This is a genomic window from Arthrobacter wenxiniae, from assembly GCF_013376105.1.
Classification (GTDB): domain Bacteria; phylum Actinomycetota; class Actinomycetes; order Actinomycetales; family Micrococcaceae; genus Specibacter; species Specibacter wenxiniae.
Genome location: NZ_JAAMFM010000029.1, coordinates 1 through 56399, shown reverse-complemented (window position 1 = coordinate 56399; position 56399 = coordinate 1). Strand labels below are relative to the sequence as shown.

Sequence of the window (56399 nt, the reverse complement as noted above, 5' to 3'; positions counted from 1 at the left end):
GTTGCCGTGCAGCTGGACGGTGGTCAGGGCCGCGGCGCGGGCAATCTCCAGGACCTGCTCGATGGGCTGGTTGCGGAACACGCCCACCGTCTCAACATCTGTAGGAACTGCCTGGCCCAGCTCGCGCACGAGCTCCGCCGTGATGGTCCGGGGGCTGCCCGGCGCAAACACGAACCCCACGGCGTTCGCGCCGGCCCCGATGGCCGTGGCAACCGTTTCGGCTGTCTGCAAACCGCAAATCTTTACGTACATTTCCGCAGCTCCTTCGTGCCCGGCGGCGCACCTCAGCGCAGCCCGGGCGTCGTTTTCATGTTAACAGCAAGGGATCCCCGGGCCTCAGTGCGGGCCTACCGCACCGAAACCCCGGGGATCCTTATTCCGCGGCGGATGCATCCGCCACAAACGGCATTAGTTCCTGTGCACTTCCACGCCGGAATCGGACGGCGCCGGAATCAGCAGCGACACCAGGAACGCCGCCACCGTGATGGCGCCCCGGCCAGCATGGCCGCCGTGTAGCCGGCAACCCCAGCCCCGGCATTGGCCTGGATGGCGGGCAGGACGGCGAAGCTCAGCCCGGCGCCCATGCCGAAGGCCGCGGAGTTCATGCCCGGCAGGAACCCGGGGTTGTCCAGCGGCGAGAGCACCACGCCCAGGCCGTTGAGCATGATGTTGGCCATTCCGGCGTACGTGACGCCGAGCAGCAGCGTGGCGCCCACCAGGAACACCAGGTTGTGCGTGCCCACCAGGGCCAGCACCACAATGCCCACCGTGCTGCCGAGCAGGCCGATCCGCAGGATGGTGCGGTACCCCAGCGTGGAGGCCAGGCGGCCGGAGAACGGGCCGGCCACCCAGCCGAGGAGCGCATATGGGGTCAGCAGGATCAGCGAGGCCGCGTCGGCCTGGAGCCCGAATCCGGAGCCGTGGTTTTGCGCCACGGACATGACGATCCCGTTCACGGTGGCAAAGGCACCGGTCATGGTCAGCATGGTGGTCAGCAGGATGGCCCAGGTGGAGCGCTGCCTCATGAGTGCCGGCGTCGCCAGCGGCTGGCGCACGGCGCCCTCAATCTTCCAGAACACCACCGCGGAGACGGCGGCACCCACCAGCAGGGAAATGGTCAGCGCGCCGTTGGCTGCCGGACCCTTGCCGAGTTCGTTGACGGCGGTCTGCAGGAACAAGATGGTGACGGCCAGGGCCAGCACGCCCCACCAGTCCATGCGGACGCCCTGCGACGGCCGGGTGTCCGGCACGTAGCGGGCCACCAGCGCGACGGCGACAAGTCCGACGGCGGCGATCACCCAGAAGATGGAACGGAACCCGAAGGTGGTGGCCAGGAAGCCGCCGGCGAACGCGTCAATGCCGGCAATGCCGCCGTTGACGGCCGTGATCAGGCCCATGAGTGTGCCGTACTGCTTGGCGTCCTTGACCTTGCTGCGCAGCACCATCAGGCAGAGCGGCACGATGGCACCGGAGATGCCCTGGACCACGCGGGCAACGATCAGGACCTGGATGTACGGGGCAAACGCGGCCAGGACCGAGCCCAGCACCATGACACCGACCATCAGGACCAGGATCTTGCGCCGGCCCACAATGTCGCTCAAACGGGGCAGGAACAGGCCAAACAAGGCGGTGCTGGTGAAGAACGCCGTCTGGGACAGGCCCACGGTGACTTCGGTGGTGTGCAGTTGCGCGGCCATCGTCACCAGGACGGGGCTGAGCATGCTCGCATTGAGCTGGAAGGCGCCACAGGCGGCCAGCAGCGCCACCATGAGCGAGGTGATGCCCTTCGTGTCGGCGGCACCGGAGGCGATGCCCGGGGACTTCTTGTCGGTGTGCAGCGGGTGCGTCATTGGAACCCTTTACTAAGGTGGAAACTCCACGAAGAATGGATGGAGGGACGTCAGTCGGCCATGGATGCGCCGGGGGAGCCGAGGACGCGTGCCGCGGAGGAGTGTCCCCCAACGCAGGCGTCCGTCAAATCCCGGGTGGCGAGATACGTTGAAAGGAAACCGGCGGCGAAGGCGTCGCCCGCGCCGGTGAGGTCGCGCACCTCGGATACGGGCGGGACCGGCACGGAGAGTTTTGCTTCCGCGCCGTAAAGGACGACCGTCGGGTCTGCGCCGGCCTTGGTGACGATGATGGTGCCCGGCAGCCGGGCAAAGTTCGGCCCGGGCTCGCCGTCAATGGCAAGCCCCAGGAACTCGGACTCGCTTTTGTTGCCGATGATGAAGTCGGGGCGCAGTTCCGTCATCAAATCCAAGAACTTTTCCACCCCGTAGTGGGCCAGCATGCCGGTGGAGGAGGCATCGATGGAGACCAGGATGCCCCGCCGGCGGGCCCGGCGGATCAGGTCCGTGACAGCGTCCCCGACGGGGTCGCCGTCGAAGGTGTAGCCGGGGACGTGCAGCAGCTCAAGGCCGTCGAGCCACTCATCGGGCACGTCCTGGAACAGTTTTGCGGCCCCGCGGCAGGGGAGCATGGTGCGCTCGCCGTCCTGGTCGATCAGGATGACGATGGAACCGGTGGTTCCGCGGCGTTGGACAACGACGTCGATGCCCTCCGCCTCGAGGTTCCTCACCAGGGTGTCGCCCAGGGAGTCTTCCCCGACGCAGCCCATGAATCGCGTGGGCCCGAGGCGGCCGGCGAAGCTGGCAACATTTGCCGCGCTGCCGCCCCGGGTGTGGAAAATCTCCACATCGGTGTCCGTGCCGTGCCGCATCGGCTCGGCAAGCCACACGATGACGTCTTCAACGAGATCTCCAATGATTCCCAACACGATTCTTCAGGCCCTTACTTGGTCAGTGACGTGGCGAGCTGGCCGCCGAGGGCCACGTTGCTGCGGTAGACGTCGATGTTGACTTTCAGGCTGCGGCCCTTGGTGTCGCGCTGGATGAAGTCAAGCAGGAACGGGGTGCTGGCGTTGCCGCTGATGCCCTGGGCTTCGGCTTCGCCCCAGGCGCGGGCCAGGATGTCCTCAAGCTCTTCCGGGGGGAGCTGCTTGTCTTCGGCAACCGGGTTGGCCAACAGGACCGACTGCGGCAGGCCGAGGTCGTCGCGGGCGTTGATGACCTTGGCTGCCTCGTCCGTGTTCTTTACGGCGTAGTTGACCTTGAAGCCGGAATCGGAAACGTAGAAGCCCGGGTACTTGGTGGTGCCGTAGCCGATGACCGGGATGTTGAGGGTTTCGAAGCGCTCCAGGGTGGCGGCAACGTCGAGGATGGACTTCACGCCGGCGCTGATGACCACGATCGGCACCTGGGCCAGGGTGGTCATGTCTGCGGACTCATCGAAGGTTTCGCTGGCGCCGTGGTGCACGCCGCCGAGGCCGCCGGTGGAGAAGACCTTGACGCCGGCGTGGTGTGCCAGGAACGCTGTGGCCGCAACGGTGGTGCCCCCGTGGACGCCCAGGGCGGCGACGACGGGCAGGTCGCGGAGGCTGACCTTGTCCATGTTGTCCACCTGGGACAGCTCGGTGATCTGCTCGGTGGTCAGGCCAACCGTTGGGACGCCGTTGTACACACCGATGGTGGCCGGGGTGACGCCGGCGGCGCGCAGGCTTGCCTCTGCTTCGAGGGCAACTTCAAGGTTGCGCGGACGGGGGAGGCCGTGGGTGAAGATGGTGGACTCAAATGACAATTTACATAGTAAAAGACTATGACTGAGGGTGTGTGTCAAACCCCGGGTTGGCGGCGGTGTTGAGCTGCCGGAGACATGACGCGTTTCTCTGGGGGGTCGGACACACGACGGTCGCTGTCGTTGAACTGGCGCAGACGTGCGCGGTCACATCAGGCGGTTAGAGTGTGCGACGGGCCCAGTATCCGGCGCAGGACGTCGGCTTGAGGCCCGCGCCCCAGTGCCTCGTCGCCACCTTCGACGACCGCGGGGGGAGCGGCATGACAACGACGCTCACGCCGATCGAAGTGCCCACGGCGGCCAACAGAACTGCCGTGGCGGGAAGGAGAAGCGTGCGGACGGGCGGTGCCATGTGGTCACCCGGATGTGCTTCTCCGCGGAGAAAGTAGGCAGGTTCGGCTCGACCGTCCGGCATGCAACCTACACCTTCAACAGCCTTGACTCACTGCCTTGCAGCTGAACAGCGCAGGCACGCTCACGCATCGAACAGGCCCCGGACGTCGTCGGCGGTGATCGCGGCGGAGAACATGGCGTCGTCGTCCATCACCGAGGTGAACAGCTTCGCCTTCTTCTCCTTCAGCGCCATGACCTTTTCCTCGATGGTGTCCTTGGCGACCAGTCGGTACACCATCACGTTCTTGGTCTGCCCGATCCGGTGCGTGCGGTCCACGGCCTGGTTCTCGGTGGCGGGGTTCCACCAGGGGTCCAGCAGGAAGCAGTAGTCGGCCTCGGTCAGGTTCAGCCCGAACCCGCCCGACTTCAGGCTGATCAGGAACACCGGCGCGGTGCCGGACTTGAACTTGTCGATGACCTCGCCGCGCTTGCGGGTCTTGCCGTCCAGGTACACGTACTCAATGCCGGCCGCGTCCAGGCGCTCCCGGGCCTTGCCCAGGAAACTGGTGAACTGGCTGAAGATCAGCGCCCGGTGCCCCTCCGCCACCACGTCTTCCAACTGCTCAAAGAGCACATCAAGCTTGCTGGACGGGGCGCTGGCATACTTCGGATCCACCAGCGACGCGTCCAGGCTCAGCATGCGCAACGTGGTCAGCGACTTGAAGATGGCAAACCGGTTCCTGTCCATGTCGCCCAGCAGCCCCAGCACCTTTTGGCGCTCGCGCTGCAGGTGACGCTGATAAATGGTCCGGTGCCGCGGCGCCAGCTCCAACTCCAGGACCTGCTCCTGCTTGGGCGGCAGCTCCTTGGCCACCGCGTCCTTGGTGCGGCGCATGATCAAAGGACGGATCCTGCGCCGGAGCTGCTTGAGCTTCCCGGCGTCCCCGTCCTTCTCCACCGGTGTGCGGTAGTAGTCAGTGAATTTCGACGACGACGGGAAGAGCCCCGGCGCGGTGACGGCAAACAGCGCCCACAGCTCCATCAGGTTGTTCTCCATGGGCGTGCCCGTGATGGCCAGCTTGAACGGGGCCGGGAAGGTCCGTGCCAATTGGCTGGCCTTGGTGAGGTGGTTCTTCACGAACTGCGCCTCATCCAGGATCAGCCCGGCCCATTCCTGGCTCGCGTAGGCGTCATAGTCAAGCCGGAACAGGGTGTAGGAGGTGACCACGACGTCGGCCCCTGCCACCAGGGTGGCAGCGTCGCCTCCGCTCTTACGAAGGGTGTCGGTGACAGCGGTGGTGCTTAGATTTGGGGCAAACCGACGGGATTCGGCGGCCCAGTTGGGCACCACCGAGGTGGGGGCCACCACCAGGAAGGGCAGGGATGACTTTCCCGGCACGGCCGCACTGTCCGGCGTGGCGGGCTGCGGCGCAGCGTCGCCCGACCCTGCCTCGCCCGACCCTGCCTCGCCCGACCCTGCCGCGGATTTCGCGTGGCTGATCAGGGCCAGGGTTTGCAGCGTTTTGCCCAGCCCCATGTCGTCGGCCAGCACCCCGCCCAGCCTGTTTTCCAGCAGGAAGACCAGCCAGTTGAACCCCTCCTGCTGGTAGGGGCGCAGCGACGCCTGCAAACTTTCGGGCACGGGAACGGGGGAGACCTCATGCAAATCAAGCAGCCCGGTGACGGACTTGTGCCAGGCTTCGGCCTGTTCGGCCGAGGTGGCGAGCTCCTTGAGCTCCTCCCACAGTCCGGCCTGGTACCGGCTGATCTTCAGGGATTCATTCGGTTCCTGCAGGCTCCGGGCCTCTTCAATCAGCTTGCGCAGCTGGGCGAACTCGGGCTGGTCCAGCGCAAAGTAGTGCCCGTTGGGCAGCATCAGGTGTTCCCCGTCCGAGGCCAGGGCCAGGAAGAGTTCGCCAAACGGAATGTCAGTGCCGTCAAGGGTGACGGTGACAGCCAAGTCAAACCAGTCGCCGTCGTCCGTGCCGTGGGTGCTGATGCCGATCTGCGGGGTTCCGGTCAGCTCGGTGTAGTCGGGAGCCTCGCCCTTCGTTTCCACGCGAACCTGTTCGAGGGCGGCGAGCGCGGGCAGGGCCTCGTTGGTGAAGCGGGCGGCGACAACATCCTTCAGGCACACCGGTTCGTTGCTGCCAGGGTACATGCTGGGGGCGTGTGGAAATGGCTCGCTCACGGCACCGGGGAAGGGTGCCAAGACATCCGCCACCGTCTGCAGCAGCTGCGTCTCAAAGCGCTCATCCCGGTAGCCGGACCCGTCGCTGACCATGGGGCGCCGGCTGGCCATGCCTGCGAGTGTGTACTCCCAATGCCAGTGCAGTTCCAGGGCGGGACCCGTGGGACGCTGGGCATCCGCCGCCCCGGCCTTCCTGGAGGAGCGGCGGGCTGGCCGGGCGGCCGGAGCCGGGGCGACGTGCACGGCCGTCACCACCAGCTCGGGATCCTGGATCTGCGGGAGCGCGGCCGAACCGTCGCTGGAACCAAGCTTCATTCCCTGACGCAGGAGCGGATAGTACGCATTCATGAAATGGTCCCGGCCCGCTGCGGGGATGTCGACGGGCGTGCGGGCGTCCAACAGCGCCCGCAGCGCCTCGCTGACGGGTTCGGTGGCCGGCGCCAGGTGGATGTTGCGGGCGCCGGATGCGGGTGCCCTGCCGGATTTCTTGATCCTAGGCGGCGCTTCATCCCAGTAGAAAAGGCCATGGACCGGCGTTCCCAGCGTGCCGACGGACTCCGGATCCATCAGCTGGCCGTCGACTTCGACGAGCGGGGAGAGCCTGAGTCCGCCGCCGTCCACGGAGAGCACATCCAGGGCGGCGCTTGCTTCCCCATGCAGGCTTACGGTGGTCGACAAGCGGTCCGTGACGAAGGCAATGCCAGCCTGCGACGCCTGGTCGAGCAGCTGCCACAACAACGGCGAGTTGACCTTGTCCAGGTAGATATGTTTGCCCGTGGTGTACGGTGACTGTGCCGGCTTACCCAGGGCGTGAAGAACGTTGAACCACTCCACATGGGACTGGTTCAAGCTGATCGTGTAGTAGCTGTGTTGGAGGCGGTCCCAGCTAACCACGCTGGCGACCCACTTGCCCGCAGGGCTCAGTGAAACGGGCCGGACACCAAGCTGGACGAGCGGCTTGGATGCTGGTGGACGGCCGGAAGCGTGCGCCGCCGCGTTGGCAAACGTTGGCGCCTGTGTTTCGATGAGCTCGAATTGCAGTGCCATGGGGGCGCGCGCGCCGAAGGGGCGGGTGGTTCGCTGGCCGCCGAAGGTATCGAGCTGCTGATGTGGCGGGGAGGCGCGCAGTACGGATGCGAGGCTCTTCTCCCAGGGTGCGGGCCGGGGCGGCTCGGACTGCTGGGGAACTTTCACGGGTGCGGGCTTGCCCGCGGCTGCTTGGCCCGCGGCGCGCGGAACCGGCGACTTCGCCGGAACCGGCGGGACGTCCTGCTCAAGCAGGCGGTTGGTTGTCAGGATGAGGGCGGCAACATGCTTGCAGTTGGAACGGAGCGGGCACGTGCACACACCCCGGACCAGCCTCATCCTGGTCGGCTCCTCGTCGAAGGTGACGCCAGCACGGTAGTCGCCTGCCCGGCTGCCTGTGACGCGTCCCTGCAGCATCAGCTTGTCTTCAACCCAGCTGACGCCGCGGACACGCCCGTTGCTCGCATATGCGCGCGCACGGGTAAGCGACGCTTCGCCAACAAGGTTTTTGATGTCCGCATTGTCCACGTAGGGGACGAGGGAGAGATCCATGGGCTTAACGCTACCGGGCGAAGCCCGAGGCCTTGAATCCCGTCTGTAGACATGGTTCATCGCCTGACTTTTCGATTCCCCATCAACCCAGGGCGTGGCCCAGGAACCCCAGGGTTTCCGTCCACGCAATCGTGGCGGCCTCCGGGCGGTAGGTCACCGGGTTGGTGTCATTGAAGAAGGCATGCCCCGCGCCGGAGAAAACGGTGTACTTGAAGTCTGCGCCGGCCAGGCGCATGCGCTCGATCAAGTCGGGGAGCCCGTCCGTGAGCGCCTTGTCCTCCTCGCCGTAGAACGCCAGCACCGGGCACGCAATCCCGGCCAGCTCCTCCACAGAGTAGTTGGCGTGGCCGTAGAACGAAACAGCCGCGGCCACCCGCGGTTCGGCCACAGCCAAGGCAAAGGCGTAGCTGCCGCCAAAGCAGAAACCGGCGACGCCGGTCCGCCCGGCACCCTCGGCAGTCGCTTCCAAATAGTTGAACACCGCCGCGACGCCGGCCTGGATCTTCCCGGCGCGGCCCGGCGCACGCATGGGTTCGGTGGCCGCCCTGATCCTGGGCTGGATTTCCGCGCGTCTGGCGGGGTCCCCGGCGCCGGCCCCAAGTTCCGCCAGCAGGGTGGCATCCAACCCCGCCAGGCCCATCAGGTCCGGTGCCACGGCCAGATACCCGGAGGACGCGAACCGGTCCGCCACGTCCTTGATGTGGTCTGCCAGCCCCCAGATCTCGTGGATCACCACCACGGCACCACGGACCCGGCCAACTGCCTCCGCCCGGTAGGCGCCAAAGTCCTGCCCCGCAGCGGAAAATTCAAGCATTGTTCCCATGCCTCAACCATGGCACAGGGCGCTGGCCGGCGGCAGGGGCCGGGCCGTGAATTCTTGCTGTCCCGGCCCGGGAACCGGCCCCGTGCCGGCGGTGTGATCGGCCGCCAAGAGACGCGCAAGGCGTGGGGGCCATCGTCAGCGGATGCCGAAACGGACTTTTGAGGCCGATATATCGGCCTCAAAAGTCCGTTTCGGCATCCTGGGCGCGTGGTGTCGGCCGTCCGGTGCCGCGCCCCGGCGGGATCGTCATCTCGAATGTGGCGGGCCGGCGCTAACGGGAGGCGCCGCTGCACACCCAGCCGTCCGGCGTCGTGCCCCCGGCAAGGAATTCCTGCAGCGCGCTGCCCGCCTCTGCGGACAAAATGGCGTCGGCCTGCGTGTAGATGATGGGTTCCTCCTTGGAATTGTGGGCATCCAGCAGGGACAGCAGCGCGGTGCAGGCATCGCGCCGGGCGTCCGGATCCGCGCCGTCCGCCAGCAACTGCTCCACGGCGTCCATGGATGTCCACAGCTGGCCGTGCTCGCGCAGCATGACAAAGATGGGGCCCATCAGCCCGGCCGCCTTCAGCGGCGGGAACAGGAACTGCTCCTCCAGATAGATGTGGCGGCGCAGGCCGGTGAGCGCCGCCAGCAGCGGCGCGGGGTCCGCCGGCCCGTCCAGGCTGTTCAGGTAGGCCTCAATCCCGCCGTCGATCTGCCGGTGCTCACGCTCCAGGGCTCCGCCCAGGGTGTTCACGTCCATGGAAAATCCTTTCTCACGCCCGTCCGCTGCCGGTGCACCGGACACCTTCAGGCTATGCCCGTCCTTGGAGCCGGGTCACATCTGTGGCCACGACGGTCCTGGAGACAGTAAATGCGGCCGAGGTCGGCAGGATGGTGGGAGCCGGAAGTTCGGCGCCAAGTCGGGATCGGACTGGGTGGGCGCCTGAAGGCCACGTTGGCGGGAATCTGGGCCAACGCAATCCGAACCCCGAACCGGGACATCGCAGGCGGGCAGCCATTACCTGATGGATGACCATTGGCGTCCTGGATTGCGCAAGCAAGCTGGGCTCCGGGCCGCAGACCCGGAACCGGGTTCTGCGGAGCTACGTCACGTCGTCGTCGGAAAAGCCCTCCCGTCAGGGTGCATCGCGGGGAGATCATCTGGTAGGGCAATGCCGTCCCCAGTCGAAAATGACCCGGCTGCCTGTTGGCCGGCATGGGGCGCGTCAGAATCCCCGAGGCAGAAGTTGGCGCAAACCTGCTGACAACCGCATTGACCGGCAGGATGTTTGCCATGGTGCGAAGCCTGCTGCGCTGTGGAAGCAGCGTTGGAGCCGTGCAGCGTGCCGTCGTCTGCCGTTCCCAGTGGTTCGACGCCGCCTGTCCAGCACGCCGCCTGTCCGGCACGCCGCCGGCCCCGCCGGCCGACGGCCCCGGCGGCGGCCTGCGGGAACGGCGTCCGGGGCCCCTATTCGGGCACGATGTCGCGGGTGGTGAACCTCCGGATCCCGAACGCGGCGAGGACCACGGCAACGGCGGTGAGCACCAGCAGGGGCAGGAAGGCGAAGTCCTCCGCCGGCATGCGGGGCACGGCGCCGAACGGCGTGGCCTTGATGGCATTTTCGGACAGGGAAAACAGGGGCCCGAACATGGCCACCACCACGGAGAGGCCATAGACCGCCCACGTCAGGCTCACGCTAAGGCGCGGCAGGTAGCCGTGCAGGAACAGCAGCACGCCCAGCATCAGCAGGACGGCCGGCCAGTAGGCAAACGACGCCCAGGCCATGGCGGAACCGGTTGCGGCGCCGTCGGAGGAGACACCGGTGAGCCAGCCGCCCAGCAGCAGCATGACGGCCGAACCAACCGCGGCCACGGCTGCGTGCGCGCCAAGCCACCGGGTCCGGGCCAGGGATCCGGCCAGCTGGGACTCGAGCCTGCCGCCGGATTCCTCGGCGCGGGCGCCGGAAAGGCTCTGGACCGCGAACGCCCCGGCCAGCATGGCGTTGAAGAGCACGAAGGTGCCCAGAATGCCGTTGAGCATGTCGTGGGATCCGCCAAGAAACGCCTTGGCGAAAGTGTTGGACGGGTCCAGGACCGTGGTCATGGCCTTCGCCACGCTGCCGAAGAAGAGCCCCGCGATGACGGCCCCGGCCAGCCACGAGACGAGCGTGGCACGCTGCAGGCGCAGGGACAGGCCGAGGGGTGAGGACAGGAACGCGGTGGCCCGCGCCGGCCCGCGGCGTGCCGGCAGCAGTCCCAGGCCCAGATCGCGGCGGGTCTCTATGCGCAGGGCCAGGGCAGAGCCGGCGGCGGCCAGGGCAAGCAGGGCCAGGAACGGCCACCAGGTGTCCTGGGCGTAGGAGCGCATGTTCTGGCCCCAGCCGATCGGGGAGAGCCAGCTCAGGGCCGTGACGTTGGTGTCATGGGCATTCACGTCCGCCATGGCCCGGATGAGGTAGAACACGGCCAGCACGGCCACGCCCAGCGAATTGGCGCCGCGGCTCGTGGAACTCACCTGCCCGCACAGCGCGGCAATCCCCACGAACGCAAGCCCGACGCCGGCGATCGAGCCGCCCAGCACCCACGACCCGGCGGCGGGCAGCCCGTCTGACAAGGCGAGCAGCGAGATGAGCAGCCCCGTCACAACGCTCAGGCCGCCCGCCACCACGTAGTTGGCCAGGCTGAACGCGTGCCGGCCCAGCGCGGAGCCGCGCAGCAGTTCGGTGCGGCCCGCCTCCTCGTCGGCACGGCCGTTGCGGGTCACCAGAAAGACCGAGGCAAGGCCCAGGGCGACGGCGAGGGTCATCCAGATCTTGATGACCAGGATGCCGCCCAGGCTGCCGGCCGCGTAGGGCAGGCCCGTCATGGCCGCAATGGCCGGCATGTTGGCCACGTTGGCGTAGGCGTTCCGGGACGCCTGGGTGGGAAAGGCCTCCTGCTGGGAGGTGTAGACGATCGGGATCATGATGGCCAGCACGGCTGCCCAGATGAGCAGGCGCAGCCAGTTTCGGCGCAGGATGAACCGCACGGACAGGCCAAAGCCGGCCAGAGTGCCCGCGGCGGGCCGTGCCGCGGCTGCGTGGAGGCGGGGGGCTGCGACGCTCATCGCGCGCCCGCCACCTGCGCCGGGGCCGCCCCCGCGCCCTTGGTGACACCGCCGTAGTGGCGCAGGAACAGATCCTCCAGTGACGGCGGGCTGGAGACCAGCTGGCGCGGTGAATAGGCCGAAAGGGCGGCCAGCACGCCGCCCAGCTCCGCCTCGCCCACGGTGAAGGTGGCCTTCAACCCTTCGGCCACCAGGTCGTTGACCCCCGGGACTGAGGCCAGCACGGAGGCGTCACGGTCCAGCACCACGGAAACGGTGGTGCGGTGCAGGTGCCGGAGCTCGTCGAGCCGGCCCGACTCAACGGTCTGGCCCTCCCGGATGATGGTCACGGTGTCGCACAGCTTTTCGACTTCGGCGAAAATGTGGCTGGAAAGCAGCACGCTCCGCCCCTGGGACTTTACCTCCCGGATGCAGTCCGTGAACACCTCCTCCATCAGCGGATCCAGGCCGGACGTCGGCTCGTCCAGGACCAGGAGTTCGGCATTGGACGCCAGGCCGGCCACGAGCGCCACCTTTTGCCGGTTCCCCTTGGAATAGCTGCGCGCCTTCTTGGTGGGGTCCAGTTCAAACCGCTCCAGCAGCTCGTCGCGCTTGGCGTTGTCCACGCCGCCGCGCAGCCTGGAGAGGATGTCGATGGCCTGCCCGCCGGTGAGGTTGGGCCACAGGCTCACCTCCCCCGGCACGTAGGCCAGGCGCCGGTGGAGCTCCACGGCGTTGCGCCAGGGGTCCCCGCCCAGCAGGGTGGCGCTGCCGCCGTCGGACCTCAGCAGGCCCAGCAGGATGCGGATGGTGGTCGACTTGCCGGAACCGTTCGGTCCCAGGAAGCCCGCAACGGTGCCCTGGTCGACACGGAGGTCCAGGCCGTCCAGTGCGGTGGCCTGTCCAAACCGCTTGCGCAGCCCGGACACTTCAATGGCGGGGATATCTGGGGACATGACTATTCCTTACTCTTTCCGTGGTGCGATGACGTTTCCTCCGCGGGGGCCGCGGGTGTGGTTTCGGTGCCGGCCACAAAGGCCAGGTACTGGTCCAGGTAGGTGCGGTCGGCGAAGAGGCCTTCCGTGTAGAGCTCGAGCGTGGGCAGCATCGATTCCGCGTAGAACCGCTCCATGACGCCCTCGAAGTCGTCGAGTGCGAGGTCCGGCCACATGCCCAGCTGCACGATCAGTGCCCCCACGGACTGGCGGACCAGGTGGCGGACGCGGGCCTCCTCGTTCCGGCTGGGCACCACGAGCCCGCGGGCCACGGCGTCGGCGGAAAACTCGATTCCCTCGGCCACCAGGTTTTCCAGAAAGGCGCGTCCTGCCGCACCACCGTCGCGGACGGAGCGCAGGATGTAGACCATCAGGATGCCTCCTTCCCGGGACGAGGGCAGCTGGGAGAACATGACGGAAGGTTCGGCGTTGATGCTGTCAACCTTGAGTTTGCGGTAGCGCTCCAGCACCGTGGCGTCGCACTCGGCCCGGAGATTTTCCTTGGACCCAAAGTGGTGGCGGACCAGCCCGGCGCTGACCCCCGCGCGCGCCGCGATGGCGCGCAGGGATTCGTCAAATCCCTGCGCCGCGAAGCCCTCGATGGCCGCGTCGCGCAGCCGTGCGCGCCCCGTCAGATCGTCTTGCGCTGTACTCATGTATAGGAGGCTACTCGTGTGTATAGCGGTTGGCAAAGGGTCTTTGGTCCCTATTTTGGATCCTGGAAGGCGGGTCCCGGGCGCGCCGGTAGGCTGGCAGCATGGACGAACATGTTCCCCTGGCCCCGTTGGAAGACGCCTGCACCGTGGTGCTCCTGCGCGACGGCGCGGACGGGCTCGAGGTGCTGATGCTGGAGAGGCCCCGCACCAGCAGCGCATTTGCCGGGGCGTGGGTTTTCCCGGGGGGAAAGGTCGATCCGCAGGACCGCGTGGGCCCCGACGGCGCCGCGCTGGCCGACGCCCTGGCCGCTCGGACCGCGGGGGTGCGCGAGGTGGCGGAGGAGACGGGCCAGCTGCTGGACCCTGGGCGCGTGGCCGCCCTCTCCTTGTGGACGCCCATGCAGCGGCTCCCGCGGCGCTTCCGCACCTGGTTCCTGATCGCGGAGGCGCCGTCGTCGAGCGTCGTCTTGAATCCGGGCGAGCATGAGGCCTTTGCCTGGCTGGCCCCGGCCGACGCGCTTGGCCGGCACGCGCGCGGGCAGATGGTGCTGGTGCCCCCCACCTGGGTCACCCTGCACCAGCTGGGCGCCTTCGCCACGGCGGCGCGGGCGCTGGCGCAGGCCGCCTCCGGCACGCCCTTTTCCTACAACAGCCACCTCCTGGCGGACGACGGCGGCCCCTCCTCCCCGGGGAGGCCCGCCGGGATCGTGTGGGCCGGGGACGAGGCCTATCCGGCCGGCGGGGACGCGGCCCCGCCCGGCGGCCGGCACCGGCTGGACATGAGAGCGCTGCCCTGGGTTTTCGAAAACACCGGCCCGTCCATGACGCGCGGGGCCGCGCCGGATTAGACTGGGGCCGACGGCAGGGACGCAGGCCGGATCAACACGCGGAAATCGCCACGGAAGGGTGCCATGACAGCTGGACAGCGGTGGAAGGACCTCAGCCCGCGCAGGAGGCGGGCCTTCGTGGTGCTTGGGCTGGTGCAGGTGGCCCTGCAGGTTGCCGCGCTGTGCGACCTCGCCCGACGCACCCCGCAGGAAGTCAACGGCCCAAGGAAGGCCTGGGTGGCGGCGTCGTTCATCAACTTTGCCGGGCCGATCGCCTACTTTGCCAAGGGCCGCAGGACGTAGGCCGGCACGTCCGGGACCGGGGGCACGCCGCCGGCCCTGCCGTGCCTGATCTTCGGGGCGCTGGCCGACCCCACGCGGCGGGCAATACTCGCCCGGCTCAACGAAGGGGAGGCCCCGGTCAGCCAGCTGGCCCAACCATTCAGCATTTCGCTCCCGGCCATGTCCCGGCACCTGAAGGTGCTGGAAGCCGCCTACATGGAGAAATACCGCCGGCATTGGGATGAGAGCCTGAACCGGCTGGAGCGGCATTTGGGGGAACTTCAACGCAAGGCCAAGCCATGACCAACGAATCCCTTGAAAGCCAGCAACCATCCGGCGGGGGCATCGACGCGCGGGTGGGCGGCGCATGGTCGCCCCCCCTGGTCATGGACGACGGCAGCGCGGAATTCCCGGCGACCGGCACGTTCACCCGGATCGACCCGCCGAACAGCCTGGAAATGCGTGAAGGGCCCACCGAGACGTTCCCGTTCGCCAGCTCCATCACCGTCAGGTTCGAAGACGTCGGCGGCGCCACGAAAATGACAATCGACCAGCACTTCGACACCGACACCTTCGACTTTGGCGGCTCGAAGGACGGCTGGGGACGTCCCTGGAGAAGCTGCGCGCCCTGGCCGTCGGCTAGATCAGGCCCAGGCCCGCCACTGCGTCGCTTTCGCCGGCGAGCTCGGCCACGCTGGCGTCAATCCTGGCCCGGGAAAACCCGTCGACCTCGAGCCCCTGCACAATGGTGTACTCGCCGCCGGCTGTTGTGACGGGGAAGGAGCTCACCAGCCCCTCGGGCACGCCGTAGGAACCGTCGGACGGGACGGCCATGCTGGTCCAGTCGCCCTCCGGCGTCCCCTGGACCCACAGGCGCATGTGCTCAACGGCCGCGTTGGCTGCGGACGCCGCCGACGACGCGCCCCGCGCCGCGATGACCTCGGCGCCGCGTTGGGCCACGCGCGGGATGAACTCGTCCGCGATCCACGCCTGGCCCACCAGATCTGTGGCCGGGACTCCGTCCACGGTGGCGTGGGTGATGTCCGGGTACTGGGATGCGGAGTGGTTGCCCCAGATGGCGAGCCTGCGGACGCCGCCGACGCCGGCGCCCGTCTTGGCCGCCAGCTGGGCCACGGCCCGACTGTGGTCCAGCCGGGTCATCGCCGTAAACCTCGACGCCGGGACGTCCGGCGCGTGCGACGCGGCGATGAGCGCATTCGTGTTGGCGGGGTTGCCCACCACCACGGCCCTGAAGTCGGCGGCGGCGCCGTCATTGATGGCCTGCCCCTGAACGGAGAAGATGCCGCCATTAGCCGAGAGGAGGTCGGCCCGTTCCATGCCGGGCCCGCGCGGCCTGGCGCCCACCAGCAGGCCGATGTTGGCGCCGTCGAACGCCTTTGCCGGATCGTCGAAGACGTCCAGGCCGGCCACCAGTGGGAAGGCGCCGTCCATCAGCTCCATGACGGTGCCCTCGGCTGCCTTGGTGGCGGCGGGGATCTCCAGGAGCCGCAACCTGACCGGCACGCCGGCGCCCAGCATGGCGCCGGAGGCAATCCGGAACAGCAGTGCGTAGCCGATCTGGCCGGCGGCGCCGGTGACGGTGACAGTGACGGGGGCTGATGGCGTGTCCATGCGGCCAGTGTAGTCCGATGCAGCATGGAAGGTCAGGGCGGGCTCCCGTGCGTCCGGGGCGCTTTTGCACGCGGCGCGGGCCGATGTCCAACGGCTTCCCAGCGGGTACCGGTATGATGGGCAGCACAGCGTTCCATTACAATGCCTGTTCACCAGGGCCTGTTCCCCAAGGAGACCACCGGATGCCACTGTGGCAAGTTATCGCCATTGTCGTGGCGGCCTGGCTGGTGGCTGTTGTGTGCATTGTGGTGTTCATGATGGGTGCATCGCGCGGGCGCCGCGCGGAGCGGCTGGCACAGCAGGCCCACGACAGCCACCGCCTGCAGCCGGCGCACCGGGACGACAGCGAAGAACACAAGGACGCCCCCTAGGCTGGCGGCCACTGCTGCCAAGGGCCGTGCCCAAGCCGGTGTAGAGCAGCAACGGCAGCACCCCTGCGGCCGGCGTCGAAATGCGGCTCGTGACCCGGCCGATCTTCCCGTCGGCCACGCCCAAGGCCCACGACTCCCGGGTCCTGTGCGAACGCGTGTCGGTGATGTCATCGACCAGCCTGGCGGCCCGTAGGTTTTCCAACAACTCCCTGAATGCCACGCTCATGGCCGGGGGCCACACCATCTGCAGGGTTTCCGGGTTCAGCGGTGCCAGGAGCGGCGTCAGTCCAGGGAGCCCGCCGCTCGGGCCCCCCTCGCCGGCCACGCCGGGCACATTCGGTCCGGCGGCAACGGCCACCACTGTCACCACGACGATTGCCCGACGGGTGCCGGGGACGAAGCGCATCAACCCCGTCAGGGGCCGGCCGCGCCAACGCAATTTGAACCCCGCCGGCGAGCAGCACGGCCGGGAGGGCGTTGGGGGACACCGACTCCCTTTCCATGTGAAGGACGGCTGAGGACATTTGCCACCTCAAACCGGATAAGGACTTCATCGCGTTCGGCCTTGGCGAAGTCGTGAACCCCGCCCGCGAGGAGGGCGCCCACATGCACCCGGTTGCGTGGGCCATCACCTCGCTGGATGCTGCGACGGACGCCGGGATTCGCGCGCTCGTCGAAAAGGCGGTCGCCCAATCCGGATCCGTGCAACGCTGTGGGTGCCGGCCGTACCCGGGACGAGCAGGGGCCGGCCGCTCACCCGGCGCGCGTGATCCGCACCACGGTGTCGAGCGTTGTCCGCCCTTCCCCGCCCATCACGTAGGCGTTCCCCCCGAGCACGGCCGCGGCGGGAATTGACACCGCTTCGGGGAGGGTCCCCGCCCGGGCGGCGGTCCCGTTGTCCGGATCCAGTCTCCAGATGGTCGAACTCGGCCTGCCGTTGACCATGCCGCCGATGACCAGCAGGCTGCCGTCCAGGACCACGGCCACGGCATGGTCAAGCGGCACGGGAAGGCGGCCGACGACGGCTGCGCTTCCGGTGCGCGGATCCACGCGCTGGATGGCGGCGGTCGCCGTCGTCCCGCCGGCACCGCCGAGGACCCAGAGATACTGTCCCAGGACGGCGACGGCGGCATACCTGACGGGCTGGGGGAGATTGGCGACGGTCTTGAAACTCATGCCGTCGGCGGTGTCCAGCACCGCCGGGTCCGGATTGGCCCCGTCGAACCCTCCGACGATGTAGGCCATGCGTCCGTCGCTGCCGGCCGCTACGGACAGGTCAGCCCGCGGCCGCGGCAGCCGGCCGACAACCCTGGCCCTGTCCTGGCCGGGAGCGAAGGCCTGCACGGTTCCCAGGACGGTGTCGCCGCCGCCTCCGAAGACGAAGAACCTCGAGCCCAGCACCGCGCCGCCGGCGTCGTGCACCGCCTGGGCCAGGGTTCCGGCCGGTGCCGCCTGCCCGGTTGCAGGGTTGATGCGCAACATCTCGGTCGAGGACGTGCCTGCGGCGGTGAGTCCGCCCAGGATCAGCAGGTCCCTGCCGTCAGGCAGCGCGACGGCCCGTGAAAGCGGGCGCGGCAGCCGCCACGGCAGCATGGTGGCAGTGAACGTTGTCGCGGGGGCCTGTGCCGGAACAGTCGGAGGGGCCGCCGCCGGGCTTCCCGGCGAAGTGCTTCCGGACGATCCGGTGCCCGTCGCCGCAGTGACCGGCCCCGGCGGGAATCCAGACGTGACCCCCGGCCCCGGCACTGCGCCCGGTCCCACGCTGCAGGCGGCCAGGGACACGAGCAGGACGACGCCGGCTGCGGCACGCCGGCGTCGTGGGTCTGCCAAATGGCGGGTGAAGTGGTGCGGTGTGGCGGTCATGGTGCCGGCTCCTTAGCGGGTGATGCCGGTGTGGCCGAGGGAGTACCGGCCGGGCTGCGGCCAGACGCACAATCCGTGCGGTTCGCGGCCCACGGGGATCTTGCGGATCAGCTTTCCGTCCGCGGTGGAGAGGACGTAGACAACGTCGTCGTAGCGCCCGGACAGCCACAGGCGCGAACCGTCAGCGCTGACGTTGCCCATGTCCGGGCTCCCGCCGCCGGGGATCTTCCACTTAGCCACGGGCGCGCCAGAGTAGGCATCGAGGACGCTGACGCTGCCCTCGAGGCGGTTGGTGACATACAACTGCTGCGCGTCGCGGGAGAGATAGAGCCCGTGGGCTCCCTTTCCGGTGCGGATGAACCTGAGCACCTTCGTCGCCGCCCCGTCCAAGACCCACAGGCCGCCTTCATCGGAGTCGGCGATGTAGTAGGCGGAACCGTCCGGTGCGGTCTTGATGTCCTGCGGACCCATGCCGGTGTTGCGGTGGGGCATGTCAATGGTGCGAACGTGGCGGTGGCTGGCGACGTCGATGACCGCGGCCCGGCCGGAGAATTCCGCAGTGAAGACGGCGGTGCGGCCATCGGCGGAAAAGTCGGCATGGTCGATCCCGGCGCAGTCCGGCAGGGCGGTGACGTCCAGCTGCTTCCACGAGTGGGGGTCGTACCAGATAAGTTCCGCCCGCGCTTCGGCGACGACGATCGCGAACCGTCCGTCCGGGGTGAAGTAGAGGTTGTAGGGCGCGGTCGCCGGGACGGGCCTGCCTGGCAACCCCGTGCGGGCGTCGAAGGGCAGAAGGTGGTTGCCGACGTCGTCCGCCGCGTAGAGGGTGCGCATGTCGTACGAGGGCACGACGTGCTGGACCTGCTTCCCGGCCGGATGCTTGGCGATCACGGCAAACGTCCGCGGATCGATGACCCACACGTCCCCGGAGACGTCATGCGGGACGTAGACCAGCGCCTTGTCGCCCTGCACGGCCCCGGAGAGCATGTTGGCGCCGGCCTGTGAGTACACATTGTGCGGGTCGATGACCGGCGGCATGCCGGGCAGGCCCGCCAAGGGCGGCGGGGCCGGCGGGGGAGCCGTCGACGGCGGTGCAGGTGACCGCGGTACGGGCGCCGGCGCCTCGGGGGTGCCCGCTGTGACGGGCGCCCCGGCGCATCCGGCCAGCGCGGCATCGGCCAAGGTGCCGATCCCGATCCCCAATACCGCTCGGCGGCGTACCAGCCGAACTGGGATGTCCACGGGTGCGGATTCGACCATGGGAAACACATCTTCCGTTGAGTTGTTCCTCCTCGGTGCCGTGGTCGAAGTATACGGTTTCGTGGTGGCCAGGGGCCAGGGTCAGGGCCGGTCCCTCATGTCCCGGAACATGAAAAGGCGCCGCCCACGAACGGGGCGGCGCCTCGGGGCGGAGCGGACCCGTTAGACCGTGGCGGTCGCGGCGTCGAAGTCCAGACGGTGCAGGCGTTCGCGGTCCACAATGCCGTCCGGCCTGCCCAGGTTGACCACCAGGAAGGCCTTGCGCTGCGTGCCTTCGTTGAATTCGGCGTCGATCCCCGCGGCGTCAAAGCCGCCCATGGGGCCGGCAGCCAGCCCCGCGGCGCGGGCGGCCATGATGAAGAAGCCGGCCTGGATGTGCGCGTTGTTTGCGCCCATGCCCTGGCGCAGGGCGTCGTTGGCGGCGAAGGTGGGGACCATGCCGGCGGCGTGCGGTGCCGTGGTGGGCATCAGTTCGTGCCAGTCGGTGTCGTAGCTGAGCACGGCCACCATCGGGGCGGTGAGGGTCTTGGCCTTGTTCCCGTCCGCCATGTGCGCCACCAGGCGCTCGCGGGCTTCCGGCGAACGGACCCAGGTGATGCGCAGCGGCTGGATGTTCATGGCGGTCGGGGCCATGCGGGTCAGCGCGTAGACGGCCTCGAGGGTTTCCTCCGGGATCTCGCCCTCGGCCCAGCTGTTGGCCGTGCGCGCCTCCAGAAACAGCGCTGCGGCGGCCTCCGAGTCAACGATCAGTTCATCCTGCAGATTAATTTCCGATGCGACGTCAACGCTCACGGGCCCAGCTTTCTGTTGAGGGGTTGCTGTTACGTGCTTTTCAGCGCCGGCGGGGCCGCAATTGTTTCCCCGGATGTGCGTGAGTTGCGTCACGTGCCTCGCCGGTGGCTACGCTGGTGCGGTGGGAATCTCCAGTGCGACGTCGGCCGGCACCAGGTCCTTCAGCCGCGCCCTGGCGCTCTTGGTGGCCGGGACCTACTTCATGGAGATCCTGGACGGCACCATCATTGCCACGGCCGCGGCCGGCATGGCCGCGGACCTGCACGTCCGGCCTGTCGACCTCAACCTGGCCATGACGGCGTACCTGATCACCCTCGCCGTCGGCATCCCCATCAGCGGCTGGCTGGCCGAACGCTTTGGCGCCCGGAAGGTCTTCACCGCCGCCATTGCGGTCTTCACCGCGGCGTCGCTGCTGTGCGCCTTGAGCCCGAACCTCGCCTTCCTCTGTGCCGCGCGGATGCTGCAGGGCATGGGCGGGGCCATGATGGTCCCGGTAGGCCGGCTGGTGGTGCTGCGCGACGCGGACAGGAAGGAATTCCTCGAGGCCATCGCCTACCTGACCTGGCCGGCGCTGGTGGCCCCCGTCATTGCTCCGGCGCTGGGCGGGCTGCTGACCACGTATGCCAGCTGGCACTGGATCTTCCTCATCAACGTCCCGCTCGGGATCGTGGCCCAGGTGGTGGCGCTGCGGGTGGTGCCGGACATCCGGGCCCGGAAGGTGCCGCCGCCGGACTGGATTGGCTTTGTGCTCTGCGGCGCGTCCCTCGCCGCCCTGGTGATCGGGCTGGAACAGGTGGGCTCGGCACCCACCCCGTGGGCCGGCGTCGTGCTTTGGCTGCTGCTGGCACTGGCCGGCGGAACGGCCGCCCTGTGGTGGTTCAGGCGCTCGCGGCATCCGCTGCTGGACCTGCGCGCCCTGCGGATCCCGACCTTCCGGTCGGGCAACGGCGGCGGGGCGGTGTACCGGCTGGTCATCAACGCGGTGCCGTTTGTGCTGCCCCTGATGTTCATGGTCGGCTTTGGCTGGACGGCGTTTGAGGCCGGGTTGATGACCATGGCCGTGTTTGCCGGGAACGTCCTGATCAAGCCGGCCACCTCGCCGCTGATCCGACGCCTTGGCTTCCGCAATGTGCTGCTGCTCAGCAACGCGGGCGGCGCCCTGGTGCTGGGCTGGTGTGCGCTGCTGGGGCCCGGCACCCCGCTCGCCGTGATCGCCGCCGCGCTGTTTGCCAGCGGCGTGCTGCGCTCCATCGGCTTCAGCGCCTACAACACGCTGCAGTTCGCGGACGTGCCGAAGGCCCGCATGTCCGGGGCGAACACGCTGTCCTCCACGATCGCCCAGGTTGCCACGGGCCTGGGCGTTGCGGTCGGGGCGTTGATCCTGCGGGCGGCCGGTGCCCTGCTGGCGGGCGCCGCGCCCGTGGCCAGCTTTCAGTGGACGTTCGCCGTCCTGGCGGTGCTGATGCTCTGCCCCGTGGTGGAGGTGCTGCTCATGCACCGCTCCGCCGGGGAAGTGGTGCGGACGCGGTAGCAATCCTGTGGTGCGGAGCCGTCGGCACTGGCAGGACGCATGACGCTGTTGTGCGCACCGCCGGCATCCAGCCGGACGCGGAACAGGACACATTGGGGCACATTCACGGGGGGTGTGCCATGATGCTGGCACCGGAGTGTGCAGGCCGGCCCGCACGACGCAAGGGAGCGAGCATGACGACGTGGAAGATTCGCGACTTTCATCCGCAGGACGTGGAGGGGATCCTGGCCCTGTGGCAGTCGCTGAGGGCCAACGGCGTGGAGCCCGTCTACGACCTGTCCGAGGTGCTGGCCTCTTGCGAAAAGGACCATGCCGTGGTGGCCGTCCACGGCGAGCAGCTGGTGGGCGCCGCCGTGGCCCGGGCGGCGCACGACCAGGGATGGATCGTGTTCCTGTCCACCCTGCCGCCGTTCCGCGGCCGGGGGATCGGCACCTCGCTGCTGGCCGCCGTCGAAAACCGCATGGCGGCGCACGGGCTCAACAAGCTTTCCGCCCTCATGCCGGAAACCGAGACGCGCGTGGAGGCGTTTTCCAACCGTGGCTTCGTGGTGAAGAAAAACCTGCGCTACTTTGAGCGACGGGTCCCCGTCCAGCGCGCCGAGCTCGGGGCGCTGGAGGAGCTCGGCGGCAGGCTCCTCCCGCGCGACCTCTGGGACCGCGTGGCGGGCATGACGGCGGAAAAGGAGCTGCTGGAGCGCAGGCTGGTCCTGCCGCTGGCCGAGTCGGAGCTGGCGGAGGAGTTCGGGGTGGTGCCGCCGCGCGCCGTGGTGCTGTTCGGCCCTCCCGGGACCGGGAAGACGACTTTCGCCAAGGCCATCGCGTCCCGGCTCGAGTGGCCGTTTGTGGAGGTTTTCCCCTCGCGTCTCGCGGGGGAGCCGGGCGGGCTGGCCGGGGCCCTGCGGCAGACGTTCCTGGACATCGCGGAGCTGGAGCACGCGGTCGTGTTCATCGACGAGGTCGAGGAGATCGCCTCGCAGCGCTCAGGCGAGCCGCCGTCGCCCATGCAGGGCGTCACCAATGAGCTGCTGAAGATCATCCCGGCGTTCCGCGACCAGCCCGGCCGTCTGCTGGTGTGCGCCACGAACTTCATCCGCTCGCTGGACTCGGCCTTCCTGCGCCACGGCCGCTTCGACTACGTCATCCCCATCGGCCTGCCCGATGCCGAGGCCCGCACCGCCATGTGGACGCGCTTCATTCCGGCCGCCGCGCTGGACCGGGTGGACGTGGCGGGGCTGGTCACCGCCAGCGCCGGCTTCTCCCCGGCGGACATCGAGTTTGCCGCCCGCAGCGCGTCCCAGCGCGCCCTGGAAAAGGCCGTGTACGACGGCGGCGCCCCGGCGGGCGGGCCCGTCACCGCCGACTACCTGGAGACCATTGCGGACACCCGTGCCACCGTCAGCGACGCGGTGGCCCAGGACTTCCTGGAGGACATTGAGGCGCTGGCGCGGACGTAGCGGGCCGCAGGCGCCGCACCTCAAGGCTGGCGCCGCGCGCCTACGCCGGCGCCGTTCCGTGGCTTCCGGGCGCCGTTCCGTGGCTTCCGGGCGCAGCCGCCCGGCCGGAGACGCCGGCCAGGAACAGCTCCAGGCCCAGCAGAAAAACCTCCTCGGCGCTGCCGGCAGGGGGTCCGTCCACGGCGTCCAGCAGACCCGCACGGGACAATCCGGTGCGCGTCTGCTCCTCCATGGCCGAGCCGAGGACATAGTGCACCAGTGCGCGGCCGGCACCATCCGCCACGCGTTCGGGCAGCCCCTGGCCGGCCAGAAGCGCGCCGAAGCCCGGCAGCGGCGGCGGCGCGTCGGGTTTCAGCGCATGGGCAAGGGCCACCACCTCGGCGCCGTCGCGCACGGCCAGCAACGCGGCGCGGACCGCCACCGCCAGCTCCCGCGCCGTGGCGGCCTCGCGGCCGGCAACGGGCGCCAGGATCAGGCCGGCGAGGACCGTGAGCAGCTCCTGCTTGTTTTTGACGTGCCAGTAGAGCGCCCCCGGCTGGACGTCGAGGTCGCGGGCCAGGCGGCGCATGGAGAGGTCGGCGAGGCCGTATTCGCGCAGGATCCCCATCGCGGCATCCACGATTGCCTCGCGTGTCAGCGGCATGGCCGCCCTCCTGTCCCATGCTCCGGGGTGCCGTCCGGCGGGGTGGGGGGTCGCTGCCCGGCACCGCCGCGCGCCATGGCGGCGCGTCCCTCCATCTTCCCCCATCGGAACCCCGTCCGCGGCCCGCAGGGCGCCGCCGGCCTCCGCCCGGTGTTGACAGCAGGCGCGCCCCGCCACAAACTTGAACGGTGTTCAATTACTTTCAAGACCTCGCCGACCGGCAGCTCGCCGGCGCCACCCTGAGCCGCGAAGAAGCCCTCGCCGTCCTCGAATCATCCGACGCCCAGCTGCTGGACGTTGTGGCCGCCGCCGCCCGCCTGCGCCGGGCCCACTTCGCCAACACCGTCAAGGTGAACTACCTCGTCAACCTGAAATCCGGCCTGTGCCCGGAAGACTGCACCTACTGCTCCCAGCGCCTCGGCTCGGCCGCCCAGATCCTGAAGTACAGCTGGCTCAAGCCGGAGGAGGCGGCGGCCCAGGCGGCCACCGGCATCCGCGCCGGGGCCTCGCGGGTCTGCCTGGTGGCCAGCGGCCGCGGCCCCAGCGACCGCGACGTGGACCGCGTGGCGGGCATGGTCGCCGGCCTCAAGGGCGAGCACCCGGGCGTGGAGGTCTGCGCCTGCCTGGGCATCCTGAAGGGCGGGCAGGCCGGGCGCCTCAAGGACGCCGGCGTCGACGCCTACAACCACAACCTCAACACCAGCGAAAGCAACTACGCCGACATCTGCTCCACGCACACCTTCACCGAGCGCGTGCAGACCGTGGAGCACGCCAAGGACGCCGGCCTGTCGCCGTGCTCCGGACTGATCGCCGGCATGGGGGAGAGCAACAGCGACCTCGTCGACGCCGTCTTCACCCTCCGCGCGCTCGGCAGCGAATCGATCCCGGTCAACTTCCTCATGCCCTTCGACGGCACGCCGCTGGAAGGCACCTGGCTGCTCACGCCGGCCCAGTGCCTGCGCATCCTGGCCATGGTCCGCTTCGCCTGCCCCGCCACCGAGCTCCGCATGGCCGGCGGGCGCGAAATGCACCTGCGCACCCTCCAGCCCCTCGCCCTGCACGTGGCGAACTCCCTCTTCCTGGGCGACTATCTCACCAGCGAAGGTCAGGAAGGACGGGCCGACCTGGACATGATCGCCGACAACGGCTTTGTGGTCCTGGGCACCGGCTCTTCCGGCCCGTCCTCCCGGCCGGAGGCGGCGGACGACGCCGGCGCCTCCCCGGGCGCGCCCGCCACCATCCGCCGCCGCGGGGCGGGGACGGCCGTGGCCCCCAATGCCTGAGTGCGCGGCACCGGCCGCAGCCCCCGAGCTGATAGCCCGAGACAGGGGGCTGCTGTGGCACCCCTACGCGCCGCTGGACGGCGACGCGCCCTACGCCGTCCTTGGCGCGTCCGGGACGCGGCTGAGCCTGGGCGCGGCCGACGGCACCCGGTTCGAGGCCGTGGACGCCATGAGTTCCTGGTGGTCCGCCATCCACGGCTACCGCAACCCCGTGCTGGACCGCGCCCTCCTGGAGCAGGCCGGCCGCTTCAGCCACGTCATGTTCGGCGGACTGACCCACGCGCCGGCCGTCGAGCTGGCCGAACGGCTCGTGGCAATGACGCCGGGCGGCCTGGACCACGTGTTCCTGGCGGACTCCGGCTCGGTGTCCGTGGAGGTGGCCCTGAAGCTGGCCGTGCAGTACCAGCTGGGCCGCGGCCGGCCCCGGCGGACGCGGTTCCTGGCGCTGCGCGGCGGCTACCACGGGGACACGTTTGCCGCCATGGGCGTGTGCGATCCGGTGGACGGCATGCACTCGGCCTTTCCGTCACTCATTGCCGAACAGCTTTTCCTGCCCCGCCCGCCCGCCGCCCGGCAGCTGGGCGGCGAACTGGTGGCCGACGCGGACGAGCTCGCCCGCTGGGTCGGCGTCCTTGAGGACACCGTGGCCCGCCACCGCGACGAGCTGGCCGCCATCATCCTGGAGCCGGTGCTGCAGGGCGCCGGCGGCATGCACGCCTACGCCCCAGGTGCGCTCGCCGCGGCCCGGCGCGTGGCCAGCGACAACGGGCTGCTGCTCATTGGCGACGAGATCGCCACCGGCCTGGGCCGGACGGGGAAGCTTTTTGGCTCCGACTGGGCGGGCGTGGTCCCGGACATCATGTGCGTGGGCAAGGCGCTGACGGGCGGCTACCTCACGCTGGCTGCAACGCTGTGTTCGGCGGACGTCGCCCGCGCCATCACGGCCTCGCCGCTGCGCGCCCTGCTGCACGGGCCCACCTTCATGGGCAACCCCTTGGCCTGCGCCGTCGCCTGCGCGTCCCTGGAACTGCTGGTCTCCGCTGGCTGGAAGGACCAGGTGTTGGGGATCGAGCGGGGCCTGCAGGCCACCCTGGCCCCGGCCGCCTCCCTCGCTGCCGTCCGGGAGGTGCGTGTACTCGGAGCGGTGGGCGTGGTCGAACTCACCGGGCCGGTCAACGTGCCGGCGGTGACGCGCGCGGCGCTGGAACTCGGCGTGTGGGTGCGGCCCTTCCGCAACCTCGTCTACACCATGCCGCCGTACACCAGCACACCGGAGGATGTCGCCACGATCGGCGCCGGCATCCGCGCGGCCGTCGCCCGGGTGCACGGCTGATGGCCGGCTTGGGTGCACCAGGCACGGCGGCGCCAGGCACGGCGGCGCCAGGCCCAGCGACGGCCATGGACGCCTGGCTGGCCTCCCGGGCCGCCGTCCGCGCACGGCGCGGGCTTGTCCGCGGCACGGAGCTGCCGCCACGGCTCATCGATCTGGCCTCCAACGACTACCTGGGGCTGTCCGCCGACCCGCGCGTCATCGCCGCCGCCGCCAGGGCGCTGTCCGAGCACGGTGCCGGTGCCCGCGCGTCCCGGGTGGTGTGCGGCACCACGTCCGCCCACCTGGACTTGGAGCGGCGGCTGTGCCTGCTCACCGGCCAGGACGCCGCGCTGGCCTTCTCCAGCGGCTACACCGCCAACCTGGGGGTGCTTGCGGCACTGGGCGGCCCCGGAACCCTCATGGTCCACGACGCCCACGTGCACGCCTCGCTGCTCGACGGCATCCGGCTCTCGCGCTCGCCGTCAGTGTCCGTGGCCCACCAGGACACGGCGGGGATCAGGGCGGCACTGGCCGGGCGCACCCAGCCACGGGCCGTCGTCGTGCTTGAATCCATCTATTCGGTGCTGGGGGACGCCGCCCCGCTGGCGGAGGCGGCGGCCCTGTGCGGCGAATACGACGCGCTGCTGCTGGTCGACGAGGCGCACGGGATCGGGGTGGCCGGTGCCGGCCGCGGGGCCGTGCATGCGGCCGGGCTCGCCGGTGCGGCGCATGTGGCCGTCACGGCCACGCTGTCCAAGGCACTCGGCTCGCAGGGCGGCGCCGTCCTGGGCTCGCAGCTGCTGCGCGAGCACTTGGCCAACACGGCGCGGACCTTCATCTTCGACACGGCCCTGGCGCCTTCCGCGGCGGCGGCAGCGGCCGAGGCTGCGCGGATCGTGCTGGCGGAACCCGCGCTGGCCCGGCGTGTGCTTGGCAACGCCGCCGCGCTGGCGCAGCGGTGCGGGACGGTTGCCGCGGCCGGCGCCGTGCAGTCCATCCCCGTCGGGACGGCGGACCGCGCCGCTTCGCTGGCCGCCGGACTGCGCCACGCGGGCGTGGCCGTGGGGTGCTTCCGCCCGCCCAGCGTGCCCGACGGCGTGTCCCGACTGCGCCTCACGGCCCGGGCGAACCTGAGTGACGGGGAACTGGACCGGGCAGCCGCCGCCGTCGCCCGGGCAGTGGGTGCCGCATGACCTTCACGGTGATCGGGGACCCTGTGCAGGTGCGCGAGGTCATGCGCCGCACGGAGGACTTTGCCCCGACAAACGCGCTGACGTCGGTGGTGCCGCTGGCCCCGGCCACCCTGCGCATCCTGAGCAGGGTGCGTTTTGCCCTGCCGCCCGTGCTGGCCTCCGCCACGGGGGAGCGGCACCGCACCGTGCGGACCGTGGTGGGGCGGTTCTTCACGCCTGCCAAGGTGGCCGCCATCGCGCCGCGGGTGCGTGAACTGGCGCGGCAGCGGCTGGCCGTCGCGGCGGCCGGGCTGCTGCACGGGCCCGTGGACCTGGCCGACGCCGTGGCCCGCCACATCCCGCCTCTCGTCATGGCCGAGCTGACGGGCCATCCGACCCCGGAGCTGGGCCTTCTCAAGCGCTGGAGCCGCGATTCGCTTGAGCTGTTCTGGGGCTGGCCGGACCCGGACCGGCAGCAGGTCCTGGCGCACAGTGCCGCCGAATTCTACGTGTGGCTCCGGGAGGAGGCCGCGCGTGCCCGCGGCACGGCGTCCCTGTTCGGGGTGCTGGACGCGGCCGGACTGGACGCCGCCGAAGTGTGCTCGCTGGGGTATTTCTTGGTCATCGCCGGGCAGGAGACCACCTCGCAGCTCATCAACACGGCCCTGTACCGCGGCCTTGACTCCGCGGACGCCGCCGGTGCTCCGGAAGCGGACGCCTCCGGAGCCCCGGAAGTGGACGCCTTCGGGGCCCCGGCCGCCGTCCCATGGGCCGCCCTGGCCGCGCACGAGAAGGCACAGGCCCACGTCCGCCGGGTCCTCGCCACCGAGTCCTCCGTCCACACCTGGCGGCGGGCCGCCCTCCGCGACACGATGCTGGCCGGCGCGAGCCTGCCGGCGGGGGCGGAGATCCTGCTCGAACTCAGCGGACGCCACCCCGCCGAGGCGGGGCCCACCGCCTATTCGCTGGCCTTCGGCCACGGCCTGCACCGCTGCCTTGGGGCCCGGCTGGCCGAACTGGAGACCGTGCTGGTCGTGCAGGAGACCGCCGCCGCCCTTCCCGGGCTGCGCCTGGCCGGGCAGCCGCCGCAGTGGCTGCGGCTGCTGTCCTTCCAGGCCCCGCTCACCGTCACCGCGACCCAAGGAAAACCGTGAAAGAAGCCGCCATCACCTTTGTCACCGGCACGGACACCGACGTCGGCAAGACCGTCACGACGGCGGCCCTCGCCGCCGCGCTCGCCGCCGGCGGGGCCGCCGTGGCCGCCTACAAGCCGACCCAGACGGGAGTGGCCCCGGGCGGCACCGGCGACATGGACGAGGTGGCCCGGCTCTCCGGCGTCGGGACGGTCTGTGAAGGCATCCGTCTCCTTGCCCCCATGGCGCCGGTGGCCGCCGCAGCCCGCGAAGGCCGGGCGCTGCCGGCACTGGCGCACCATGTGGACCGGATCTCGGGACTGGCCGCGGGCTTCGACCACGTCCTCGTCGAAGGCGCAGGCGGCCTGCTCGTGGAGCTGGACGCGGAGGGCCACACCGTCGCGGACCTCGCGGCGGCTGTGGGACGAGCGGCCGGGGCCGCCCGCTGCAGGATCGTTGTGGCCTGCCGCAGCGGCCTGGGCACGCTGAACCACACCCTGCTGACGCTGGAGGCACTGGAACGCCGCGGCCTGCCCGCCGCCGGACTGGTGGTGGGCTCCTGGCCGGCATCGCCGTCGGTCATTGACGAGGACAACCGCAGCTATTTCCAGCGGCTGCCCACCCCGTATTTGGGTGCGCTGCCGGCCGGGGCCGCCGGCCTGGACCCGCACACCTTCCAGGAACAGGCGCCGGACTGGCTGCGCCTGCCTGCCGCGGCCGGGCCGACGCGCCGCCGCAGCGCTACAGCCAGGTCTTCCGCTTGAAAATCACGTACATGGCGGCTCCGATGAGGACCATGAGGCCGATCGCCATCGGGTAGCCCCACGGCCACGCCAGCTCCGGCATGTTGTGGAAGTTCATGCCGTAGACGCCGGCCACGAACGTCGGGGCGAACAGGATGGCGGCCCAGGAGGAGATCTTCTTGACCTGTTCGTTTTGTGCGGTGCTGGCCTCGTTCTGGCGGTTGGCGGTGAGCGTGCCGTCCACGGTGAGCGCATTTTGCAGCAGCTGCCGGAAGGAGTCGGACTTCGCGGTCAGCGACTCCACGTGGTCCTCGACGTCGCGCAGGTAGCGCTGGAGCTCCACGTCGACGCCGTACTTCTCAAACCCCGCCTTGAGCCGTCCGAGCGTCTCACGGAGCGGGTGGATGGCGCGCTGGAAGTGGATGACCTCGCGGGATAGCTGGTAAATCCTGCGCGAGACATGGGGGTAGCCGGCAAACAGCTGGTCCTCGATCTCGTCAATGTCGTTTTCCAGCCCGCTGACCACGGGCAGGTAATCGTCTACCACCTGGTCCATGATGGCGTACAGGACGGCCTCGGGGCCCCGGGCAAGCAGGGCCGCGTCCTCCTCCAGCCGGTGCCTGGTGGACGCGAGCCCGGGCGTTTCGGCGTGCCGGATGGTTATGACGAAGTTCGGCCCGGTGAAAACATGCAACTCGCCAAACTCGACCGCCTCCTCCGCATCCAGGTAGCGTGCGGGGCGCAGCACAGTGAACAGGACGTCGTCGTACCTCTCCATCTTGGGCCGCTGGTGCGCCTTGATGGCGTCTTCCACGGCGAGCTCATGGAGCTGGAATTCGGCGGCGAGCGACGCCATTTCCGCGGCGTCGGGGCGGAACAGGCCGATCCATGCCATGCCGCCGCACGCCGCCATGGCTTCGTAGGTCTGGTCGAGGCTTACCGGGGAGGAGACGCGGACACCGTCCACGTACACGCCGTTGTCAATGATGGTCACCTGCCCATTATGGACGTCCGACGGCGGCTGGCGGGCTCCCGCCGCCGGGCCCCGGCGTGGCGTCAGCCGTGGCTCATGCCCTCCAGCAGCGGCTGGAGCCGGTAGGGGATGTGCTCGTGGAGGGCCAGCGACGTCTCCGTGCGGATGACGCCCCTGATGCGCAGCAGCTGCCGCAGCGCTCCCTGGAGGTGGTGGACGTCCCGGGCGGCCAGGCGGCACCAGACGTCGCCGCGGCCGGAAATTTCGTACACTTCCAGGATCTGCGGCACGGCCCGCATGGCGGCGATGACGCCGTCGAGGTCCCGGTGGTTCACCTCAATGGTGATGAAGGCGACCACGTCGTAGCCGATCGCCGCCAGGTCTACCTCGCGCCCGCCCTGCCGCAGGGCGCCGCTGCGGGCCAGGCGCCGCAGGTGTGACTGGACCGTGTTGCGGGCCACGCCCAAGGTGTCCGCAAGTTCCCCAATCTGGGCACGCGGATCGGCGATCAGGGCAAGGATCAGGCGCACGTCCAGGGGGTCCAAATTGCTCATGCGGTTCACTCCGGGATCTGCCTTCGGGGCTGTATTGACTGTTCTGGTTCATTCATCGGGAAAAGTTGAATCAATAGATGAGTGATGCCTCATTCTATAGATGGATTTGTGCCATCGGGCAACTGATGGAGCCCGCTCCGCCCGCCACCGCCAAACCGCGAAAGGATCCGCCCGTGACAGTCCTGCAGGAACTGGCCATGCGTCCCGCGCCCGCCGCCCGGTGGTCGTGGAACGCCTCCGTTGGCACCCGGCTGTTCCTGGCCGGCACGGTCATCTTCACGCTGCTCGTGGGAGCCAACCTGGCCACGCCGCTGTACCCGTTGCTGCAGGCGCGGATTGGCTTCGACTCCGTGGGCGTCACGGTTGCCTTCACCGCGTACGTGGTGGCCCTGATCGGCGGACTGGTCCTCTTCGGCCACTGGTCCGACCACATCGGCAGGCGGGCGGCCCTGGTGCTGGCCGTGGTCGTCGGGCTGGCGGGCGGGCTGGTGTTTGGTTCGGCCGGTTCGCTGCCGCTGTTGGTGGCCGGGCGGGCGCTGCAGGGTCTGGCCGTGGCCATCGGCACCGGTGCGAGCGCCGCGGCCCTCCGCGACCTGATGCCGAGCAGGCCGGACTGGGCGTCCCGCTTCACTTTGCTGTCCTCGTCGGGCGGCGTGGCGGCCGGGCCCGTGGTGGGCGGGCTGCTCTCGCTGCTGCCCGGCCACACCCAGGCGCCGTTCCTTGTCCATTCGGTGATACTGCTGGTGCTGCTGGTTCCCCTGCTCCTGCTCAACGCCCGCCCCGCACTCAGCCCGGCTCCGGCCGGCCAGGGGCGCAACTACCTGCGGCCCCGCCTCCCGGCGCTTGGCCGCTCGGCACGCGGCACGTTCTGGCTGGCGGCAACCACCGGCTTCGTCAGCTTTGCCGTCTTTGGCTTCTGCCTCTCACTGGCGCCGGGGTACTTTGCCCACATCATGCACGCCGACTCCCGCCCGCTGATCGGACTGCTGGCCGCCCTCACGCTGGGGTGCTCGGCGCTGAGCCAGCTGCTCTCGCTGCGCGGGCGCTTCCTGGTCCCGACGGGGCTGCTCCTGCTCGGCGCCTCGGTGGTCCTCATCGCCGCCGCCGGGACGCTCCACTCGCCGGTGCTGCTGGTGCTGGCCAGCATCAGCGCCGGGTTTGGCCAGGGCGCGGCGTTCCGTGTGGTGTTCAACGACGTGGCCGCCGCCGTGGAGCCGGCCAGGCATGCGCAGGTCATTTCCGCCGTCTACATCGTGACCTACCTGGGCAGCGCCGTTCCCGTGCTGGGACTCGGAGTGGCCGTCAAACTGTGGGGGCTGCAGGCCTCGGTCTCCGGCTTTGCCGTCCCCATCGCCCTGGCCTGCGCCGCCCTGGCGGTGGCCGCACAGTGCCTTGCCGGCAGGATCCGCTAGTCCAGCGGGCCCGTGTGGCCGGGCATGTGCTTGAACACCAGCGTGGTTTCGGTGTGGCCCACCACCGGGTCCGTGGTCAGGTTGTCCAGCACCCAGTCGCGCAGGGCGTCGGTGTCGCGGACGGCGATGTGGAGCAGGTAGTCCACGGAGCCGGAGGTGTGGAACGTGGAGAGGACCTCGGGCAGCTGGGGGACGCGGGAGGTGAAGTTGTCGATCTGGTCGCGGTCGTGGGCGCGCAGCCGCACGGCGATCAGCGCCTGGACTGCCCGGCCGATCACGGCCAGGTTCAGCTTGGCCTCGAAGCCCTCGATGGCGCCGCGCTCCAGCAACGCGCGCGTGCGCATGAGCGCCGTGGAGGGGGCAATGCCCACGGCGTCGGCAAGGTCGCGGTTCGTGATGCGCGCATCCGCCACAAGCGCGTCAATAATCTGTCGGTCCACGGTGTCCAGGGCCTCCATGGGCCGGGGACGCGCGGGCATATCCCGCCGAATGTTCTTCGCTGGTGACGCCATTGGATCCTCCGAAATGATATAAAAACGCGATTCTGGCGTTTGATCATGCCTATAGTTCACTATTCTACCAAATATCTGTGTTTTTGGGCCATACTTGCTGCTACTTGAGGAACCCTTCCGGCAACGGCGCCGGGGAAAGCAGGTTGGCAATGTTGGGCATCGAACTGGGCTGGGATTCAACGGCGGTCCATGCAGGGCGTGAGGACCTGGCGGAACTGGGCGTGCATGCCATTCCACTAGACATGTCCACCACGGCACCCCTGGCAGGTGTGGGGTCCGGCGGCGACGCCTATGAGCTCCTGGCCACGGGAGGTGTGCCCGGCCCCGGCCAGACCACTGTGTACCAGCGGCTGTGGAACCCCACCGTTGCCCGCTTTGAGTCCGGGGTCTCGGCGCTGGAAGGCTCCGCGGAGTCCGTCTCCTTTGCCACCGGCATGGCGGCGCTGGCCGCGGTGCTGCTCGCCGCCGTCGCGGGCGGAAAGCCCCATGTGGTGGCCGTCCGCCCGCTCTATGGCGGCTCCGACCATGTGCTGGCCACCGGCCTGCTCGGGACGCGGGTGACGTTTGTGCAGCCGGGCGGGGTCCGCGGCGCGCTGCGTCCCGACACCGGACTGGTCATTGCCGAGACGCCCGCCAACCCGGACCTGCGCCTCCTGGACATCAACGCGCTCGTGGCCGAGGCGGACGGCGTGCCGGTCATGATTGACAACACGTTCGCCACGCCGGTCCTGCAGCGGCCGCTGGAGCTGGGGGCGTCCCTGGTGCTGCACAGTGCCACGAAGTTCCTGGGCGGCCACGGCGACGCGATGGGCGGCGTGGTGGCCACGGATGCCGGCTGGGCGTCACGGCTGCGGCAGGTCCGTGCCATCACGGGCGGGCTGCTGACTCCCTGGCCCGCCTACCTTTTGCACCGCGGTCTGGCGACGCTGCCGGTCCGGGTCCGCGCACAGCAGGAAACCGCCCACAAGGTGGCCTCCGCGCTCCAGTCGCACGAATCCGTGGCACGCGTGCTGTACCCGGGCCTGCCCGAATGCGACCCGCGGGGCCTGGTCGGCACGCAGATGGCCGGGCCCGGTTCCCTGATGTCATTTGAGGTGGACACGGCCGAGCATGCCGAGGCCATCCCGGGGCATGCCCGGCTCATGACCCACGCCGTCTCGCTGGGCGGGGTGGACACCTTGATCCAGCACCCGGCGGGCCTGACGCATCGGCCCGTGGCGGCGGAAGCCAAGCCGCACGCCACGATGCTGCGCGTTTCCGTGGGGCTGGAAAACGCGGAGGACATTCTGGCGGACCTGGTCCATGCCATCGAAGCGGTCTGTCACTGACGCCCCTGCAGATAATTGCTTGGCGATGGTGGGCGGTGTTTTGTGACCGCTCGAAGCCGCACCCCCGGACCTGTCGTCGTCGTGCATCTCATGGGTTGCAAGGGCCGGCTCCCGCAGCAGGATGATGGTGGCTGCATCGGCAAACGATTGCACCGAAGTCTGCAAGGCCCGAGGCTGGGCATTGACAGGGGTATTTCGGGAAACCATTATTACGCGCGGTCCGGTCCTCCCTGGGCTTCACTGGGGTTCAGTGAAACGGCGGACACCGTTTGCCCCTCATGGATGTAAGCATGCCACCACCTGCTTGGCGCCATGGCTGCACTATCGGCGGACGTCGAAGCCTGTTAGCGTGGTGAGTACGCCCCAGACCCCGGCAGAACCTTAATTTCCTGATTTTTTGGAAGGTGACTGCCGCGATGGTTGGCTCCCGGGAACATGCAGCCCATTCGCTGCCTGTGGCTTTCTTCGTCCCTTATAGCGGCTGGCGGCCCGCCATGAGATCGGTATCGGATGTCTGGAAGGTCCCTGACAGGGCACAGCTGGATGACGGGGAGCAGGGGCAGGCTGCTGTCATGGGCCTTCTTCCGGGGTCGTCGAAGCGTTGCTTCCGCTACCCAGGGCATCCGCCATTGGACAGGCACGGCCCGGTAGGGCGCGATAATCATCGCTGCGAAAATCAAGCCCGTGAGACACCGTCTTTAAAGATGTCCTTCCGGCCTAACTCTGACACCGATTTCTGGGGCTGCTGCCCCGCAGGCGCCTGCGCCACGCGGGGCGCCTTGGAATCCCCCGTCCACCGGCACGCATATGCGTGCATGGCACGTGATCCGCAGCTTTCGTCCTTATTCGGTGCAGTCGCGAAGAGAGTGCGGCCTTGACGGTTCCTGCGGTGTCGTTCCAGCAATGGCTTGACGTCGTGGCGCCGACGATGAGCCATGCGGCGGTGTGCCGTGCGGCCGGGATCAAGCGCACGACTCTGGCCCAGCAATTGGTGCGCGGTCGTGTCAGCGTTGCCACGGTGGTCGCCGTGAGCCGTTCCAGAGGGCTTTCGGTGGTTGAATCCCTCTCTGCGTTCCCGGATTATCGGGATGTGGCTGAAGGGGTTTCCCAGCCCACTGATGCTGAGCTGCTGAGTCAAATATCCGATATGGACCTGCTTCGGGAGGTCCTGGCCCGGAGTGCCGCCGCGGAGAGCGGCAGCGATGAAGTCCAGATCGAGTTCTCCCCCATCCCGCACCGGGCGTCCGTGCGGGCGTGGTTGGATGCCATCGGCCCCTCCGGTCTGCGCCAAAGGCTGTCCCGCAGTATCGGGATTGCACCGCAAAACCTTTCCACGCAAATCTCGGCCAACCGGCTCACTCCCGGACTCGCCGTCTGTTGCGCCCGGATCGCCGGCGTAGGCCTCGCCAATGGTCTGGTGGCCACCGGCTTGATCACGCCCGCCGAGGCTGGCTGGGCGCCCGGCGCGCGTGCGGAAGCCCTTCGTGAAACCGCCAACAGCGCACTGGTGGCGCTGGTTGCCGATCGAATGGAGGCCCTCAGCCGCATGTTGCGGCGCAGGGAGCAGGACGCTGCGGCGGCGCAGGCGGTTTGGGCGAACCTTGGATGAGAAGAATCCTGAAGTGGGCCGCACTGGCGGGCAGCGGCGTGCCGGTCGCCAGTCCGGTGGGATTCCCGATCACGCCCTGTTCCGTGCGGTGCACGCGGCACCGGCCCGTAACTGACTTCTCCGGTTCTTTGGCCAAGGCCCCGCGGCCCCGCACCGGCGAAGCGGCCGGCTCGGGATTGCCTTCACCCCTGCGGCAGACCTCCCGCGGTCGGCCTCATCCCGGGTGCCCCGGGATCCGCCCGGCACGGTGCGCTGTGACGGGTGCCATCTGATACGGCTTCGTCCAGTTTTGGGAACCAGCCTGGCGCCGCTCGGGACGTCATATGCGCGCAGATCTTGAAAAAGCGCTCCCAAACCATTCACTCTTTCATGAGATTATGGAAAACTAATGATTGTGTGACTATCCGGGGGGGTGCACACTCTCTTTGGGGGTAAGCGGTGGCCGGGTCAGTTCCGGTCACCGCCTAAACAATCACGTCCTGGTCTCTTGAACGTCATTCGGGAGAATCTTCATGGCCGCCACGCCAGCTGCAAGTCTTCATGGGGGAAGCGACGCCCCTGGGACGCAGGCGTTGAACTGCTGCGGGTGCGGTGGCACCGATGACTTGATCATCGAATTCATTGGGCCGATCAAGCCGAAGACCGCCGACCGTATCGCCGTAGAGTACTCATGTTCAGCCTGCGGTGCCTTCTGCGCCCAGGATGCCACGGTCCAGCAGGTGGCCGAGCTCCTCAACTCAGGTGCCACAGCCCCGGGGGTCCTGCACTTCGGGCGCTACTTCATCCATTGCGGTGAGCCGATGGAGGAAATCGCTGAAGGTGTTTCACATCTCCACCCTCCCGCGGACAGCCAAGACAATCCGGGCGACGCGATTTCGATTCACACCCGCCGGCTCACGTGCAGCTGTGGATTCCAGCTGGACGTGCCGCTATGAGCCATCCCTGCGGCTCCGTACTCCAGCACGCCCGCGGAGACGGTCATTTCGCCGTCAAACATGGGACACCCGGGCGCGGCCGGACCAAACTGGGCACCCGCCGGATCGATGCGGCAAAGGTTTGCCTGGCGGCACAAACGGCCCCTGCACCAAATGAAAACGGGACAAAATGAACCGGAACCCAGTGGACTGTGCCAGACCGGCACGCGATCAGGGGGAGCAGCCCCCGAGTTTTCCCTTCCCGGGCACGAACCGGATGGCGGACAGTGTGCGCGGAACGGCCGGGCAGCGCCGGCGCCGGGCATTGACCAACCACACAACCATGGCTCAACGAGGAGACAACAGATGACCGGACGAATCGAACTGCACCAAGAGACCGACGGGGCCTACCGCATAAAAATAGTCGATGACCTCATGCGCACGCTGGCCCTGTCCGCAAAGTTCGGGTCGGTACGAGCCGCGCTGGACGGCGTCTTTACCTTCCGGGAAATCGCCGGCACAGCCCACGTCATTGACTGCACCACCCGTGAAACCACGGCCGGTCAAACCAGGACCGGCAACTGAAGCGGCGACAGTTCTGCCTCACGTGGCTCGACGGGGCATCCAGAATGACGAACACCGCCGACCTCGGCCCAGGTTTTCGTCGCGCCATCGCCAGCGCAGGCTGGTCTCCGCGTCTCTGTCCACATTCGTCTCGGTGTCCCGCATCGCTTTTCGGTGCAGGGCGTCTTGACGCGGCAAGGTAAGCCGACGGGCCTACCGATCCAGTGTCCAGCGGATCGCTGATCGCACGCACCGTCAGCAGCCAGGGTGCGGGCCTGCGGGGCCTCAAGCTCGGCGGCGTCGAGGTCGACACCGAAGGACGTGGGCGGCCGCCCCGCCGCGTCACGGGCCGCCGGATTCAAAGCGCAAGGCACCTGGAAGAGGGCGGCGAACCTGCCACGCAGGTTGCACGCGAGCCCGGAATGTCCCGAGTAACTATTCACAAACCGGTAGCGGGCCCTCAAGGAGCAGCCGAGGAGCGTCCCTGAGCGCGTCACCTGGACACAGGCCACCGCCAAGGAGCGATCAAGTCCATACCTGAAGGCTGAATTATCTGAAGGAACGTTGGGGGTGTCCGGCGGGCAGCAGCACCGCCGCCGTGACAGCCGCCAGCACGGCCAGGACCGCCAAGGCAGCCGCCAGCGCGGCCCACCCGGCCCCCTGAAACACGAGCCCCGCGGCCCAGCCCACCAGGCTGGAGCCGGCGTAGTAGCTGAGGTTGTACAGCGAGGAGGCCTGGGCCCGGCCCGAGGTGGCCAGGGCCCCCGTCCACCCGGATGCGATGCTGTGGGCGCCGAAGAAGCCGGCCGTGAACAACACCAGGCCGGCCAGGATGACGGGCAGCACCCCGGACAGCGTCACCGCCAGGCCGCCCACCATGACGGCGGTGGACGCCAGCAGCATGTTGCGCCGGCCAAACCGCGCCGCCAGACCTGCCACGGCGCGGGAGGATACCGTGCCGGCCAGGTAGGCCAGAAACAGCAGTGCCACGGCCGAGGCCGGCAGCAGGTAGGGGGGCGCCTCCAGACGGAACCCCAGGTAGTTGTAAACGCTGACGAATGCGCCCATCAGCAGAAACGCCTGCGCGTACAAGGCCAGCAGCCTCTTGTTGCGCAGCTGCGGGAGCAGCCTGGCCAGGGCCGCGCCAAAGCCGCCCCGGTGGACCGGGACAAAGCCGCGCGGGCGTGGTGCCAACAGCAGGAATCCGGCGGCTGCCGCAGCAGCGCAAATGGACACCGCAAGGGTCCCGACCCGCCAGCCGGCAAGGTCTGCCACGGGTCCGGCCAGCAGCCGCCCGAAGAGGCCGCCCAGCGTCGTGCCGGCCACATAGGCTCCGGCCGCGGCGCCGGCGTGGCGCGGGCTGATTTCCTCGCTCAGGTAGGCAATGGCAAGGGCCGGCACGCCGCCCAGGGCCGCTCCCTCCAAAGCCCGCAGGACCAGAAGCACCTCAAAATTGGGCGCAGCGGGAACCAGCAGGCCAAACACGGTGGCCAGCATGACGGCGAGCCCCATGGTCCGGACCCTGCCGGCCCGGTCTGCCACAAACGACCACGGCAGCACCGCCACGGCCAGGCCCATCGTGGCGACGGAAATGGCCAGGGACGCCTGTGCCGCCGTGACCCCCAGGTCGCGGGACATCAGCGGGAGCAGGCCCTGGACGGAGTACAGCTGCGCAAACGTCGCGACGCCCGAACAGGCCAGCGCGGCCAGGACCCGCCGGTAACCGGTGCTGCCGAGTCCGTGGCCGGCCCATGGGAGGGCGGCCGTGGTGGCTCCTGGCTGGTTCGCGCTCATCACAAGTTCAACCGTAGGGCCGCCAGAACAATGCGTCCAATGCATGATATTTGGCAAATTGATCCGCATGTGGATGACAGTCCGAGGGCCGGCGTGGTTCCATGAAGCATGGAAGATGACCACGCCGAGCTCTCCCGGCTGCTGCCGGTGCTGCCGATCCTGGTGGAACTGGGGGCCAGCCGCCATGTCACGGCCGCCGCGCAGGCGCTGGGAATCCCGCAGTCGACGGTCAGCCGGGCACTGTCCCGGGCGGCCGGCGTCGTGGGCACACCGCTGCTGCTGCGCCGGGGCCGCGGCGTGGAGCTGACGCCCGCGGCGCTCGCACTCATACCAAAGGCGGCCGAGGCGCTGGATGCTGTCCGCACGGGCCTGGCGCTGGCCCGGCAGGAGTCGGGGAAGTCATTCGGACGGATCGCAGTGGCCTTTCAGCACACCTTCGGCGAGGCCGTGCTGCCCCAGCTCATCAGGGCCTTCGCCAAGGAGCACCCGGCGGTCACCTTCGATCTCCAGCAGGGCAGCCGGCAGTTCTGCCTGGAACTTCTGGAAAGCGGCGCGGCGGACCTCGCGCTGGTCGCCCCGCCGCCGGCGCCGAGCAGGACCCTCGGCTCCGAGGTGCTGTATTCGGAACCGCTGAAGCTCGTGGTTCCCGAGGGCCACCGGCTGGCCGGCTCGGGCGGGATCCGGCTCGACTCCGTCCGGGACGAAGGGTTTGTGATGCTGGAACCCGGCTATGGCATGCGTTCCATCGTGGAGGCCCTGTGCCGCAGTGCGGGTTTCCGGGCGCGCGTGGCCTTCCAGGGCCAGGACCTGCACACCATTCGCGGGCTGGTCTCCGCGGGCTTGGGTGTGGCCGTGGCGCCTGCTGCCCGGGCCAGCCGCGGGGTCCCGCACGGGAGCACCCTGGGCTGGCGCGAAGTGGACATCACCTGGCCCGAGGCGCGCCGGGACATCGGCCTGGTCTGGCGCAACCGGCCGGACGGGCCCGTCCAGGTGGCGCGCTTCAGGAACATGGTGCTGGCCGAAGGCGGGCACCTGCTGGACGGCACGGCACGCGGTGTGACGTAAGCGCCAGGGCCCGGGGCGGCTGCCTACAGCATGCGCAGGAACCCCTCGACGATGCCGGCCACCGGCCCCGCCGCCGCCTTTTGCCACGCCGTCCCGGCCCACAGGTTCACGGACTCCCGGTCGCCGGCGGCTGCCGCGGCGGCGCGCAGCGGACCGGTCAGGAAATGCACCTCGGGATAGGCGTGCGGCGCGTTGGCAGAATGGTCCCGGACAAAGCCATTGACCAGCGCCCGCGCCGCCCTGCCGGTAAACGCGCGGGTGACGCCCGTGGCCGTGTAGGCAGGGTCTGCCAGGGCGTCCTTGTGGAGGGCGCGGGCCCCGCTTTCATCGCTGCGCAGCACGGCCGTCCCCAGCTGTACCGCCTCGGCGCCCGCAGCCAGCACGGCCTTGGCGGTGGCCGCGTCGCCAATCCCGCCGGCCCCCACCAGGGGAAGACCGACGGCGGCCCGCACCCGGGCCACCAGCCCCGCCACGCCGGGCGCTGCACGCTCGGCGCCCGGCAGGAACGCCGCCGAGTGGCCGCCCGCGTCGGAGTGCTGCACCACCAGGGCGTCAACGCCCGTCGCGGCAGCCGCCAACGCTTCCGCCACGCTGGTCACGGACGCCACCACCCGGGTGCCCTTGGCCCGCAGCGCCGTGACCACGGGTTCCGGCGCCAGCCCGAACGTGAAGGAGACCAGCGGCACGGGATCGTGCAGCAGCAGGTCCAGCTTCTCGTCCCAATAATCCCGGGCCCTGGGGCCGTCCGCGGGCGGCAGCTCCGCCGGCAGCTCCGCCCCCAGGCGTTCCGCGTCCCCGGCCAGCTCAAGGCGGTAGCGGGCGAGCGAGGAGGCGTCCCCGGATGCCAGCGGCCCGCTGCGCGGCACAAACAGGTTTACGCCAAAGTCGCCTCCGGCGGCGCGCAGCGGCGCCAGGTGTTCGGCGAGGGATTCGGCGCTCCTGTAGCCGCCCGCGGCATACGCAAAGGCACCGGCGCCGCGGGCAGCCAAGGCGAGCTCCGGCGTCGTGGTTCCGCCGGCCATGGGGGCAACAATGATGGGGGAAGCGAACATGCCACTAGTCTAGGTGGGTGACAAAGCACACAGTGACTGACGAGGCTCCCCGGGTCCTGCCACACGCCGTCCTGGGCCTGGACATTGGCGGCTCCAAAACGCGCGGCATGCTCTGGGTGGAGGGTGAAATCGCCGCGGACGCCAGCGCCGGGAGCGCCAACGTGCAAAACGTGAGCGTCGAAACGGCCCGCGAACACTTGGCTGAACTCTTTGGGGACCTGGGCAGCCCTCACCCGGACGTGGTGTTTGCCGGCGCCGGCGGCGTGGACACGGACGACGACGCCGCCGCCCTGCGCGCGCTCATCTCACCTTTCGTGCCGGGTGCCGTGATCACAGTGGTGCACGACACCCGCCTCCTGCTCGCCGCCGGCGGGGCCTCCACCGGCGTGGCCGTGATTGCCGGCACGGGGTCGGCCGCATGGGGCACCAACGCCGACGGGGCCGAAGCGCGCGCCGGGGGCTGGGGCTACCTGCTGGGAGACGAGGGCAGCGGCTACTGGCTGGGGCGCGAGGCCGTCCGTTACAGCCTGCACCAAATGGACCTGGGCGCCGAACCGGACGGGCTCACGCGCGGACTCCTGGAGTACTGCAAGCTGGACAGCCCCGGCGAATTGATCGGCCACTTCCACCAGGGCACCACGCGCCGCTACTGGGCAGCGGCGTCGCCGGTGGTGGTTGCGGCGGCCGCCAACGGCCATGCCGCGGCGCTGGCCATGGTGGACCGGGCCGGCGCCGAGCTGGCCGCCATGGCCAGCCAGGTGGCGGCGCAGCTGGGCGTGGCCGGGCCCATCGTGTTGGGCAGCGGCCTGGGCAGCAATGTGCCGGCCCTGCAGGAAGCGTTCCGGCGGCACCTGGCCGCCAGGGGGCTGGCGGATGTGCGGATCCTGCACCAGGACCCCATTTTTGGCGTGCCACTGCTGGTGGCGGACCGCGCCGCGGCCGGCAAGAAGTAGCCGCGGGAACCGCCGGCGGCGTTCCGGGCTGCGAACGCGGAATGTCTAGCCGGCTGGCGGCGGGGCGGTGCTGCTGCGCACCACGAGCGTCGGGGCCACCAACTCCGGATAGTCGCCCAAGTCCGGGTTCTCGATCTGCGCAATGAGGTGGAGCACGGCCCGGCGCCCGGTGTCCTCAAATGACTGCCGGATGGTGGTCAGGGGAGGGTTGGCGTACGCCGCCAGGTCAATGTCGTCGATCCCCACCACGGACACGTCTTCGGGGATGCGCCGGCCCAGTTCACTCAGCGCGCGAATGACGCCGAACGCCATTTCGTCGCTGGCCACCAGGATGGCCGTCACCTCGGGCATCCGCCCCAATATCAGGCCGTTGCGGTAACCGGATTCCGGGCTCCAGTCCCCATGGAGTTCCGGGGGCACCTCCCGCCCGGCCTCCGTCAGCGTGCGGCGCCAGCTTTCCAGGCGGCTGGCCGCGTCGGACCATTCCACGGGGCCGGCCACGTGCCAGACGGTCTTGTGCCCCAGGTCAAGGAGGTGCCGGGTGGCCAGGACGGCTGCGAGGTCCTGGTCCACGCCCACCAGGCCGTCGCCACCTCCGGCCGAAGCGTCCGTGGTGACGGTGGGGATGCGGGCCGTCAGCTGGCGGACCTTCGCGGCCGCCTCGCGCAGCGGCGTGGCGATGATGAGTCCGTCCACGCCTTGGAGCAGCAGCCGGCTCACGGCGTCGGTCAGGGCCTGCACGCTTAGGCTGGAGGTCACGGAGTTGACGGTGTAGCCTGCCTCGCGGGCGCCCAGTTCCACGCCAAGCGCCAGCGAGGACCGTGAGTAGTTGTTCGTGGCCAGCGTCAGCACACCGATGGTCTTGGACCGGCCGGTGACGAGGGCCCTGGCCGTGTTGTTCCGCCGGTACCCGAGCTCTTCCACGGCCGCCAGCACGCGGCGCCGGGTGGCTTCCTGGACGTTGGGGTGGTCGCTGAGGACGCGTGAGACGGTTTGTGCCGAGACGCCGGCCGCCGCGGCGACGTCGCGCATTGCGGGGCCCCTCCGGTAGTTGGGTTCCATGGTGGGCGTCCTCGCTCGGGTGGGCCGTGCCCGCGGTGCAGGCGTGGCGGGTGCTGCCTTGGTTCGATCTTGTGGGTATCAGTGTAATTGTTTCTTGTAACATCCGCGTCCGGTGGTCCGTGAACTGGCCGGTAAGTTCGCGGGGGCAGCAACATGTGGCTATGCTTGTTATCCATAACAGACGTGGCCTGCCCGCGACTGCCGCCCCAGTGCCAGGAGAAGATTTGCCCATGAATGCCGCACTGCCCGCCGTGACGGCCGAACGCCTTTCCGGGGACGACTCCAACGGCGGCTCCCAGGGGGCCGGAACAGGCGCGCGCGCAACAACTGTTCCTGCCCTGTCCTTCGCAGGCCGGAAGCTGTACAGGCACGGCCGGCCGCACCGCATCATCGCGGGCGCCATCCACTACTTCCGCGTCCATCCGGGGCAGTGGGAGGACAGGATCGCCCGGCTGGCGGCCATGGGCGTGAACACGCTGGACACCTACGTAGCCTGGAACTTCCACCAGCCAAACAAGGGACAGGCCCCGGATTTCTCCGGCTGGCGCGACTTCGCCCGTTTCATCACGCTCGCGGGGGACGCCGGCCTGGACGTGATCGTCCGCCCCGGACCGTACATCTGCGCCGAATGGGACAACGGCGGCTTCCCGGCCTGGGCCGTCTCCGACGCCGGAATGGTGCTGCGCTCCTCGGACCCACGCTTCACCGCCGTCGTCGCGGACTGGTTTGACGCGCTCCTGCCGGTCATCACACCGCTCCAGGCTGCCAACGGCGGCCCCGTGGTCGCCGTGCAGATTGAAAACGAATACGGCAGCTACGGCGACGACGCAGAGTACCTGCGCTGGAACCGCGCGGCGCTGCAGTCCCGCGGCATCACCGAAATGCTGTTCACGGCCGACGGCGGCACGGACTATTTCCTGGACGGCGGCTCCCTGCCGGACACCTGGGCGACGGCGACCCTGGGCTCACGCGGCGACGAGGCCGACGCGGTGTGGCAGCGACGCCGGCCCGGCGAACCCTTCTTCAACGTTGAATTCTGGAACGGCTGGTTTGACCACTGGACCGAGAACCACCACACCCGCGGCGCCGCCGACGCCACGGCCGAGGTGCGCAAGATCCTGGACCTGGACGGTTCCGTCTGCCTCTACATGGCCCACGGCGGAACCAACTTCGGCCTCACCTCCGGCTGCAACCATGACGGCGTCATCCAACCCACCGTCACGAGCTACGACTCCGATGCGCCCATCGGCGAGGACGGGCGACTCACCTTGAAGTTCCACGCCATGCGGGAGGCATTCTTTGCCGCCGAAGGGCGGGAACTGACCCCCGTGCCCGAGGCCCTGGCCCGCCCGGCGGCGCCGCTTCCGGCGTCGGTCATTGAGCTCGCGCCGGGCACCGGGCTGCTGGAAATGGCCCGGGCCGGCGGGGCCGTCACCAGCGTCAAGCCGCTGTCCTTCGGGGAACTGGGGCTGGACCGCGGCATGGTGCACTACACGGCCACGGCCGTGCTGCCGCCCGGCGGGGGCACCATCCGGCTCCGCGGCCTGCACGACCGCGCGTACTTGTGGATTGACGGGGTGCCGGCGGGCGTCCTGACGGACGGCACCGCCGGGTCCGGCCTGAAGGTGGAGCACTCGGGCGGCCCGGTGGTGCTCGAAATCCTGGTGGAAAACCAGGGCCGGATCAACTATGGCCCCCTCCTTGGCCAGGACAAGGGCATCCTGGGGGGCGTCCTTGTCAACCAGCGCTACATCTTCCATTGGGAGCAGCGCGCCCTGAACCTGGAACGGCCGCTGGAGGAGCTGCTGGAGCTGGGCGGCGGGGCAGCGCTGGCCGGCGGGGCGCCACCCCCCGCCGGCCCGGGCTGGTTCCACGGCGAGCACCATCTTGCGGAGCCTGCCGACACGTTCCTGGCCCTTCCCGGTTTCGGCAAGGGCTTCGTCTGGGTCAACGGCTTCCTCCTGGGCCGGCACTGGGAAGTGGGGCCGCAGGTGACGCTCTACGTCCCGGCACCGCTGCTGCGGGCCGGCACCAACCGCGTCTCGGTACTGGAGCTGGAGCGCGGCGGCACCCGCGCAGAGCTGCGGGAGGAGCCCGAACTCGGCGCCGCAGGCCCGGCCCACGTCGAAGACCTGGGCTGATCCGCGGGGAGCTTTTGGCGTGCGGGGGTAGTTGTTGCCGTCCGCGCCTGGTCCACCGGCAGCGAAGGGCAACGACGCCCCCGGCCTTGAAGCATGTCCGTTGCGCAGAGGCCGGCGGCGGCCGCCATGCGGACGGCCGGCATCGCACCGTTGACAGCCGGGAAACGGCCCGGCAAGTCCCCGGGGCTTGGGCAATGCACGCCGGCGCCACCGGTAAGCTTGGTTCCTGGAGCCGTGCGGGTGCGCAGGCCCCAACCCGTTGCACCGGCGGGCGGCACCGTGCCGCCAGACACCAAGGGAGAGCATGCGCCTCAAACGTTTGGCCGCCGTGGCGGCCGTGGCGTCGCTGCTGTTCATGGGGGCCACCGCCTGCACGCCAAGCCCCATCGTGGTCATCCCGAGCGCCACGCAGTCAACGGGGCCGGCGCTGGAGGTGGGCACCCCGGCCGTGCCCGACGGCGCCAGCCCCAAGGAGGGCGAACTGCTGGCCAACGTTTATGCTGCGGCCCTGAACGCCGCGGGGCTGGCCGCCACGGTCAAGGCGGAGGACCCACAGGACCCCACAGTGCTGGGCCAGCTTGCGGCAGGAACAGTGGACGTGGCCCCCGGCTACTCCAGCGCCATGCTCCTGCAGCTCGACCCCTCAACGGAGGCGTCCGCCACGGGGCCGGTCCTCGACGCCCTGAAGGCCGCGCTTCCCACGGGCACCGCGATGCTTGACCCGGCCAAGGCCGAGGACAACGATTCCCTCGTGGTCACCGCCGTGACGGCGGAAAAGTACCACCTCAAGACCATCGCCGACCTCGCCAAGGTGTGCGGCAAGCTCGACTTTGGCGGCTCGGCCGCGTTCCGCGCCAAGGGCCGCGGGCTGTCCGCCGTGGCGTCGGACTACGATTGCGTCCCCAAGTCCTACCGTGAACTGCCATCGACCAAAAACGAGCTGCTGCTGGCGCTGCTGCGCGACGACATCCAGGTGGCCGACATCCACAGCTCCTCGCCGGCCATCGACGACAACGCACTGGTGACACTGACCGACACCAAGGGCATTTTCCGGCCGGAAACGGTGGTGCCCGTCATCAATGCGGACAAGGTCTCCAAGGATGTGCAGGCAGTCCTGAATAAGGTCACCGGGGCCCTGAGCGGTGACGAGCTGGTCAACCTGAACCGGATCGGCTCCGGCAGCCACTTTGGCTCCCCGGCCCAGGTGGCGCACGCCTGGCTCGTGCAAAAAGGCCTCCTGAAGGCCACTTCCTAGCCATTGGCACGGCCCGGGAGGGCACGTCACACCGGCACCGGCAACGGCGGTGTGCCATATTTGATAAATGGCAGATTTCAAGCAGTCCACCAAGCTTCACAACGTCCTCTACGACATCCGCGGCCCCGTCCTGGAACGGGCCCAACAATTGGAGTCCGAGGGCCACCGCATCCTGAAGCTGAACATCGGCAACCCGGCCCCGTTTGGTTTTGAGGCGCCGGACGCCATCCTGGTGGACATGATCCGCCACCTGCCGCATGCCCAGGGCTACAGTGACTCGCGCGGCATCTTCTCGGCGCGGACCGCCGTCGTCCAGTACTACCAGACGCGCGGCATCCACAACATCAGCGTCGACGATGTGTACCTGGGCAACGGCGTGAGCGAGCTCATCACGCTCTCCCTCATGGCCCTCCTGGACACGGGCGACGAGGTCCTGGTGCCCACCCCCGACTACCCGCTGTGGACGGCCTCCGTCAGCCTTGCCGGCGGCCGCCCCGTACACTACCTGTGCGACGAGGACAACGACTGGTGGCCGGACCTGGCAGACCTCGAGGCGAAGATCACGCCCCGCACCAAGGGGCTGGTCATCATCAACCCGAACAACCCCACCGGCGCCGTCTACCCGCCCCACATCCTGACGGGCATGGTGGAGCTGGCGCGCAGGCACGGGATCATTGTGTTCTCGGACGAGATCTACGAAAAGATCCTCTACGACGGCACGGAATTCACCAACACCGCCGCCATCACCGGCGAGGACGTGCTCTGCATGACCTTCAGCGGCCTGTCCAAGGCCTACCGCATCTGCGGCTACCGCTCCGGCTGGCTGGCCATTTCCGGACCCAAGTCGCGGGCGGCCGACTACCTGGAGGGCATCAACCTGCTGGCCAACATGCGCATGTGCGCCAACGTGCCCGGCCAGCACGCCATCCAGACAGCCCTGGGCGGACACCAGAGCATCGAGGACCTGGTCCTGCCCGGCGGGCGGCTGCGCGAACAGCGCGACATCGCCTACCGGCTGCTTAATGAGATCCCCGGAGTCTCCACCGCACAGGCCAAGGGCGCGCTGTACCTGTTCCCCAAGCTGGACCCGGGGGTTTACCCGATCAAGAGCGATGAAAAGTTTGCCCTGGACCTGCTGGAGCAGCAAAAGATCCTCGTCTCCCACGGGACCGCCTTCAACTGGATCCGCCCCGACCACTTCCGGCTGGTCACCTTGCCCAACGTCGAGGACCTTCAGGAGGCGGTGGGGCGGATTGCCGAGTTCCTGAGCACGTACAAACCCTAGGAAAGGTGCCACCGTGTCGCTGTCCCTTGGATTCACCGCCAGCCCGTCCGAGCTGCTCCGGGTGGGTCCCGGATTTTCGCTGGCCGCCCAGCCCACCAATGCGTCCCCCGGGTTTTCCGGCAGGAAGGACGACGGCGCCGCCGCCTTGGCCGAGCGGGCGCCGGTTTTGGCGCGGCTCCAGGAGCAACTGTTCGCCGAGAGCCGCTTTGGCTGCCGCAAGTCGATCCTCCTGGTGCTCCAAGCCATGGACACGGCGGGCAAGGGCGGAATCGTGGCGCACGTGGTGGGCGCAGTGGACCCCCAAGGCGTGCAGTTGACGGCGTTCAAGGCCCCCACGGAGGAGGAGAAGGCCCACGACTTCCTGTGGCGCATCCGCCCGGCGGTGCCCCGCACGGGCATGTTCGGCGTGTTCGACCGGTCCCACTACGAGGACGTGCTGATCCACCGCGTCCACGGCTGGGCCGACGCTGCCGAGCTTGAGCGCCGGTACAAGGCCATCAACGACTTTGAGGCGGAGCTGTCCGCGGCCGGGACAACGGTGGTCAAGGTCATGCTGAACCTGGGCGCCGGGGAACAGTTGGAACGGCTGCGGGCGCGCCTTCACGATCCCACGAAGTACTGGAAATACAGCCCCGGCGACCTTGATGAGCGTGCCAACTGGTCCGACTACATGGACGCCTACCAAAAGGTGTTCGAGCGCACCTCCACAGCAACGGCGCCGTGGCACGTGGTGCCGGCCGACAAAAAATGGTACGCGCGCCTGGCCGTTCAGGAAATCCTCATTGATGCCCTGGCATCCTTGAACCTGCAATGGCCCGCCGGCAACTTCGACCTCCAGCACGAACGCGCCCGCCTCAAGGACGCCTGACCCCCGGGGGCTGAAAGCGCCGGGGACGCCGAAACGGAACCCCGAGGCCGAATTGTCCGGATCGACAGGCCGGCGGCCTGGTCGCGGCGGTCAGCCCGTCCCGGTGGTCGAGCAGCGAGCTCTGCGAGCGCGTCGAGACCCGGGCGCCTGGCCGGTGGCGGTCAGCCCGTCCCGGTGGTCGAGCAGCGAGTTCTGCGAGCGCGTCGAGACCCGGTTGCCTGGCCCGCGGCGGTCAGCCCGTCCCGGTGGTCGAGCAGCGAGCTCTGCGAGCGCGTCGAGACCCGGTTGCCTGGCCCGCGGCGGTCAGCCCGTCCCGGTGGTCGAGCAGCGAGCTCTGCGAGCGCGTCGAGACCCGGCTGCCTGGCCCGCGGTGGTCGAGCAGCGAGCTCTGCGAGCGCGTCGAGACCCGGTTGCCTGGCCCGCGGCGGTCAGCCTTCAGTTGTGGCGCGGGCGGCGTCGAGCCGGGCCTTGGCGCCCTCAAGCCATTCCTCGCACTTTTTGGCCAGGGACTCTCCGCGCTCCCAGAGGGCCAGCGAGTCCTCGAGGCTCGAACTGCCTGCCTCGAGCTGGTTGACCACCGCCACCAGCTGTTCACGCGCCTGCTCGTAGCTCAGCGATGCAACGTCGGCATTCTGTGCGGGTGTTTCAGGGCTCATGGTCCGTCCTTTACGTCAAGCTGTCTGGGTGGGTGGTTCAGTTGGATGTGGCCGCCGCGGCGAAGTCGCCACCGGCCACGCGGATCTTCAGGGGCGTCCCGTCCGGGGCCTGTTCCGGGTCGCGAACAATGCTGCGGTCCTCCAGCTGGACGACGGCGTATCCGCGGTCGAGCGTCTTTTGCGGGGACAGCGCGCGCACCTGGGCACGGAGATGCCTGAGCTGGTCGGCATGGCGCCCCACTTGCGTTCGCACCGCGGTCAGGGCGCGCCCGCCCAGCCGGGCGACGTCGTCGGCCCTGGCGGTGAGCCTGGCCTCCGGGTGGGCCAGGGCGGGGCGGGAGCGCAACTGCGCCAGGCGGTCGGCCTCGCGCTCCAACAGCTGGTTGATGCGGCGGTTGAGCTGGGTGCGGGCCTGGTCCACGCGCCCCAGTTCCTCGCCGACGTCGGGCACGATCCGCTTGGCCGCATCGGTGGGCGTGGAGGCGCGCAGGTCCGCCACGTCATCAAGCAGCGGGCGGTCGGCTTCGTGGCCAATGGCGCTGACCACGGGCGTCGCGGCCTCGGAGACGGCCCGTACCAGCGACTCGTGGCTGAACGGCAGCAGGTCCTCCAGTGAACCGCCGCCGCGGGCAATGACAATCACGTCCACGGCCAGGTCGGCATCGAGTTCGCGCAGGGCGCCAATGACGGCCGTGACGGCGTTGACGCCCTGAACGGCCACCTCGCGCACCTCAAATTCGACTGCCGGCCAGCGCAGCGCCGCATTGCGCAGCACATCCTTCATGGCGTCGGAATTGCGTCCGGTGACCAGCCCGATCCGGTGGGGGAGCAGCGGCAGCTTCTTTTTGCGGCGCGGGTCAAACAGCCCTTCGGCGGCCAGTGCCTGGCGCAGTTGTTCAATTCGGGCCAGGAGGTCGCCCAGACCCACGGGGCGGATGTCCCGGCCCTGCATGGAGAGGCGGCCGGTTTTTAGCCAAAAGTCCGGCTTGAGCTGGGCCACCACCCGTGCCCCACGCTCCAGCGGGGAGGCGAGCTGGCTGAGAACGGACCCCCAGACGGTGACGCTGAGCGAGACCTCGGCGTCGACGTCCCGGATGGTCAGATAGCTGACATTGGCCCGTTTGTTCAGCTCAATGATCTGGCCTTCGACCCAGGCGGCCGGGGCCTTTTCAATGTGGGACTTGAGCTTTTGGCTCAGCATCGCCAGCGGCCACGGATTGTCCGGGGACGTTTCAGCCGCCGTGGCGGGAATCACTTTCCGTTCAGGGGTTTCCTGCATGGGCAACGCGCTCCGTCCTTCGGGGGCCACAATTCATGCCTCAACTCTAGCTTCGGCCACCGACACAACCGTGCCGTTGTCCACAGCAGGGGCCGGACCCCCGGGACCTCGAGCGCCCCCGGGAAGAGCGCCGCCGTTCTTCGCATAAAGTGGAAGCTCACCACATCTACCACGGAAGAAGTTAATGCGCTCATTGGTTTCGGCAGTGCTCGTCGTTCTTGCGCTCCTGCTGGCAGCCGTTGCCGGACCGGCCATCTGGGCCGAACGCAACATTGTCAGCGAGTCCGGCTTCGTGGCGCTGGCCGGGCCGCTGGGCGGCAATGCCGATTTCCAGCAGGGACTTGCATCCATGGTGGCCCGGCAGTCGGGCGCCCAGCTCAACCTGCCGCCGCAACTGGCGGACCTCGCCGCAGGTGTCATCGGGTCGACGGCACATTCCCTGTACACGCAGCCCGGTTACGCCGACGCCTGGTCAGAAACACTGCGGCGCAGCCACGCCCTCACATTTGCCCCGACGGCGCAGCAACGGGGCAATGGCGACGTGCACCTGGACATCACGCCGCTGGTCGTGCTCGTGGCTGCCAAGGCTTCCGCCGACACCGGCGTCACTCTGCCCACGCCGAAAGACGCGACCGTCAGCTTCGACCAGCCGGTGGTGGCCAAGGCCGTGCCGCTGCTCACCAAGGTGGGCGGAATGGGCGGCTGGGCGGCACTTGTCGCCGCCGGCCTTATCCTGCTGGCCCTGATCGTGGCGCGAAGGAGATCCTTGACGCTGGTCCTCGCCGGTCTCGGCATGGCCCTGGTTGCACTGGCCTGGCTGCTGGGAGCCGGAATTGTGGGCGGCCGGGCCAGATCGATGGGTGCCGGGAGCGACGTGGTGGCCCAGCTCGGGGGCGAACTCGCCACCCAGGCGCAGGCGAGCTGGCACTGGGGCATCACACTTGGATTCATCGTGGCGGCCGCCCTGGTGGTTGTGGGGCTGCTCACCGGAGCGCTGGGGAGGACCCGGACACCGTAGGATGGGGGCATGAGCACCACTGCCGTTTCCGTTCCCATGCCGGCCGTTCCGCGCCGCCGCCGTTCGCCCGCAGCGGTGGCTGCGGCCGCCCCGGTTGCCGGCCCCAAGCGCGTCCTGCTGGCCGCCCCGCGAGGCTACTGCGCCGGAGTGGACCGGGCGGTGATCGCCGTGGAGAAGGCGCTGGAACACTATGGCGCGCCCGTTTACGTGCGCAAGCAGATTGTTCACAACGTCCACGTCGTCTCGACCCTGGAGGAACGCGGCGCGATCTTTGTCGAGGAAACCGACGAGGTCCCTGAGGGCGCGCTGGTCGTCTTCTCGGCGCACGGCGTGAGCCCAGCCGTGGTCCAATCCGCCGAAGACCGGAAGCTTCGCACCATCGACGCCACCTGCCCGCTCGTCACCAAGGTCCACCGCGAGGCCGTGCGCTTCGCCAAGGCCAACAACCACATCCTGCTCATCGGCCACGAAGGCCACGAGGAAGTCGAGGGAACCTACGGCGAGGCGCCGGAAAGCACCACGATCGTGAACAACCCGGCCGAGGCGCGCACAGTGGAGGTGGCGGACCCGGACCACCTGATCTGGCTGTCGCAAACCACGCTGTCGGTCGACGAGACCATGGAGATCGTGAAGATCCTGCGCGAACGCTTCCCCAAGCTGCAGGACCCGCCCAGCGACGACATCTGCTACGCCACCACCAACCGCCAGGTGGCGATCAAGCAGATTGCCCCGCAGGCCGACCTTGTCATTGTGGTGGGCTCCGCCAATTCGTCGAACTCAGTGCGGCTGGTGGAGGTCGCCTTGGAATACGGCGCCAAGGCCTCACACCGGGTGGACTTCGCGAACGAGATCGACGAATCCTGGTTTGAAGGCGTGGCCACTGTCGGCGTGACCAGCGGTGCCTCCGTCCCGGAAATCCTGGTTCAGGACGTGCTGCACCTCCTCGCCGAGTACGGTTACGGCGGGGTGGAGGAAGTGGTCACCGCGGAGGAGGACATCCTGTTCTCCCTGCCCAAGGAACTGCGCGCCACGCTGAAGGCGGCCGGAGACACCACCCGCAGCCTGGGCGGTCACGGGCGCTAGCCGGCCCGGCGTTCACGGGCGTTGGCCGGCGCGTTCCTCCAGTTCCGGCGCCGTCAGCGACCGCGGCGTGGCTTCCACCAGCGCCGGGGCCGCCAGCGTGTGGGGGTCGAAGGCATTCAGCTTTCTGGCCGTGGGAAGCACCCGCGCCTCCAGTGTCCCCACCAGCTTGTTATAGCGCTCCACGGAGCTTTTCAACGAGGCGCCGACCCCCGAGACGGCCTCGCCCATGACGCCCAGGCGCGAATACAGCTGTGCCGAAAGGTCAAACAATTCCTTGGCGCTTTCCGTCAACACGTCCTGCCGCCAGCTGAACGCGATGGACTTCAAGATGGCCAGCAGCGAAATCGGCGATGCCAGCACCACACTCTTCCCCATGGCATAGTCCAGCAACGCAGGGTCCGCGAGCAGGGCCGAGGACAGGATGGACTCCACGGGCACAAAGCAAATCACCAGTTCCGGTGAATTGTGGGCCGACGTCCAATACTTCTTGGCGGCCAGCGCATCCACGTGAGCCTTGACCGCCTTCGCATGGCGGGCCAGGTGCTCGTCCGCCTGGGCGCCTGAGGCCGGTCCGGCGTCGTGCGCGTGAAGGTAGGAGGACAGGGGGACCTTGGCGTCCAGGACAAGCTCCTTGCCGCCGGGCAGCCGCACCACCATGTCGGGGCGGTGGGCGCCGTCGTCCGTGGCTGTGTGGACCTGTTCCTCGAAGTCCACGTGGGCGAGCATGCCGGCGGCCTCGACGACGCGGCGCAGCTGCACCTCGCCCCACTTGCCGCGGGCATTGTTGGAGCGCAGCGCGGACTCCAGCGAGGATGTGGTGGCCAGCAGCCGGGCATCCGCGGCCTTGGCTTCACGCAACTGTTCCGCAAGCTGGCCGTACTGCTCCACCCGGTCGCGCTCCAGCAGGGCCACCTGGCGCTGCACCGCGTTCAGCTTCTCCGACACCGGCCCGAGGGCCTGCAGCACGGAGGAGTCCGAGCCCTGCTGGGCGGAGAGGGCCCGGTTCTGGTTGAACAGGAGGCGGCGTTCGGCGTCGGCGGCCGCAAAGCTGGCATTTACTTCGCCCGCGTGCCGCTGCGCGGCCGCAGCCTCGCCCTGCGCTGAAAGGAGCCGCCCGCGCATCAGCCACGCAGCCGCGGCGGCCCCTGCCATCAGCCCGGCCAACAACATCAATACGGCCACAAGCCATCCAATTCCAGTCATGCTTCCACCTTCCCACGAGGGGCTGACAATCCGGTGGAGTGGAGACCCGGGACCGCGATGGACCGGCCTGGCCACGGAGGGGACGGCTGAATGGCTGGATCGGGTATTGGGGCATAGACTGGGCAAACTACTGATGGGTATTCATGTAACGGGTCTTAGGGGGGTCCGCAATGAACGAAGAGGAACTGGCAGTAGTCACCATGCATGATGATGACGCCGCGGATAGTACCGCCGGGCGTGGCACCATGGTGATTCGCATTTGGTCCGAGGCCAGCGCCGATGGATCCTTTCGCAGCCGCTTGACGTTTGCCGGCACCGGGGACGAGCCGCCGCAGGAAGTTGTTGTGGCCAGCCATGAGCGGCTGCTCGAGACAGTCAGCGAGTGGCTGGAAAAATATCCCGACTGACCCATCAGAAATTAGCCGTTGCGACACGCCGCCAAACTGAACTTTATGCCAGAATTCGATTGACAATGGCCGCCCCCTGCGGCCATGCTCTTCTTGTCGGCGACGGACGCGCACTGGCTTCCTAAGCATCCGAAACCGGTGCAGCTGTCTGAACCACAATTCCGTGGTGATGCCGGGGTCGGGGGGAGACATGGATGGTCTCGTAAGTCAAAATTGGGAACTCACCTTGCTGGGTTCATGGCAACTCCGGATCAATGGCGGCAGGGTCGAAGTTGGCCATCGCCAGCAACGCGTCATTTCCGCCCTGGCACTTTTCGGCACCCGGTCCAGGCTCTCTCTGGCAAGTCTGCTGTGGCCGGATAGTTCCGAGGCCCAGGCCGCGGGAAATCTCCGGGCAAGCTTGTTTCACATAACGCACAAGCTTCCCGGAATCTTGGATCCCAAGCACGACTACCTGTCCTTGGAACCGGACGTCGACGTCGATTTTCACAAGATCCGCTGGCTCATCGCCGATATCCAGGACGGAAACGCTGCCCCTTCGGGATCGGCCCACCTGCTTTACCATGCGGACCTCCTGCCCGGCTGGTACGACGATTGGGTCATCTTCGAACAGGAACGCCTGCAGCAGCTGCGCCTTGACGGCTTGGAGGCCCTTGCCCGCAGCTTCCTCCAGATCGGCGACACCGGGCGGGCCACGGAGGCCGCGCTTGCCGCCACCTCGATCGAGCCGCTTCGTGAAAGCGCGCAGCTGGTCCTGCTGCAGTGTCACGTCCAGGCCGGCAACAACGCCTCGGCACTGCAGTCGTTTCACGACTTTCGTGGCCGGTTGAACCGGGAGCTGGGCGTGAGGCCCTCATCGATTTTTGAGTCATTGGTGGATTCCCTGCACCCGGTCCAGGCCTCGGCTGTCCACGCCCCAACCCGTTCCCGCAGTGCCTACCAATGATTTTCGCGGTCTCCTCATGTATTGCAGCAGTGACTTCGATCCGATCGGCAGTTCATAGTAGATATGAGGAATAGCAATGCGAACAAAGTTGGTCAAGAGCGCCTTTGGCGTACTCATCCTGGTGTCGGGGATGCTCCTCATCGGGCCGGCCACCGGCGGAGTGATCCCGGCCGATGCCGCGCCCCAAGGGACCCATGTGACCATCCACCGGTCCAACGGCCTGGACACCGTGTCCACGGCGATTCCCACGGTGGGGCAGCCGACGGTTTCGGACAGCGCTGAAAGCGCCGTGCGGACGTCCTCCTCGACGACCAAGGCTGGATCCGTCTCCATCGCTACGAGCAATTGCGACGGCTGTTCGGGCGTGGCCACCACCTTCCAGGTGGTCTACTTTGATGGCAAAATGGCCAGTGCTGACAATTCCGCGGCGGCCTGGTCAAGCTGTGCCGGGTGTTCCTCCTCCGCAGTCTCCGTGCAACTGGTGGTGGCCCGTCGGGCAACGACGCTGACCGTCAACAACCGGGCCCTTGCCCTCAACCTCGAGTGCACTGAATGCAGAACCACGTCGGCGGCCATCCAGTTCGTCATTTCGGGGGGCACGCGCCGGGACCTGTCCACCCAGGCCAAGGACATGATTGGCCAGATTCAGGCCGAGTTGGGACAACGGCTCCAGAACACGCCGCCCAGCCAGGGCCTGCAGCGGTCCGCCCCTTTGGCCAAGAGCCTTACGGATGACACCGCGGCGCGGCTGGCGCAGATCATCCTCAAGGACGTGGGGGCCACCTCCGTGCAACGCAACATCGACGTGCAGTCGGGGCAATAGCCGGGCCGCCGGGTCAACAGCAGGGCCCAGGGTGCCGGGGAGGCGGGCCGCCCGCCTCCCCGGGCCTTT

At 68.9% G+C, this 56399-nt stretch carries 51 protein-coding genes and 1 pseudogene (1 of these 52 running past the window's edge); 28 read left to right on the top strand and 24 right to left on the bottom strand.

Translation table 11 applies throughout. The annotated features are described in order from the left end of the window. The 10 genes from G6034_RS15885 to G6034_RS15840 form a co-directional block, all read right to left on the bottom strand. On the bottom strand, positions 1-252 hold the start of the coding sequence (locus G6034_RS15885; protein ID WP_176636084.1) for a phosphoribosylanthranilate isomerase. Its footprint begins 363 nt before the window's first position; the window shows 252 of its 615 coding nt (coding positions 1-252); the start codon lies at positions 250-252; the stop codon falls past the left edge of the window. Between the two features lie 200 nt (positions 253-452). Next, positions 453-1850, bottom strand: a complete 1398-nt coding sequence (locus G6034_RS15880) for an MFS transporter (RefSeq protein ID WP_343038107.1) — start codon at positions 1848-1850, stop codon at positions 453-455. A 50-nt stretch (positions 1851-1900) separates the two neighbouring features. Further along, positions 1901-2776 carry a PfkB family carbohydrate kinase gene (locus G6034_RS15875; RefSeq protein ID WP_176636083.1) on the bottom strand — a complete coding sequence of 292 codons (876 nt, stop codon included), beginning with the start codon at positions 2774-2776 and terminating at the stop codon, positions 1901-1903. Between the two features lie 14 nt (positions 2777-2790). Next, the gene (locus G6034_RS15870) at positions 2791-3636 is read right to left on the bottom strand and encodes a pseudouridine-5'-phosphate glycosidase (protein ID WP_246296094.1); all 846 of its coding nucleotides are present in this window, start codon (positions 3634-3636) and stop codon (positions 2791-2793) included. 472 nt (positions 3637-4108) lie between these two features. Then, positions 4109-7735, bottom strand: a complete 3627-nt coding sequence (locus G6034_RS15865) for a DEAD/DEAH box helicase (RefSeq protein WP_218063971.1) — start codon at positions 7733-7735, stop codon at positions 4109-4111. Between the two features lie 82 nt (positions 7736-7817). Continuing rightward, positions 7818-8558 carry a dienelactone hydrolase family protein gene (locus G6034_RS15860; protein ID WP_246296092.1) on the bottom strand — a complete coding sequence of 247 codons (741 nt, stop codon included), beginning with the start codon at positions 8556-8558 and terminating at the stop codon, positions 7818-7820. A 271-nt stretch (positions 8559-8829) separates the two neighbouring features. Further along, a complete protein-coding gene (locus G6034_RS15855; protein WP_176636081.1) occupies positions 8830-9300 on the bottom strand; it encodes a hemerythrin domain-containing protein in 471 nt (156 codons plus the stop codon). A gap of 708 nt (positions 9301-10008) precedes the next feature. Beyond that, entirely contained in the window at positions 10009-11646 is a 1638-nt protein-coding gene (locus G6034_RS15850) for an ABC transporter permease (RefSeq protein WP_176636080.1), read from the bottom strand. Then, positions 11643-12581 carry an ABC transporter ATP-binding protein gene (locus G6034_RS15845; RefSeq protein WP_176636079.1) on the bottom strand — a complete coding sequence of 313 codons (939 nt, stop codon included), beginning with the start codon at positions 12579-12581 and terminating at the stop codon, positions 11643-11645. The genes G6034_RS15850 and G6034_RS15845 overlap by 4 nt, the downstream gene beginning before the upstream one ends. 2 nt (positions 12582-12583) lie before the next feature. Beyond that, the gene (locus G6034_RS15840; protein ID WP_176636078.1) at positions 12584-13276 is read right to left on the bottom strand and encodes a TetR/AcrR family transcriptional regulator; all 693 of its coding nucleotides are present in this window, start codon (positions 13274-13276) and stop codon (positions 12584-12586) included. Positions 13277-13377: 101 nt separating this feature from the next. Here G6034_RS15840 and G6034_RS15835 point away from each other — a divergent pair, with 101 nt between their 5' ends. From G6034_RS15835 to G6034_RS20510, 4 genes and pseudogenes are all read left to right on the top strand, one after another. Then, positions 13378-14124, top strand: a complete 747-nt coding sequence (locus G6034_RS15835) for an NUDIX hydrolase (protein WP_176636077.1) — start codon at positions 13378-13380, stop codon at positions 14122-14124. Positions 14125-14187: 63 nt separating this feature from the next. Then, a complete protein-coding gene (locus G6034_RS15830; RefSeq protein WP_176636076.1) occupies positions 14188-14406 on the top strand; it encodes a PLDc N-terminal domain-containing protein in 219 nt (72 codons plus the stop codon). A 36-nt stretch (positions 14407-14442) separates the two neighbouring features. Next, entirely contained in the window at positions 14443-14688 is a 246-nt protein-coding gene (locus tag G6034_RS15825) for an ArsR/SmtB family transcription factor (RefSeq protein WP_176636088.1), read from the top strand. Further along, a pseudogene (locus tag G6034_RS20510) lies at positions 14685-14942 on the top strand (SRPBCC domain-containing protein); the annotation flags it as partial. The gene G6034_RS15825 and the pseudogene G6034_RS20510, both read left to right, overlap by 4 nt. An 82-nt stretch (positions 14943-15024) precedes the next feature. On the opposite strand, the gene G6034_RS15820 reads toward G6034_RS20510, so the two are convergent. Next, a complete protein-coding gene (locus G6034_RS15820; RefSeq protein WP_176636075.1) occupies positions 15025-16017 on the bottom strand; it encodes a malate dehydrogenase in 993 nt (330 codons plus the stop codon). Between the two features lie 182 nt (positions 16018-16199). Between G6034_RS15820 and G6034_RS15815 the strand changes: the two genes are divergently transcribed. Further along, entirely contained in the window at positions 16200-16388 is a 189-nt protein-coding gene (locus G6034_RS15815) for a hypothetical protein (protein ID WP_176636074.1), read from the top strand. A 753-nt stretch (positions 16389-17141) separates the two neighbouring features. On the opposite strand, the gene G6034_RS15810 is transcribed toward G6034_RS15815, so the two are convergent. From G6034_RS15810 to G6034_RS15800, 3 genes are all read right to left on the bottom strand, one after another. After that, the gene (locus tag G6034_RS15810) at positions 17142-18251 is read right to left on the bottom strand and encodes a Kelch repeat-containing protein (protein WP_176636073.1); all 1110 of its coding nucleotides are present in this window, start codon (positions 18249-18251) and stop codon (positions 17142-17144) included. 12 nt (positions 18252-18263) lie between these two features. Further along, positions 18264-19511 carry a YncE family protein gene (locus G6034_RS15805; RefSeq protein WP_218063970.1) on the bottom strand — a complete coding sequence of 416 codons (1248 nt, stop codon included), beginning with the start codon at positions 19509-19511 and terminating at the stop codon, positions 18264-18266. Positions 19512-19673: 162 nt separating this feature from the next. Beyond that, a complete protein-coding gene (locus G6034_RS15800; protein ID WP_176636072.1) occupies positions 19674-20303 on the bottom strand; it encodes a malonic semialdehyde reductase in 630 nt (209 codons plus the stop codon). 121 nt (positions 20304-20424) lie between these two features. On the opposite strand from G6034_RS15800, the gene G6034_RS15795 reads away from it, so the two are divergent. Both G6034_RS15795 and G6034_RS15790 read left to right on the top strand, forming a co-directional pair. Continuing rightward, positions 20425-21834, top strand: coding sequence for an MFS transporter (locus tag G6034_RS15795; protein ID WP_343038105.1), 1410 nt, complete (start codon positions 20425-20427; stop codon positions 21832-21834). Positions 21835-22007: 173 nt separating this feature from the next. After that, a complete protein-coding gene (locus tag G6034_RS15790) occupies positions 22008-23288 on the top strand; it encodes an ATP-binding protein (RefSeq protein ID WP_176636070.1) in 1281 nt (426 codons plus the stop codon). Between the two features lie 40 nt (positions 23289-23328). Here G6034_RS15790 and G6034_RS15785 read toward each other — a convergent pair whose 3' ends face one another. Further along, positions 23329-23931: a TetR family transcriptional regulator gene (locus tag G6034_RS15785; RefSeq protein WP_176636069.1), complete on the bottom strand. Its 603-nt coding sequence runs from the start codon at positions 23929-23931 to the stop codon at positions 23329-23331. A gap of 188 nt (positions 23932-24119) precedes the next feature. Here G6034_RS15785 and bioB point away from each other — a divergent pair, with 188 nt between their 5' ends. From bioB to bioD, 5 genes are all read left to right on the top strand, one after another. Then, the gene (bioB, locus tag G6034_RS15780; RefSeq protein WP_176636068.1) at positions 24120-25214 is read left to right on the top strand and encodes a biotin synthase BioB; all 1095 of its coding nucleotides are present in this window, start codon (positions 24120-24122) and stop codon (positions 25212-25214) included. Beyond that, positions 25207-26547: an adenosylmethionine--8-amino-7-oxononanoate transaminase gene (locus G6034_RS15775; protein ID WP_176636067.1), complete on the top strand. Its 1341-nt coding sequence runs from the start codon at positions 25207-25209 to the stop codon at positions 26545-26547. The genes bioB and G6034_RS15775 overlap by 8 nt, the downstream gene beginning before the upstream one ends. Before the next feature lie 65 nt (positions 26548-26612). Continuing rightward, a complete protein-coding gene (locus G6034_RS15770; protein ID WP_176636066.1) occupies positions 26613-27719 on the top strand; it encodes an aminotransferase class I/II-fold pyridoxal phosphate-dependent enzyme in 1107 nt (368 codons plus the stop codon). Further along, the gene (locus G6034_RS15765) at positions 27716-28852 is read left to right on the top strand and encodes a cytochrome P450 (RefSeq protein WP_176636065.1); all 1137 of its coding nucleotides are present in this window, start codon (positions 27716-27718) and stop codon (positions 28850-28852) included. Before G6034_RS15770 ends, G6034_RS15765 begins: the two co-directional genes overlap by 4 nt. Then, the gene (bioD, locus tag G6034_RS15760) at positions 28849-29595 is read left to right on the top strand and encodes a dethiobiotin synthase (protein ID WP_176636064.1); all 747 of its coding nucleotides are present in this window, start codon (positions 28849-28851) and stop codon (positions 29593-29595) included. The genes G6034_RS15765 and bioD overlap by 4 nt, the downstream gene beginning before the upstream one ends. Here bioD and corA read toward each other — a convergent pair. Together corA and G6034_RS15750 are read right to left on the bottom strand one after the other, a co-directional pair. Continuing rightward, the gene (gene corA / locus G6034_RS15755; RefSeq protein WP_176636063.1) at positions 29573-30568 is read right to left on the bottom strand and encodes a magnesium/cobalt transporter CorA; all 996 of its coding nucleotides are present in this window, start codon (positions 30566-30568) and stop codon (positions 29573-29575) included. The two genes, bioD and corA, sit on opposite strands and share 23 nt — an antisense overlap. A 62-nt stretch (positions 30569-30630) precedes the next feature. Continuing rightward, positions 30631-31101 (bottom strand): Lrp/AsnC family transcriptional regulator, encoded by a 471-nt coding sequence (locus tag G6034_RS15750; RefSeq protein ID WP_176636062.1) that lies wholly within the window; start codon positions 31099-31101, stop codon positions 30631-30633. A 173-nt stretch (positions 31102-31274) separates the two neighbouring features. Between G6034_RS15750 and G6034_RS15745 the strand changes: the two genes are divergently transcribed. Continuing rightward, positions 31275-32513 (top strand): MFS transporter, encoded by a 1239-nt coding sequence (locus G6034_RS15745; protein WP_176636061.1) that lies wholly within the window; start codon positions 31275-31277, stop codon positions 32511-32513. Here the strand turns inward: G6034_RS15745 and G6034_RS15740 are convergent. Beyond that, a complete protein-coding gene (locus G6034_RS15740; RefSeq protein ID WP_176636060.1) occupies positions 32510-33025 on the bottom strand; it encodes an Lrp/AsnC family transcriptional regulator in 516 nt (171 codons plus the stop codon). The genes G6034_RS15745 and G6034_RS15740 overlap by 4 nt on opposite strands. Before the next feature lie 149 nt (positions 33026-33174). On the opposite strand from G6034_RS15740, the gene G6034_RS15735 reads away from it, so the two are divergent. The 4 genes from G6034_RS15735 to G6034_RS15720 all read left to right on the top strand — a co-directional run bounded on the left by G6034_RS15735 (position 33175) and on the right by G6034_RS15720 (position 37461). Next, positions 33175-34353, top strand: coding sequence for a trans-sulfuration enzyme family protein (locus G6034_RS15735; RefSeq protein WP_176636059.1), 1179 nt, complete (start codon positions 33175-33177; stop codon positions 34351-34353). 874 nt (positions 34354-35227) lie between these two features. After that, positions 35228-35962, top strand: a complete 735-nt coding sequence (locus G6034_RS15730) for a hypothetical protein (RefSeq protein WP_176636058.1) — start codon at positions 35228-35230, stop codon at positions 35960-35962. Between the two features lie 605 nt (positions 35963-36567). Beyond that, positions 36568-36897 carry a hypothetical protein gene (locus G6034_RS15725; protein WP_176636057.1) on the top strand — a complete coding sequence of 110 codons (330 nt, stop codon included), beginning with the start codon at positions 36568-36570 and terminating at the stop codon, positions 36895-36897. 345 nt (positions 36898-37242) lie between these two features. Continuing rightward, complete coding sequence (locus tag G6034_RS15720; protein WP_176636056.1) at positions 37243-37461, top strand: hypothetical protein; 219 nt, start codon at positions 37243-37245, stop codon at positions 37459-37461. A 528-nt stretch (positions 37462-37989) separates the two neighbouring features. On the opposite strand, the gene G6034_RS15715 is transcribed toward G6034_RS15720, so the two are convergent. Then, entirely contained in the window at positions 37990-39234 is a 1245-nt protein-coding gene (locus G6034_RS15715) for an MFS transporter (RefSeq protein WP_176636055.1), read from the bottom strand. A gap of 108 nt (positions 39235-39342) precedes the next feature. Here G6034_RS15715 and G6034_RS15710 point away from each other — a divergent pair, with 108 nt between their 5' ends. Further along, positions 39343-40299 (top strand): LysR family transcriptional regulator, encoded by a 957-nt coding sequence (locus tag G6034_RS15710; RefSeq protein WP_176636054.1) that lies wholly within the window; start codon positions 39343-39345, stop codon positions 40297-40299. 23 nt (positions 40300-40322) lie between these two features. On the opposite strand, the gene G6034_RS15705 is transcribed toward G6034_RS15710, so the two are convergent. Continuing rightward, positions 40323-41351 carry a nitronate monooxygenase gene (locus tag G6034_RS15705; protein WP_176636053.1) on the bottom strand — a complete coding sequence of 343 codons (1029 nt, stop codon included), beginning with the start codon at positions 41349-41351 and terminating at the stop codon, positions 40323-40325. A gap of 17 nt (positions 41352-41368) precedes the next feature. Here G6034_RS15705 and G6034_RS15700 point away from each other — a divergent pair, with 17 nt between their 5' ends. Next, a complete protein-coding gene (locus G6034_RS15700; protein WP_343038104.1) occupies positions 41369-42304 on the top strand; it encodes an N-acetylglucosamine kinase in 936 nt (311 codons plus the stop codon). A 45-nt stretch (positions 42305-42349) separates the two neighbouring features. On the opposite strand, the gene G6034_RS15695 is transcribed toward G6034_RS15700, so the two are convergent. Next, positions 42350-43366 (bottom strand): LacI family DNA-binding transcriptional regulator, encoded by a 1017-nt coding sequence (locus tag G6034_RS15695; protein WP_246296090.1) that lies wholly within the window; start codon positions 43364-43366, stop codon positions 42350-42352. Positions 43367-43596: 230 nt separating this feature from the next. Here G6034_RS15695 and G6034_RS15690 point away from each other — a divergent pair, with 230 nt between their 5' ends. From G6034_RS15690 to G6034_RS15675, 4 genes are all read left to right on the top strand, one after another. Then, positions 43597-45507 carry a glycoside hydrolase family 35 protein gene (locus G6034_RS15690; protein WP_176636052.1) on the top strand — a complete coding sequence of 637 codons (1911 nt, stop codon included), beginning with the start codon at positions 43597-43599 and terminating at the stop codon, positions 45505-45507. A 304-nt stretch (positions 45508-45811) separates the two neighbouring features. Next, positions 45812-46762: a glycine betaine ABC transporter substrate-binding protein gene (locus G6034_RS15685; RefSeq protein ID WP_176636051.1), complete on the top strand. Its 951-nt coding sequence runs from the start codon at positions 45812-45814 to the stop codon at positions 46760-46762. A 67-nt stretch (positions 46763-46829) separates the two neighbouring features. Further along, positions 46830-48047, top strand: a complete 1218-nt coding sequence (locus tag G6034_RS15680) for a pyridoxal phosphate-dependent aminotransferase (RefSeq protein ID WP_176636050.1) — start codon at positions 46830-46832, stop codon at positions 48045-48047. Between the two features lie 13 nt (positions 48048-48060). Further along, positions 48061-48915 carry a PPK2 family polyphosphate kinase gene (locus G6034_RS15675; RefSeq protein WP_176636049.1) on the top strand — a complete coding sequence of 285 codons (855 nt, stop codon included), beginning with the start codon at positions 48061-48063 and terminating at the stop codon, positions 48913-48915. A gap of 428 nt (positions 48916-49343) precedes the next feature. Here the strand turns inward: G6034_RS15675 and G6034_RS15670 are convergent, their stop codons facing one another. Further along, positions 49344-49571 carry an exodeoxyribonuclease VII small subunit gene (locus tag G6034_RS15670; protein WP_176636048.1) on the bottom strand — a complete coding sequence of 76 codons (228 nt, stop codon included), beginning with the start codon at positions 49569-49571 and terminating at the stop codon, positions 49344-49346. Positions 49572-49608: 37 nt separating this feature from the next. After that, positions 49609-50850, bottom strand: a complete 1242-nt coding sequence (xseA, locus tag G6034_RS15665; protein WP_176636047.1) for an exodeoxyribonuclease VII large subunit — start codon at positions 50848-50850, stop codon at positions 49609-49611. A 184-nt stretch (positions 50851-51034) separates the two neighbouring features. Here xseA and G6034_RS15660 point away from each other — a divergent pair, with 184 nt between their 5' ends. Then, complete coding sequence (locus G6034_RS15660; RefSeq protein WP_176636046.1) at positions 51035-51868, top strand: hypothetical protein; 834 nt, start codon at positions 51035-51037, stop codon at positions 51866-51868. Between the two features lie 9 nt (positions 51869-51877). Further along, the gene (locus tag G6034_RS15655; protein ID WP_176636045.1) at positions 51878-52951 is read left to right on the top strand and encodes a 4-hydroxy-3-methylbut-2-enyl diphosphate reductase; all 1074 of its coding nucleotides are present in this window, start codon (positions 51878-51880) and stop codon (positions 52949-52951) included. A 12-nt stretch (positions 52952-52963) separates the two neighbouring features. Here G6034_RS15655 and G6034_RS15650 read toward each other — a convergent pair whose 3' ends face one another. After that, the gene (locus tag G6034_RS15650; RefSeq protein WP_176636044.1) at positions 52964-54154 is read right to left on the bottom strand and encodes a DNA recombination protein RmuC; all 1191 of its coding nucleotides are present in this window, start codon (positions 54152-54154) and stop codon (positions 52964-52966) included. Positions 54155-54324: 170 nt separating this feature from the next. On the opposite strand from G6034_RS15650, the gene G6034_RS15645 reads away from it, so the two are divergent. From G6034_RS15645 to G6034_RS15635, 3 genes are all read left to right on the top strand, one after another. Next, positions 54325-54561, top strand: a complete 237-nt coding sequence (locus G6034_RS15645; RefSeq protein ID WP_176636043.1) for a hypothetical protein — start codon at positions 54325-54327, stop codon at positions 54559-54561. Positions 54562-54994: 433 nt separating this feature from the next. Continuing rightward, positions 54995-55507: a bacterial transcriptional activator domain-containing protein gene (locus G6034_RS15640; RefSeq protein ID WP_176636042.1), complete on the top strand. Its 513-nt coding sequence runs from the start codon at positions 54995-54997 to the stop codon at positions 55505-55507. Positions 55508-55583: 76 nt separating this feature from the next. Beyond that, entirely contained in the window at positions 55584-56330 is a 747-nt protein-coding gene (locus tag G6034_RS15635) for a hypothetical protein (RefSeq protein ID WP_176636041.1), read from the top strand. Positions 56331-56399 lie beyond the last annotated feature (69 nt).

What these genes read in the sequence shown, in the direction of transcription:
- G6034_RS15845 (WP_176636079.1), bottom strand. Translation starts at nt 12,581, where the DNA reads ATGTCCCCAGATATCCCCGCCATTGAAGTGTCCGGGCTGCGCAAGCGG.
- G6034_RS15705 (WP_176636053.1), bottom strand. Translation starts at nt 41,351, where the DNA reads ATGTTCGCTTCCCCCATCATTGTTGCCCCCATGGCCGGCGGAACCACG.
- G6034_RS15710 (WP_176636054.1), top strand. Translation starts at nt 39,343, where the DNA reads ATGGAAGATGACCACGCCGAGCTCTCCCGGCTGCTGCCGGTGCTGCCG.
- G6034_RS15660 (WP_176636046.1), top strand. Translation starts at nt 51,035, where the DNA reads ATGCGCTCATTGGTTTCGGCAGTGCTCGTCGTTCTTGCGCTCCTGCTG.
- G6034_RS15855 (WP_176636081.1), bottom strand. Translation starts at nt 9,300, where the DNA reads ATGGACGTGAACACCCTGGGCGGAGCCCTGGAGCGTGAGCACCGGCAG.
- G6034_RS15635 (WP_176636041.1), top strand. Translation starts at nt 55,584, where the DNA reads ATGCGAACAAAGTTGGTCAAGAGCGCCTTTGGCGTACTCATCCTGGTG.
- G6034_RS15720 (WP_176636056.1), top strand. Translation starts at nt 37,243, where the DNA reads ATGACCGGACGAATCGAACTGCACCAAGAGACCGACGGGGCCTACCGC.
- G6034_RS15790 (WP_176636070.1), top strand. Translation starts at nt 22,008, where the DNA reads ATGACGACGTGGAAGATTCGCGACTTTCATCCGCAGGACGTGGAGGGG.
- G6034_RS15735 (WP_176636059.1), top strand. Translation starts at nt 33,175, where the DNA reads ATGTTGGGCATCGAACTGGGCTGGGATTCAACGGCGGTCCATGCAGGG.
- G6034_RS15770 (WP_176636066.1), top strand. Translation starts at nt 26,613, where the DNA reads ATGGACGCCTGGCTGGCCTCCCGGGCCGCCGTCCGCGCACGGCGCGGG.
- G6034_RS15655 (WP_176636045.1), top strand. Translation starts at nt 51,878, where the DNA reads ATGAGCACCACTGCCGTTTCCGTTCCCATGCCGGCCGTTCCGCGCCGC.
- G6034_RS15650 (WP_176636044.1), bottom strand. Translation starts at nt 54,154, where the DNA reads ATGACTGGAATTGGATGGCTTGTGGCCGTATTGATGTTGTTGGCCGGG.
- G6034_RS15685 (WP_176636051.1), top strand. Translation starts at nt 45,812, where the DNA reads ATGCGCCTCAAACGTTTGGCCGCCGTGGCGGCCGTGGCGTCGCTGCTG.
- G6034_RS15840 (WP_176636078.1), bottom strand. Translation starts at nt 13,276, where the DNA reads ATGAGTACAGCGCAAGACGATCTGACGGGGCGCGCACGGCTGCGCGAC.
- G6034_RS15670 (WP_176636048.1), bottom strand. Translation starts at nt 49,571, where the DNA reads ATGAGCCCTGAAACACCCGCACAGAATGCCGACGTTGCATCGCTGAGC.
- G6034_RS15645 (WP_176636043.1), top strand. Translation starts at nt 54,325, where the DNA reads ATGAACGAAGAGGAACTGGCAGTAGTCACCATGCATGATGATGACGCC.
- G6034_RS15775 (WP_176636067.1), top strand. Translation starts at nt 25,207, where the DNA reads ATGCCTGAGTGCGCGGCACCGGCCGCAGCCCCCGAGCTGATAGCCCGA.
- G6034_RS15765 (WP_176636065.1), top strand. Translation starts at nt 27,716, where the DNA reads ATGACCTTCACGGTGATCGGGGACCCTGTGCAGGTGCGCGAGGTCATG.
- G6034_RS15690 (WP_176636052.1), top strand. Translation starts at nt 43,597, where the DNA reads ATGAATGCCGCACTGCCCGCCGTGACGGCCGAACGCCTTTCCGGGGAC.
- G6034_RS15815 (WP_176636074.1), top strand. Translation starts at nt 16,200, where the DNA reads ATGCCACTGTGGCAAGTTATCGCCATTGTCGTGGCGGCCTGGCTGGTG.
- G6034_RS15740 (WP_176636060.1), bottom strand. Translation starts at nt 33,025, where the DNA reads ATGGCGTCACCAGCGAAGAACATTCGGCGGGATATGCCCGCGCGTCCC.
- G6034_RS15695 (WP_246296090.1), bottom strand. Translation starts at nt 43,366, where the DNA reads ATGGAACCCAACTACCGGAGGGGCCCCGCAATGCGCGACGTCGCCGCG.
- G6034_RS15680 (WP_176636050.1), top strand. Translation starts at nt 46,830, where the DNA reads ATGGCAGATTTCAAGCAGTCCACCAAGCTTCACAACGTCCTCTACGAC.
- G6034_RS15835 (WP_176636077.1), top strand. Translation starts at nt 13,378, where the DNA reads ATGGACGAACATGTTCCCCTGGCCCCGTTGGAAGACGCCTGCACCGTG.
- G6034_RS15880 (WP_343038107.1), bottom strand. Translation starts at nt 1,850, where the DNA reads ATGACGCACCCGCTGCACACCGACAAGAAGTCCCCGGGCATCGCCTCC.
- G6034_RS15750 (WP_176636062.1), bottom strand. Translation starts at nt 31,101, where the DNA reads ATGAGCAATTTGGACCCCCTGGACGTGCGCCTGATCCTTGCCCTGATC.
- G6034_RS15850 (WP_176636080.1), bottom strand. Translation starts at nt 11,646, where the DNA reads ATGAGCGTCGCAGCCCCCCGCCTCCACGCAGCCGCGGCACGGCCCGCC.
- xseA (WP_176636047.1), bottom strand. Translation starts at nt 50,850, where the DNA reads ATGCAGGAAACCCCTGAACGGAAAGTGATTCCCGCCACGGCGGCTGAA.
- G6034_RS15865 (WP_218063971.1), bottom strand. Translation starts at nt 7,735, where the DNA reads ATGGATCTCTCCCTCGTCCCCTACGTGGACAATGCGGACATCAAAAAC.
- G6034_RS15860 (WP_246296092.1), bottom strand. Translation starts at nt 8,558, where the DNA reads ATGGGAACAATGCTTGAATTTTCCGCTGCGGGGCAGGACTTTGGCGCC.
- G6034_RS15805 (WP_218063970.1), bottom strand. Translation starts at nt 19,511, where the DNA reads ATGGTCGAATCCGCACCCGTGGACATCCCAGTTCGGCTGGTACGCCGC.
- G6034_RS15785 (WP_176636069.1), bottom strand. Translation starts at nt 23,931, where the DNA reads ATGCCGCTGACACGCGAGGCAATCGTGGATGCCGCGATGGGGATCCTG.
- G6034_RS15715 (WP_176636055.1), bottom strand. Translation starts at nt 39,234, where the DNA reads ATGAGCGCGAACCAGCCAGGAGCCACCACGGCCGCCCTCCCATGGGCC.
- G6034_RS15820 (WP_176636075.1), bottom strand. Translation starts at nt 16,017, where the DNA reads ATGGACACGCCATCAGCCCCCGTCACTGTCACCGTCACCGGCGCCGCC.
- G6034_RS15810 (WP_176636073.1), bottom strand. Translation starts at nt 18,251, where the DNA reads ATGACCGCCACACCGCACCACTTCACCCGCCATTTGGCAGACCCACGA.
- G6034_RS15830 (WP_176636076.1), top strand. Translation starts at nt 14,188, where the DNA reads ATGACAGCTGGACAGCGGTGGAAGGACCTCAGCCCGCGCAGGAGGCGG.